The sequence below is a fragment of the Bradyrhizobium sp. 22 genome (genome assembly GCF_000482425.1).
Lineage (GTDB): Bacteria > Pseudomonadota > Alphaproteobacteria > Rhizobiales > Xanthobacteraceae > Bradyrhizobium > Bradyrhizobium japonicum_B.
Window position 1 is genome coordinate 2,706,745 of sequence record NZ_KI519399.1, and the last position, 55,669, is coordinate 2,762,413.

Annotated in this window: 54 protein-coding genes and 1 pseudogene (2 of these 55 running past the window's edge); 28 read left to right on the forward strand and 27 right to left on the reverse strand. The window is 64.0% G+C overall.

Features of this window, described 5'->3' with window-relative positions; translation table 11 throughout:
* Nucleotides 1-477, reverse strand: the beginning of a protein-coding gene (locus K410_RS0114015; protein ID WP_028135461.1) for a Bug family tripartite tricarboxylate transporter substrate binding protein. 531 nt of this gene lie to the left of the window's left edge; only the first 477 of its 1,008 coding nucleotides appear in the window; it begins with the start codon at nt 475-477; its stop codon lies off the left edge, out of view.
* Between the two features lie 459 nt (nt 478-936).
* Complete coding sequence (locus K410_RS40370; protein ID WP_194388353.1) at nt 937-1,074, reverse strand: hypothetical protein; 138 nt, start codon at nt 1,072-1,074, stop codon at nt 937-939.
* Nucleotides 1,075-1,328: 254 nt separating this feature from the next.
* Between K410_RS40370 and zigA the strand changes: the two genes are divergently transcribed.
* Both zigA and K410_RS0114030 read left to right on the forward strand, forming a co-directional pair.
* Entirely contained in the window at nt 1,329-2,543 is a 1,215-nt protein-coding gene (gene zigA, locus K410_RS0114025) for a zinc metallochaperone GTPase ZigA (protein ID WP_028135462.1), read from the forward strand.
* A gap of 104 nt (nt 2,544-2,647) precedes the next feature.
* Complete coding sequence (locus K410_RS0114030) at nt 2,648-3,973, forward strand: Hsp70 family protein (RefSeq protein WP_028135463.1); 1,326 nt, start codon at nt 2,648-2,650, stop codon at nt 3,971-3,973.
* 40 nt (nt 3,974-4,013) lie between these two features.
* Here the strand turns inward: K410_RS0114030 and K410_RS0114035 are convergent, their stop codons facing one another.
* The 8 genes from K410_RS0114035 to K410_RS0114070 form a co-directional block, all read right to left on the reverse strand.
* Complete coding sequence (locus K410_RS0114035; protein ID WP_028135464.1) at nt 4,014-4,463, reverse strand: c-type cytochrome; 450 nt, start codon at nt 4,461-4,463, stop codon at nt 4,014-4,016.
* Between the two features lie 193 nt (nt 4,464-4,656).
* Complete coding sequence (locus tag K410_RS0114040) at nt 4,657-5,100, reverse strand: SRPBCC family protein (RefSeq protein ID WP_028135465.1); 444 nt, start codon at nt 5,098-5,100, stop codon at nt 4,657-4,659.
* A 130-nt stretch (nt 5,101-5,230) separates the two neighbouring features.
* Entirely contained in the window at nt 5,231-5,920 is a 690-nt protein-coding gene (locus K410_RS0114045; RefSeq protein WP_028135466.1) for a hypothetical protein, read from the reverse strand.
* Nucleotides 5,921-6,138: 218 nt separating this feature from the next.
* Nucleotides 6,139-6,810, reverse strand: a complete 672-nt coding sequence (locus K410_RS0114050; RefSeq protein WP_028135467.1) for an ABC transporter ATP-binding protein — start codon at nt 6,808-6,810, stop codon at nt 6,139-6,141.
* Nucleotides 6,807-7,550 (reverse strand): ABC transporter ATP-binding protein, encoded by a 744-nt coding sequence (locus tag K410_RS0114055; protein ID WP_028135468.1) that lies wholly within the window; start codon nt 7,548-7,550, stop codon nt 6,807-6,809. The genes K410_RS0114050 and K410_RS0114055 overlap by 4 nt, the downstream gene beginning before the upstream one ends.
* Entirely contained in the window at nt 7,550-8,506 is a 957-nt protein-coding gene (locus tag K410_RS0114060) for a branched-chain amino acid ABC transporter permease (RefSeq protein ID WP_245269378.1), read from the reverse strand. The genes K410_RS0114055 and K410_RS0114060 overlap by 1 nt, the downstream gene beginning before the upstream one ends.
* The gene (locus K410_RS0114065; protein WP_028135470.1) at nt 8,506-9,405 is read right to left on the reverse strand and encodes a branched-chain amino acid ABC transporter permease; all 900 of its coding nucleotides are present in this window, start codon (nt 9,403-9,405) and stop codon (nt 8,506-8,508) included. The genes K410_RS0114060 and K410_RS0114065 overlap by 1 nt, the downstream gene beginning before the upstream one ends.
* A 71-nt stretch (nt 9,406-9,476) precedes the next feature.
* Nucleotides 9,477-10,781, reverse strand: a complete 1,305-nt coding sequence (locus tag K410_RS0114070; RefSeq protein ID WP_028135471.1) for an ABC transporter substrate-binding protein — start codon at nt 10,779-10,781, stop codon at nt 9,477-9,479.
* A 327-nt stretch (nt 10,782-11,108) separates the two neighbouring features.
* Here K410_RS0114070 and K410_RS0114075 point away from each other — a divergent pair, with 327 nt between their 5' ends.
* A complete protein-coding gene (locus K410_RS0114075) occupies nt 11,109-11,540 on the forward strand; it encodes a hypothetical protein (protein WP_155253389.1) in 432 nt (143 codons plus the stop codon).
* A gap of 774 nt (nt 11,541-12,314) precedes the next feature.
* Here K410_RS0114075 and K410_RS0114080 read toward each other — a convergent pair.
* The 5 genes from K410_RS0114080 to K410_RS0114100 form a co-directional block, all read right to left on the reverse strand.
* Entirely contained in the window at nt 12,315-12,701 is a 387-nt protein-coding gene (locus K410_RS0114080; protein WP_028135473.1) for a DUF5413 family protein, read from the reverse strand.
* A 299-nt stretch (nt 12,702-13,000) separates the two neighbouring features.
* Nucleotides 13,001-13,456, reverse strand: coding sequence for an SdpI family protein (locus K410_RS39485; protein ID WP_155253390.1), 456 nt, complete (start codon nt 13,454-13,456; stop codon nt 13,001-13,003).
* Nucleotides 13,457-13,753: 297 nt separating this feature from the next.
* A complete protein-coding gene (frc, locus tag K410_RS0114090) occupies nt 13,754-15,031 on the reverse strand; it encodes a formyl-CoA transferase (RefSeq protein WP_028135474.1) in 1,278 nt (425 codons plus the stop codon).
* A gap of 65 nt (nt 15,032-15,096) precedes the next feature.
* Nucleotides 15,097-16,830, reverse strand: a complete 1,734-nt coding sequence (gene oxc / locus K410_RS0114095) for an oxalyl-CoA decarboxylase (RefSeq protein ID WP_028135475.1) — start codon at nt 16,828-16,830, stop codon at nt 15,097-15,099.
* Between the two features lie 73 nt (nt 16,831-16,903).
* Nucleotides 16,904-17,599 (reverse strand): GntR family transcriptional regulator, encoded by a 696-nt coding sequence (locus tag K410_RS0114100; RefSeq protein WP_196236056.1) that lies wholly within the window; start codon nt 17,597-17,599, stop codon nt 16,904-16,906.
* 351 nt (nt 17,600-17,950) lie between these two features.
* On the opposite strand from K410_RS0114100, the gene K410_RS0114105 reads away from it, so the two are divergent.
* The 11 genes from K410_RS0114105 (at nt 17,951) to K410_RS0114155 (ending at nt 31,087) form a co-directional block, all read left to right on the forward strand.
* A complete protein-coding gene (locus K410_RS0114105) occupies nt 17,951-20,080 on the forward strand; it encodes an acetate--CoA ligase family protein (protein ID WP_028135477.1) in 2,130 nt (709 codons plus the stop codon).
* 143 nt (nt 20,081-20,223) lie between these two features.
* Nucleotides 20,224-21,066, forward strand: coding sequence for an IclR family transcriptional regulator (locus K410_RS0114110; RefSeq protein WP_028135478.1), 843 nt, complete (start codon nt 20,224-20,226; stop codon nt 21,064-21,066).
* A 108-nt stretch (nt 21,067-21,174) separates the two neighbouring features.
* On the forward strand, nt 21,175-22,143 hold the full coding sequence (locus tag K410_RS0114115; RefSeq protein WP_028135479.1) for a Bug family tripartite tricarboxylate transporter substrate binding protein: 969 nt from the start codon (nt 21,175-21,177) through the stop codon (nt 22,141-22,143).
* Nucleotides 22,140-22,625, forward strand: coding sequence for a tripartite tricarboxylate transporter TctB family protein (locus tag K410_RS0114120; protein ID WP_028135480.1), 486 nt, complete (start codon nt 22,140-22,142; stop codon nt 22,623-22,625). Before K410_RS0114115 ends, K410_RS0114120 begins: the two co-directional genes overlap by 4 nt.
* Nucleotides 22,625-24,124 carry a tripartite tricarboxylate transporter permease gene (locus K410_RS0114125; RefSeq protein WP_028135481.1) on the forward strand — a complete coding sequence of 500 codons (1,500 nt, stop codon included), beginning with the start codon at nt 22,625-22,627 and terminating at the stop codon, nt 24,122-24,124. The genes K410_RS0114120 and K410_RS0114125 overlap by 1 nt, the downstream gene beginning before the upstream one ends.
* A gap of 52 nt (nt 24,125-24,176) precedes the next feature.
* The gene (locus K410_RS0114130) at nt 24,177-24,977 is read left to right on the forward strand and encodes an NYN domain-containing protein (protein ID WP_028135482.1); all 801 of its coding nucleotides are present in this window, start codon (nt 24,177-24,179) and stop codon (nt 24,975-24,977) included.
* An 82-nt stretch (nt 24,978-25,059) separates the two neighbouring features.
* Nucleotides 25,060-26,862, forward strand: coding sequence for an adenine deaminase C-terminal domain-containing protein (locus K410_RS0114135; protein WP_028135483.1), 1,803 nt, complete (start codon nt 25,060-25,062; stop codon nt 26,860-26,862).
* Between the two features lie 152 nt (nt 26,863-27,014).
* Entirely contained in the window at nt 27,015-28,805 is a 1,791-nt protein-coding gene (gene gcl, locus K410_RS0114140; RefSeq protein WP_028135484.1) for a glyoxylate carboligase, read from the forward strand.
* 10 nt (nt 28,806-28,815) lie between these two features.
* The gene (gene hyi, locus K410_RS0114145; RefSeq protein WP_028135485.1) at nt 28,816-29,601 is read left to right on the forward strand and encodes a hydroxypyruvate isomerase; all 786 of its coding nucleotides are present in this window, start codon (nt 28,816-28,818) and stop codon (nt 29,599-29,601) included.
* A gap of 101 nt (nt 29,602-29,702) precedes the next feature.
* Complete coding sequence (locus tag K410_RS0114150; protein WP_028135486.1) at nt 29,703-30,590, forward strand: 2-hydroxy-3-oxopropionate reductase; 888 nt, start codon at nt 29,703-29,705, stop codon at nt 30,588-30,590.
* A 113-nt stretch (nt 30,591-30,703) separates the two neighbouring features.
* Entirely contained in the window at nt 30,704-31,087 is a 384-nt protein-coding gene (locus K410_RS0114155; RefSeq protein WP_028135487.1) for a DUF1236 domain-containing protein, read from the forward strand.
* A 44-nt stretch (nt 31,088-31,131) separates the two neighbouring features.
* Here the strand turns inward: K410_RS0114155 and K410_RS0114160 are convergent, their stop codons facing one another.
* The 3 genes from K410_RS0114160 to K410_RS0114170 all read right to left on the reverse strand — a co-directional run bounded on the left by K410_RS0114160 (nt 31,132) and on the right by K410_RS0114170 (nt 32,760).
* On the reverse strand, nt 31,132-31,509 hold the full coding sequence (locus tag K410_RS0114160; protein WP_028135488.1) for a VanZ family protein: 378 nt from the start codon (nt 31,507-31,509) through the stop codon (nt 31,132-31,134).
* Nucleotides 31,510-31,585: 76 nt separating this feature from the next.
* Nucleotides 31,586-32,182 (reverse strand): thiamine pyrophosphate-dependent enzyme, encoded by a 597-nt coding sequence (locus K410_RS0114165; protein WP_049820040.1) that lies wholly within the window; start codon nt 32,180-32,182, stop codon nt 31,586-31,588.
* A gap of 8 nt (nt 32,183-32,190) precedes the next feature.
* Nucleotides 32,191-32,760, reverse strand: coding sequence for a thiamine pyrophosphate-binding protein (locus tag K410_RS0114170; protein WP_028135490.1), 570 nt, complete (start codon nt 32,758-32,760; stop codon nt 32,191-32,193).
* A 259-nt stretch (nt 32,761-33,019) separates the two neighbouring features.
* Between K410_RS0114170 and K410_RS0114175 the strand changes: the two genes are divergently transcribed.
* Nucleotides 33,020-34,069 carry a hydroxyacid dehydrogenase gene (locus K410_RS0114175; RefSeq protein WP_028135491.1) on the forward strand — a complete coding sequence of 350 codons (1,050 nt, stop codon included), beginning with the start codon at nt 33,020-33,022 and terminating at the stop codon, nt 34,067-34,069.
* 133 nt (nt 34,070-34,202) lie between these two features.
* On the forward strand, nt 34,203-34,415 hold the full coding sequence (locus K410_RS0114180; RefSeq protein ID WP_028135492.1) for a hypothetical protein: 213 nt from the start codon (nt 34,203-34,205) through the stop codon (nt 34,413-34,415).
* A 93-nt stretch (nt 34,416-34,508) separates the two neighbouring features.
* Here K410_RS0114180 and K410_RS0114185 read toward each other — a convergent pair whose 3' ends face one another.
* From K410_RS0114185 to K410_RS0114195, 3 genes are all read right to left on the reverse strand, one after another.
* Nucleotides 34,509-35,090 (reverse strand): GNAT family N-acetyltransferase, encoded by a 582-nt coding sequence (locus K410_RS0114185; protein WP_028135493.1) that lies wholly within the window; start codon nt 35,088-35,090, stop codon nt 34,509-34,511.
* 6 nt (nt 35,091-35,096) lie between these two features.
* Complete coding sequence (locus tag K410_RS0114190; RefSeq protein WP_028135494.1) at nt 35,097-37,454, reverse strand: Orn/Lys/Arg family decarboxylase; 2,358 nt, start codon at nt 37,452-37,454, stop codon at nt 35,097-35,099.
* Between the two features lie 84 nt (nt 37,455-37,538).
* A complete protein-coding gene (locus K410_RS0114195) occupies nt 37,539-38,018 on the reverse strand; it encodes an Lrp/AsnC family transcriptional regulator (RefSeq protein WP_028135495.1) in 480 nt (159 codons plus the stop codon).
* Between the two features lie 143 nt (nt 38,019-38,161).
* Between K410_RS0114195 and ald the strand changes: the two genes are divergently transcribed.
* Nucleotides 38,162-39,277: an alanine dehydrogenase gene (ald, locus tag K410_RS0114200; RefSeq protein WP_028135496.1), complete on the forward strand. Its 1,116-nt coding sequence runs from the start codon at nt 38,162-38,164 to the stop codon at nt 39,275-39,277.
* 148 nt (nt 39,278-39,425) lie between these two features.
* Here the strand turns inward: ald and K410_RS0114205 are convergent, their stop codons facing one another.
* Nucleotides 39,426-41,333: a flavin-containing monooxygenase gene (locus tag K410_RS0114205; RefSeq protein ID WP_028135497.1), complete on the reverse strand. Its 1,908-nt coding sequence runs from the start codon at nt 41,331-41,333 to the stop codon at nt 39,426-39,428.
* A 255-nt stretch (nt 41,334-41,588) separates the two neighbouring features.
* Between K410_RS0114205 and K410_RS0114210 the strand changes: the two genes are divergently transcribed.
* Together K410_RS0114210 and K410_RS0114215 are read left to right on the forward strand one after the other, a co-directional pair.
* Nucleotides 41,589-41,807 carry a hypothetical protein gene (locus K410_RS0114210; RefSeq protein ID WP_028135498.1) on the forward strand — a complete coding sequence of 73 codons (219 nt, stop codon included), beginning with the start codon at nt 41,589-41,591 and terminating at the stop codon, nt 41,805-41,807.
* Between the two features lie 111 nt (nt 41,808-41,918).
* Nucleotides 41,919-42,977 (forward strand): YeiH family protein, encoded by a 1,059-nt coding sequence (locus tag K410_RS0114215; RefSeq protein WP_028135499.1) that lies wholly within the window; start codon nt 41,919-41,921, stop codon nt 42,975-42,977.
* Nucleotides 42,978-43,115: 138 nt separating this feature from the next.
* Here the strand turns inward: K410_RS0114215 and K410_RS0114220 are convergent, their stop codons facing one another.
* The 5 genes from K410_RS0114220 to K410_RS0114240 form a co-directional block, all read right to left on the reverse strand.
* A complete protein-coding gene (locus K410_RS0114220) occupies nt 43,116-44,000 on the reverse strand; it encodes an ABC transporter ATP-binding protein (protein WP_155253395.1) in 885 nt (294 codons plus the stop codon).
* A complete protein-coding gene (locus K410_RS0114225; protein WP_028135501.1) occupies nt 43,985-44,899 on the reverse strand; it encodes an ABC transporter permease in 915 nt (304 codons plus the stop codon). Before K410_RS0114225 ends, K410_RS0114220 begins: the two co-directional genes overlap by 16 nt.
* A complete protein-coding gene (locus K410_RS0114230) occupies nt 44,896-46,317 on the reverse strand; it encodes an ABC transporter substrate-binding protein (RefSeq protein WP_028135502.1) in 1,422 nt (473 codons plus the stop codon). Before K410_RS0114230 ends, K410_RS0114225 begins: the two co-directional genes overlap by 4 nt.
* A 181-nt stretch (nt 46,318-46,498) precedes the next feature.
* Nucleotides 46,499-47,272, reverse strand: coding sequence for a Crp/Fnr family transcriptional regulator (locus tag K410_RS0114235; RefSeq protein WP_028135503.1), 774 nt, complete (start codon nt 47,270-47,272; stop codon nt 46,499-46,501).
* Between the two features lie 183 nt (nt 47,273-47,455).
* Nucleotides 47,456-47,761 carry a gamma-butyrobetaine hydroxylase-like domain-containing protein gene (locus tag K410_RS0114240; protein ID WP_028135504.1) on the reverse strand — a complete coding sequence of 102 codons (306 nt, stop codon included), beginning with the start codon at nt 47,759-47,761 and terminating at the stop codon, nt 47,456-47,458.
* Nucleotides 47,762-47,955: 194 nt separating this feature from the next.
* On the opposite strand from K410_RS0114240, the gene K410_RS0114245 reads away from it, so the two are divergent.
* The 9 genes and pseudogenes from K410_RS0114245 to K410_RS0114285 form a co-directional block, all read left to right on the forward strand.
* Nucleotides 47,956-48,729, forward strand: coding sequence for a ferredoxin--NADP reductase (locus K410_RS0114245; protein ID WP_028135505.1), 774 nt, complete (start codon nt 47,956-47,958; stop codon nt 48,727-48,729).
* Between the two features lie 102 nt (nt 48,730-48,831).
* Nucleotides 48,832-50,574: a fumarate reductase/succinate dehydrogenase flavoprotein subunit gene (locus tag K410_RS0114250; RefSeq protein WP_028135506.1), complete on the forward strand. Its 1,743-nt coding sequence runs from the start codon at nt 48,832-48,834 to the stop codon at nt 50,572-50,574.
* 31 nt (nt 50,575-50,605) lie between these two features.
* Entirely contained in the window at nt 50,606-50,839 is a 234-nt protein-coding gene (locus K410_RS0114255; RefSeq protein ID WP_007593252.1) for a 4Fe-4S dicluster domain-containing protein, read from the forward strand.
* A 2-nt stretch (nt 50,840-50,841) separates the two neighbouring features.
* Nucleotides 50,842-51,819, forward strand: coding sequence for a HEAT repeat domain-containing protein (locus tag K410_RS0114260; RefSeq protein ID WP_028135507.1), 978 nt, complete (start codon nt 50,842-50,844; stop codon nt 51,817-51,819).
* Nucleotides 51,820-51,921: 102 nt separating this feature from the next.
* Complete coding sequence (locus tag K410_RS0114265) at nt 51,922-53,094, forward strand: fumarylacetoacetate hydrolase family protein (RefSeq protein WP_028135508.1); 1,173 nt, start codon at nt 51,922-51,924, stop codon at nt 53,092-53,094.
* A 415-nt stretch (nt 53,095-53,509) separates the two neighbouring features.
* A pseudogene (locus K410_RS39490) lies at nt 53,510-53,650 on the forward strand (sugar ABC transporter permease YjfF); the annotation flags it as partial.
* Between the two features lie 47 nt (nt 53,651-53,697).
* Complete coding sequence (locus K410_RS0114275; protein WP_028135509.1) at nt 53,698-54,474, forward strand: FadR/GntR family transcriptional regulator; 777 nt, start codon at nt 53,698-53,700, stop codon at nt 54,472-54,474.
* A complete protein-coding gene (locus tag K410_RS0114280; RefSeq protein WP_028135510.1) occupies nt 54,471-55,397 on the forward strand; it encodes a Gfo/Idh/MocA family protein in 927 nt (308 codons plus the stop codon). The genes K410_RS0114275 and K410_RS0114280 overlap by 4 nt, the downstream gene beginning before the upstream one ends.
* A 2-nt stretch (nt 55,398-55,399) precedes the next feature.
* Nucleotides 55,400-55,669, forward strand: the 5' end (the start) of a protein-coding gene (locus K410_RS0114285) for an aldose epimerase family protein (protein ID WP_028135511.1). 807 nt of this gene lie beyond the right edge of the window; the window shows 270 of its 1,077 coding nt (coding positions 1-270); its start codon is at nt 55,400-55,402; its stop codon lies off the right edge, out of view.

The window sequence follows — 55,669 nt, forward strand, 5'->3', positions numbered from 1 at the left end:
GCCGCCCATCTTGAACGAGCCGCCGGGCGCCTTTTTCGCCGCATCGACGTAATCCTTGACGGTGGCGTACGGCTTCTCGGCATTGACCCAGAGCACGAACTCGTCGAGCGCAAGCATGGCCACCGGCGTCAGATCCTTCCAGTTGAAAGGAATCCCCGTCGCCAGCGGCGTCGTGAACAGGTTCGACAGCGTGATGATGATCTTGTGCGGATTGTTCGCCGACGTTTTTACGTCTAGGAAGCCTTCACCGCCGGCGCCGCCGGCCTTGTTGATGACGACCAGCGGCTGCTTCATCAGATTGTGCTTGGTGACGATGCCCTGGATGGTGCGCGCCATCTGATCGGCGCCGCCGCCGGTGCCCGCGGGCACGATGAACTCGACCGGGCGGACCGGCTCCCAGGCTGCACGGCTTGCCGTGCTGCTGGCGCATGACATCGCGATTGCCGCCACAGCGACATTCAGAACGAGTGGCTTCATCTGTTTCTCTCCCTGTCGAACCCTCACCGCAGCCGCTCTTTGTCGGCTTGCGTCAGCCCATCTCAAGTCATGTGCCCGGGGGCAACCTAGCGGTTGATCTCCCAAGTCCCAATCGAAATTCTATGAGCGGGGACAACGCGCGGCATCCGGTCCTTTCGGCTAAGGCTTGGCCAGGGCGCGGCAGATCTGTGCCTGGGCCGTACCTCCGCTGCGTTGCGTCCTCCGCCTGCTACCCTGGATTGTGCAATTGTTTTGGATTGATTGAATGCATGGTATGCGAGATGCCAGTAGACAAACAATCGGCTCGGGGCGTCACGCAGTGGACTAATTGTCGCAGCTGGGGCGCGGCCGCGGGAGGCGGCGCGAACAGAAAATGGCCCCGGCATGCGGGGCCATTTGATCAGATTTCGTGTCTGCGGAGGCTGCCATCCCGCCGTTGGACGGGGCGGGCGCCGGCCGTTACAGGCCGAAACGCGGCAGATCGCCGTTATGGTTCGAGATCTCGGCGCTTGCCATCAGAAAACTATCGATCGCAGCCATCAGGCGGGCGAACAGCGAGGCGGACGGGGCGAGAGCGACGGAAGCGGTCTTGGACATCGGAAATCCTTTCTGGAGACAGCCAATCCTGCTGTCTCATCTCCAAAGGCAGATTATGTATACCAAATGCCAGCGTCCACGCATTTGTTTGCATAGCAGCATTCGTTCCTTCGCATTGCAGCATAGCCGGTGAGCCGGGATAGGCCCCTTGACACGTTCTGCCGAACCAAGAATGTTATGTTATAACATAACATAATGGATCGCCGTGTCTCACCGTGCCCGACCCATCCCACTCAAAAGGCTGTTCGACCTCCATGCCCAAACTGCCCGTCACCGTCTTGTCCGGCTTCCTCGGGGCTGGAAAGACCACTTTGCTCAATCACGTCCTGAACAACCGGCACGGGCTGAAAGTGGCGGTGATCGTGAACGACATGAGCGAGGTGAACATCGATGCGGACCTGGTCCGCGATGGTGGTGCCAGCCTCTCGCGGACTGACGAGAAGCTGGTGGAGATGACCAATGGCTGCATCTGCTGCACCCTGCGGGACGATCTCCTGAGGGAGGTGCGTGGGCTCGCCGAAAGCGGCCGCTTCGACTATCTGCTGATCGAATCGACCGGCATTTCCGAGCCGCTCCCGGTCGCAGCGACGTTCGATTTCCGCTCGGAGGAGGGCGAAAGCCTCTCCGACGTGGCTCGCCTGGACACGATGGTGACGGTGGTCGACGCCGCCAACCTGCTGAAGGACTATTCCTCGACCGAGTTCCTCGGCGATCGTGGCGAGGCTCTGGACGGCGACAGGCGGACGCTGGTCGACCTCCTCGTGGAGCAGATCGAGTTTGCCGACGTGATCGTCCTCAACAAGGTGGACGATGCCTCGCCCCAACAGCGCGAGGCGGCGCGGCAGATCATCCGGTCGCTGAATCCCGAAGCCGACATCATCGAGGCCAATCACGGCCGCGTGCCGTTCGACCGCGTGCTCGATACCGGCCGCTTCGACTTCGAGAAGGCCCAGCAGCATCCGCTCTGGTACAAGGAGCTCTATGGTTTCGCCGACCACGTGCCCGAGACGCAGGCATATGGCGTCGAGAACTTCGTCTACCGCGCCCGTCGCCCGTTCGATCCGTCGAAGTTCGACGCGTTCGTCAAGCAGTCCTGGCCGGGCGTGATCCGGGCGAAGGGACATTTCTGGCTGGCGACGCGGCCGCAATGGCTGGGCGAGATCAGCCAGGCGGGAGCGATCGTGCGGACCGAAGCGCTGGGGTTCTGGTGGGCGAGCGTTCCAAAGGAGCGGTGGCCGAACGACGAAGGCTGGCGCAAGCGCCTCGGCCAGTATTGGGACCAGGTGTACGGCGATCGCCGCCAGGAGATCGTGTTCATCGGCACCGGCATGGACGAAGCCGAGATCCGCCGCAGGCTGGATGCATGTCTCGTCCCCGATACGTCCAGCATGGACATCGCCGCATGGTCCGTGCTCGCCGATCCGTTCCCGGCCTGGCGTCGAGGCGATCAGTCCGACTCAGCGGCGTGATAGCAGAGTCTCGCCGAGAGGACGGGGCCGGACCAGGTCTTGCAAGGGCAGGGCAAAGCCGTTAGTGCTCTGCCCCCTTTCCAGGCATCTGTTCAGAGTGGTTCATGTCGAGCGCCTCGACCGCCGTCTCGATCGGCATCGATTTTGGAACCAGCAATACGGTCGTCGCGCTTGCGGCGGACGATCGCCGGGTCGAGGCCATCCGGTTCGACCACGGCGGACAGCGCCACAGCGTCTACGTGTCGGCGCTGTGCTTCTGGGAGGACCGGCCCGGCGCCGGCGCACAGGCCGAGGGCGGCCCGTGGGCGATCGAGACGTTCCTCGAAGGCCGTCACGTCTACCGCTTCCTGCAGTCGTTCAAGACCTTTGCGGCGAGCAGCAGCTTCAACACCACGCAGGTGTTCCGACAGCGCTTCAAGTTCGAGGACATTCTGGCGGCGTTCCTGCGGACATTGGCGCGCCATGGCGGCGAGAAGCTCGGCTTCGAGACCTCGACCGTCACGGTCGGCCGCCCGGTGCGCTTTGCCGGCGGCAATCCCGACGAGGCGCTGGCGATGCAGCGCTACCGCGCCGCGTTCGAGCGCCTGGGCGCCGGCCATGCCCGCTATGTCTACGAGCCCGTGGGGGCGGCGTTCTCGTTTGCCCGCAGGCTGGAGCGCGATGCCACCGTGCTGGTTGCGGATTTCGGCGGCGGCACCAGCGATTTCTCCGTGATGCGCTTCTCGCGCAAAGGCGGTGTCCTTCGTGCCGAGCCACTCGGCCATGCCGGCATCGGGATCGCCGGCGACACGTTCGATTACCGGATCGTCGACCACGTGGTTTCGCCGCGGCTCGGCAAAGGCTCCAGCTTCCGCTCCTTCGACAAGGTGCTGCCGATCCCGAGTGGCCACTACACCAATCTGGCGCGCTGGCATCAGCTGGCGATGATGAAGAGCAACGGCGACCTGCGCGAGCTCCGGGAGCTCCAGCGCACCGCGCTCAAGCCTGAGCTGCTCGAGGACTTCATCACCATCGTCGATCTCGACCTCGGCTTTGCGCTGTACCGCGCGGTGTCCGATGCCAAGGTCGCGCTGTCGGCCCAGGACGAGGTCGACTTCCGTTTCAAAGGCGGCGGCGTCGACATCGGCGCGGCCATCACGCGGAAGAATTTCGAATCCTGGATTGCCGACGACATCGCCCGGTTAGGTGCCACCGTCGACAAGGTGCTGGCCGAAGCCGGCATCGCCGCGCGCGAGATCGAGAAGGTCTTCCTGACCGGCGGCAGCTCGTTCGTGCCGGCCGTGCGAAAGCTGTTCGCCGAACGCTTCGGCAACGAGCGGCTGATGTCGGGCGACCAGTTCGAGTCGATCGCCTACGGGCTTGCGCTGATCGGGCACAGTCCGGATCCAGATCGCTGGACCGCAGGCGGCGGGCTGGCTGCGAAGGCGTAGCAGGCGGCGCGCAGCGTCCCTTGCGGGAGGCTGTTCGGCGCTATTTCTGCTGAATCCGGTTCAGGTAGTCGATCACCGCGAGAATGCGAGTCCGCACCACGACCTCCGGGTTCTGCTGGGGCCCGGCCTTCTGCCAATAATAGGAATCGACGGCATGCGGCAGGTTGACGATCGGGTTGAACCGTTCGCCCCAGATCGGCATATCACGGGTGCCGTGCGCCGGGACCGACTTCGACCCGTAGATGGTTTCGTAGACGGCGTTGGTGGGAAACACCCCGTTGTTGTTCTTGGCCAGCATGGTGAGGTCGGACGGCGCTGTCTTGAGCTGGCTGCTGACCGGTCCGTTGCCCTTTGCGTCGGCGCCGTGACAACTCGCACACGACGACTGGAATTCAGCCTTGCCGATATCGACGTCCTCGGCCTTGGCAGCCGTCGCGACAGCGGCGGCCAAACCGGCAATGATCAACCATTCGACAGCAGATCTCATCATCTCGCCTCCGACGCCCGCAAGGGAAGACTTTTGCTCTTAGCCACTTTATCCTTCCGCGAGCTTGACGCACATCAAGATATCACACTCGGTGCCGTCGGGTGGGCGAAGGCGCGGAACGCCGTGCCCACCATCCTTGCGAGGTCGAGCGCCTTGGCGGCCGGGCTTTGCCCTCCCGGCAACACGGATGGCGTCGCTACTGATTGATCTCCGGCTCGACCAGCTTCGCCAGATTGCGCAGCGAGTCCTGCCAGCCGAGATAGCAAGCCTCCGGGGGAATGACGTCGGGAATGCCGGCCTGCGTGATCTCGATCTCGGTGCCGACCGAGACCTTCTTCAGGCTCACGGTCACCTGAATCTCGCCGGGCAGGTTGGGGTCGTCGAACCTGTCGGTGTAGCGCAGGCGCTCGCCGGGGACGAGCTCGAGGTATTCGCCGCCGAACGAATGGCTGTTGCCCGTGGTGAAATTCCGGAACGACATCTTGAACGTGCCGCCGACCTTCGGCTCGAAATGATGCACGGTGCAGGTGAAGCCGTTCGGCGGAAGCCATTTCGCCATCGCATCCGCCTCCAGGAAGGCGCGATAGACCTTCTGGGGGCTGGTGGCGAGAACGCGGTGCAGGCGGACAGTGCTGGGCATGGTTGTTATCCTCTTTATCTCGATGGGCCCGAGATTGGCGTCTATGGCCCATTCATGTCACGAGGACGACCGGGAAGCCGCCGATCCGACAAGGCGCGGCGGATTTTTTCGCGGGTGTTCCGCCGGTGTCCTAGACGGCTGCGACATCCTGCGGCGTCATCGTGAACGCCAGCCTGTAGCAGCCGATGGTCGGATTGTTCTGCGCGCCCAGGGCGCCAAGCGACCCGGGCGAAAGCGGGCCTGCGATCACGGCCTCGACGGCATCGGCATCGTAGCCTGACAGCAGCACGATCCAGTCGGCCGTGCCGTCCCTGCCGCGGATCTGCTGTTCGGCGGTCGGCGCGCTCGTCCGCGGGGTGTCGGTGCGCAGGAGATGAACGCCGGTCAGGCCTGGTTTCTGCGCCAATGTGCCGAGCATGTTCGCGAGCTGCGCCTGCAAGTCCGCCTCGCGTCCGGCCTGCGGTGACAACCTGATCGTCGCGAGCGAAGCCGCAACGCCACCGCCGAAGCTTTCGATCACGCGGCACTGGCTGCGGATCATGCCGAGATGATGCGGCATCATTTTCGCCGACCACGGCGTCGGCGCGTTGAGCCGGTCGAGATATCCCTTCGAGGTGAGCACCTCGTACTCCGCGAGCTCGTAGAGCACGAAGAAACCTTCCGCATCCGTCGTGCTGGTCCAGCGCGATCCACGCCGGAAGCCGGGAATGTCCATCCGCTCCGGAAAATGCTCATGCGAATGCCAGTCGCCGAACTCGGCCCGCTGATCGGCGCGAACGCTCCACCACATCGCGACGGCGGCCTTGCCGAGCAGTGACATGCAGACCTCCCCTTCTGCCGTCAGTTTGCCTCAACGCCGACAGTGGTGGCAAGGTGTGCTCGCTTGAAAGCCGAAACTACAATTTCGCTACAGTGCGGACTGCACCCCTGAAGTGAGACACGATAACTACAGTGACAGGCATTTCGGAGATGACCTGTGGCAGGACGAGGAAGGAAGCGTTAGTTTTCGACGGCTTAGCGCGCCGAACCGGGCGAGCGCTACGTAAGGACCCGGCTTTCGATTTCGCCGCGCTCGATTGTCAGCGTCACGTCGGCGAAGGTCTCGAGCAGCTTCGGGTTCGACTCCGTAATCAGAAGGGTAATGTCCCGGTCCTGCGAACGAAGCCGACGCAGCGCCTCGGCGTACCTCTGCGCCAGCACAGGAGCGAGGCCCTGGAACGGCTCGTCCAGAATGACGAGGCGGGTGCCTAGCATCAGGGCGCGCCCGAGGGCGACCATCTTGCCTTGGCCGCCCGAGACGGAGCCCGCCGGGCGACCCGCCAGTTCCTTGAGCTCCGGCAGGACCGAGTAGGCTCGCTCCAGCCGCCGGTGCACCTCGTCCGCGCTAAGTTTCGCGACGCGACCAGGCAAAAGAATGTTTTCTTCCACTGTAAAGGCCGAGAAGAGGCGACGGTCCTCGGGTGCGTAGCCGATGCCTAAGAAGGGCCGGCGGTGCGGAGGAACATGTCGGAGGTCCTGACCGCCCAGACGCACGGTGCCGCTCGCCTTCGTGAAGCCCATGATGGTTCGTACCGTCGTGGTCTTGCCGGCGCCGTTTCGCCCGATGAGCGCGGCGGTCGCGCCCGGCGGCAGCGAGAAGCTGACGCTGCGCAGCACCGGAGCATCGGCGATCGCGACGTTGACGTTCTCGAAGTCCAGCATCGCCGTCATATGCCGATCACCTGCTCGCGGACCTTGGGATCGGCCAGAACCTCCGCCGGCGTGCCGACCTTTTGGATCTTCCCGACGTTCCACACCGCGACTCGGTGGGCATAACGCTCCACCATGTCCATGTCGTGCTCGACGAAGACCGAAGTCACCTTCTCCTTGGCGAGCGCGGACGTCAGGATGTCCATGATCTCCAGCTTTTCGGCGGAGGCGACGCCCGAGGTGGGCTCGTCCATCAGCAGCAGTCTGGGCTTCAGCGCGAGCGCTAGAGCGATGTCGACCAGCTTGCGTTGTCCCTCGGGAAGCTCCCTGGCCTTGCGAGACGCGTACGCCTTGACGCCGACGAGATCCAGAAGGCGCTCCATTTCAGGCAGTTCGGGCAGGGCGGAAAGAGCCGTGAAGCCGGAAGGGCTTCCCAGCCGCGAAGCCGCGGCGATCAACATGTTCTCCATCACGGTCTGATCGAGAAAAAGCTGCGGTATCTGAAAGGCCCGCGCGATGCCGAGCTTGGTGATCGTGCGCGGGAGCTGCGCCGTGATGTCCTGGCCCAGGAAGGTGATGCTTCCGGCCTGCGGGCGCAGATAACCCGTCGAGATGTTGAGGAAGGTGGTCTTTCCGGCGCCATTCGGTCCGATGATCGCGAGGTTCTCGCCTTCGAGCACGTCCAGGTCGATCCCGTCGGCGGCGATGACGCCACCGAACCGGATCTTGATGCCCTTCGCGGAAAGGAGGACGTTGGCCATCAATGTCCTCCCTGCTTCGCCTGGCCGTAGCGCTGCCTGAGGCCTATCAGTCCGTTAGGCGCATAGAGAATGATGACGATCAAGACAACGCCGAGGATCAGCTGCCAGGTGTCGGCCAGGTGGGCCGCCGCATAGAAGCGCACGCATTCGAACATCGCCGCGCCCGCGAACGCTCCGAAGGCGTGGGCGCTGCCGCCGAGGATCGCGATGAACACGAACTCGCCCGACTTCGTCCAGAACCCGAACTCGGGCGTGGCGATCTGCTGGATGATCGCCACCAGCGTGCCGCCGATGCCGCCGAGAAAAGCCGAGATCACGTAGCCTATCAGAAGCACGCGCCGTGCGGAGGTCCCGAGGTACTCGAGCCGGGTCTCGTTCGACTTGATGGCACGCAACATGTGTCCGAGCGGGCTGTCGAGATAGCGTTGCACGCCGTAGAAGGCGACGACCGCGGCCAAGAGGCTCACGTAAAGAATGACGTACTGGAAGGTTTCGGGCGTAAACGACAGCCCCAACAGGGCCGGACGAGGGACCCGGATGCCGTCGGCGCCGTTCGTGTAGTGAAACATCTTCTCCAGCAGCGACCACAACACCATCGAAAACGCCAGATTCAGCATTCCGAAAAAGATCTCCCGGTAGCGCACGACGAAGAGCCCGACGATGAGGCCGAAGACGGCGGAGGTTATGCCGCCCAGCGCGATGAAGAGCACGATATCGCCGCCACCGACGTACTTGCTCCAGAACGCCGCGGTATATGCCCCGGTCGCGAAGAACATTGCATGTCCGAACGACACCTGCCCCGCCTGCAGCAGAAGAATGATACCGAGAACGACGATGCCCTTCGCGAGGATCAACGCGAACAAGGTTGCCCAGCTCGACACAAAAAGGGGCGCGACGGCGCTGACCAGAAAGAAAATGATCGCGACCGTGGTGACCGGCTTGATGCGACCGCTCATCATATTTTCCTTACCTGCACGGCGCCGAACAGGCCGAACGGACGCACCAGAAGCACCAGCACCATCAGCAGATAGGGAACGAGAACTTCGAATTCCGGCTGGAGATAGATCACGAAGGCACGGGTCAGGCCGATCATCAGCGCGGTGAGCGCGGTACCCTCGATCTGGCCGAGACCCGCGGTCGCAGCGACGGCAAAGGACAGCACGATCATGTCGGCACCCATGCCGGGGACCAGCGAGGTGGTCGGCGAGGCCAGGGCTCCTCCCAACGCGGCCAGACTCGCGCCGATGACGAAGGTGACGAAATATACGCGTTTTGCGTCGATCCCGATGGCCGTCGAGGCTTCGCGGTCCTCCGTGACCGCAAGGATGACCGCTCCCGACAGCGTCCTGCGCAGGAAGTAGCGGAGCCCGAACAGCGTCGCCAGTGCGACGCCGGGCAGCAGAATGACCTGGTACGACGTGTAGCTGACGCCGAACACGGCGACGTTGGGAAGTAGCCTCAACGGCTCCGCGGCGAAGATGGGCTGCACGCCCCAGATCAGACGCTGCAGGTTGTCCATGATCATGAAGGCGGCAAAGGTGATCAGAAGCTGGAGGACGTCTTCCTGTCCGGAGAGCGGTCGCAGCAGAAACCGTTCGATGAAACCGCCGCACACGACGCCGATCACGATGGAGGCGGCCAGCAGCGCGGGATAGGTGAGCCAAGGCGATATCGGCGCGATTGCAAGGCTGAACGTCGCCGCCAGGTAGGCGCCGAACGCGTACAGCGACCCGTGCGCGACGTTGACCACGCGCAGCACGCCGAAAATCAGGCTGAGCCCGACCGAGACCAGGAACACCAGTGCGGCGTAGCTGATCCCATCGAGGATAGCCAAGATAGCGAGTGTCGAGTTCATGAAGGCCTTCAGAAAAGGTCCGTCCTCCGGGACGAGGCTCGGAGGACGGGGATCAAAAGTCGAGCGCGCCGCTACTGAGCTTTGAAGGTCGGCACGTCCATCTTGACGAAGTCCGGCTTGAGCGTCTTGAGCCACTCGACCGACCGCACGCCAGCCGGGTTGGTGATCGTCTTCGGATCGAAGATCATCATGTTGTCGAGCAGCTTGAAGTCGTACCCCGGAACGGACTTGGTGACGCCGACCAGCTGAGCTTCGAGACCCTGGTTGTCCTCGGGCCGCAGCGTAATCGGACGGCCGAAGCCGGTGGCGAACTCGATGCCGGCCGTCGCGTCGACGACCTGCTCGCGCGTGGGCCAGTTGCCGCCGTTGGCCTTGATTGCCTTGTCGTAGGCCGTCTGCAGGGCCTTGAATGCCTGCGCCATGTGATAGACCGGGTAGATCGGCCATGCACCGGTCTTCGCCTTGAAGGCTTCATTGAACGCCTTGAAGGCCGCGTCGTTCTTCTTCTCGGGATGCAGGAACCAGTGGTCTCCGCGCGCGCCGACGATCAGGCCTTCGGGCAAGTCCTTGCCCAACCGCTGGATCGACGATTCGCCGATCCCGAGCACGAAGGTCGACTGCTGCAACAGGCCGCGCTGACCGGCCTGGCGGACCAGCGTGTCGAGATCTCCGCCCCAGGACGTGGTTAGAACCACATCCGGCCGCAGCGCCAACAGACGGGAAATTTCAGTGGAGTAGTCCGGTGCGCCGAACTTCGGGAAGAGCTCCGCGACGACTTGCACGTCCGGCTTCATCGCCTTGAGCGCGGTCGAAAAGATCTCCCAGCTCTCCCGACCCCATGCATAATCCTGATTGACCACCGCGATCGTCTTGAAGTCGGGCTTGGTCTTGAGCAAGTAAAGGAGCACGGCCAGCATTTCCGGCGTGCCGTTCGCCTGGGTCCGGAAATTGTACCGGTACTTCTTGGTTTCGAGGATGGAGGCCGCACCGCAGTCCCACATGAAATTCATGACTTTGAGGTCTTCGGCGACCGGCACCAACTGGGTGCAGCTGCCCGACGAGATCGAAGCAAACGTGGCATCGACCTTTTCGTCCTGCACCACGCGTCGGTAGTTCGAGACGAGCGCTTCGCCTCCCGCGCCTTCGTCGATGAAGGAGAGCTTGACCGGCACGCCGCCGATGCCGCCCTTCTTGTTGAGGTCCTCCGCGATCATCTCCGCCGCGGCCTTCGCCGGCACACCGAAGACTGACGCAGGGCCCGACAGGAACGTCGTGATGCCGATTTTGAGCTCCGACGGCTTGGTCTGCGCAAGCGAGGTGCCGGTAAAGCTCGCAACGACAAGCCCGGCCGCAACCGCAGCCTTGAGAAATTGCATCGAAAGTCCTCCCTGTTCTGTATGTTGCGCCCGGCTTCAGCCGCCGTGCGCTTCTTCTTCTTGCAGCAACGCTACTATAATTGTCGCGTGTTGCCAGCCCCCTTGGCCGCCATTCGCGAGCCGACGAATTCAGTTCGACCCCGCCGCTCATTTTGTCGGCTGCGCATCGATCGGAACGGACAAGGCCCCCAAAATGGTCGATGCCTTTAATTCCACGGCGCGATAAAAGCTCCGGCCAGAGCCCGCTGCGCGACCGGAAGGAGAGGGCGGCGATCGATCTGCCAGGGTCGGCTTCGTCGGTTTTTCGCTCGGAGGGCAACCGGTCTCGTGCTGATGGGGACCAGGCCGGACTTCGCCAGGGTCGCCAGCCTCTGCAAGGAGACGGCCGGCGTGTGCGCACAGCTTCACAAGGGCGCGACGCCGCCCGAGCCGATCCACGATGCGCGCATTCGCACCGCCGTCATCGTTGATTCCGCACCGGCCACCCTGACGCGGGAGAACCCTGCCGCCGTCAAAGTGTCTTTTCAGTTCTGGTGCTCGCAGTTCGGTGGACTCGGCGTCGGCGACGGCTCCGGCAACGCACGCGTCGCGCAGGGCCTGCCGGGGAAGCCCGATGTTCACGTCGTGCCGGCTGGCCTTATGCGTTCCTGGCACCGTGCTCGCCGGAGCTGGCGGCCGCTGTCCCGCGCATCTGCACCGACGTGCCGGCAGGCTTCGACCGGGCCGGATTTCACCGCGAGTTCAATGCGGCGGTGGTGAAGTATTTCCGTGAGCAGTTGGCGGCGGGAGATCGGTGAGGCTCGAATTACCGTGACAGTCCAGCACTGTCACCGTAATCGGATCGGTTGCGCTAGTCCCGGGGCGTCCGCTTGTGACCCAAAGCAGGCATGCAACTTCAATGAGTTTTAATAGTACGTTCGCAGTCCTGACAAATGGCCGCCTCAGCGAGCATTTCCATGAGCTTGCCGATCAACAAAGGACCTGACTGGAATACCTCGCAGTACACGGCGTCGGGGTTTGGCTTCTTTGCAGGAGCGAGTGCAGCTCAAGTGCTCTTTCACTACCAGCTCATTGGACGGAACTTGGCGGTAGTCGTGGTCTTGGCATGCTTAGCTGTTCCACCATTCCTTGTTGGGTGGTGGCAAAAGCGCAAACGCGGCCCCCTTTACAGTGAGCCCAAATAGTCGCCTCGTCTGGTGAGCCGACTGAGGCAAAACAGTCTGCCAAGGGCAGCTTGTGGCCCGATGGCGAAGTGCGGTTTGGCTCAGATATGGTCAGCTGATCGGGGCACAGCGGAAGTGACAAACCGGCGCTTGTGACCCAAAGCCGACTAAGGGGCTAACCGTTTGCCCGACATAGGTTAGCCGAAGCGGACATCGAGAGGGGAGTCCTTTGTTGCTTCTTGCTAAACCGACCAAGTACTAGGCGGCCGGTCCCCGCTCGATCATGAGATCGAATCTAACCACTCCGACGAAATCCCGCGCGGACTGTCTACTCGGCTGGATAGGAGACAGTGAACACTGCCGATAACGTTCACGCAGTTTCCCTTTTCTTTGACCATTCCGAGAGCCAAGAGCACGCCATGGCCGCGACGGCTCCAGTAAGACCTAGCCCGTAGTCAAAAGAGGGCGGATGCTCCGCGAAATAGGCGCCAAGAATCGAAATGTATGTTGCGAGATATCCGATCACACCCGTTGTAAACCACCGCCCAACAGACGCGACTCCGCTGCGTTCAAGCACTAGATCGGCCACCGCCGCAATAAGAGCGGGGACCAAGCCGAATATGAAAGCAAATGGCAATAACAAGACAAACCCATCACTAAGGATCACACTGATGCCCTTCAATCCATCAGATATGATCAACATGACGACGTATCCCAAGATAGGACCGACGATCAGAAAAATGGAAAAGCGCTTCATACCCTGCCCCAGTATTGCAACAGGCGTTCGCAGTCTATGTCATGACGGAATCCCGCAGGCTCCCGCAGGGGCTTTCCACTCCGATAGATACGAGACAATGAACATTGACAATGAAACATGCGACGTTCCCCTCAAACTGAGGCGCTCTCGTCCAGCAAACAACAACGGCCGCACTTCCGCTCACGGACCATCGCTGCCGCAGCCCACGGCCAAGGCTATGTCGTCCGTCAATGGTAGACTGGACCTAACTTAAACCGGGCCAACCGTGGCGATTGACCGTTACTGACCTGCGCGACAGTTCAGTGCGTCGCACTCGCATTCATCAAAACGAACAGGTGAGAACCTGCGGCGATCAGCGAGAAGATGACTATCCCTAATTCAGCACCATGGACGTGCTGCGGCGCATATGTCGAAGCCAGCCAAATGAACAACCGGACGGCCGCCATAAAGGCGATCATTCCCCACATAGCGAGCCATTTTGGAGCGTACCAAGTTGGCTCGCCAGTAGACCCCCGTTGCATAGCGACGCGTTCGCTTTGAATACGCGGGCCAAGATAAAAGTTTAACCCGACGACCAACGCGATAGCGAAGCAAAAGACGTAGTCTGCTGGTACCATGCTTTCCGCCCTCGAAACGCTAGCCGAGACTACCGAGATACCGAGGAGCAATCCATTCTTGTTTAGATCGAACAGCCCGCATCCACTCCTTATGGTTGCTGGTGGATTGATCGGCGGCGATGACTGCTTCTGGCCCATAGCGGACGTCCTTGCGCCTCGCGCTGACTATAATCGCCCCTGGACTCCAGACCCTGCAGCCCCAGCGCCCCGATATGCACTCCTGGCATGACATCCACGATGGCATACTACCCCTGTTTTGCCCGACGGGTCAGAGTTTCTTCGGCGAATCAGAAATATCTTTGCGGGCCAATGAGATGGCTACTGTGCATGGGGTTGTTTTCTCACTTTTTGGTTTGAGCCTGCGACGTCGCGCCTTCACAAGCAAAAGGGCCGCCCCTTCGGGCGGCCCTTTCATCTTGGTCAAGGCGGTGTCGCTTACTCCGCGGCCTGCTTCTGCGGCGGGTCGAGCGCGCCGGACTTGTGGATCTCGGCGACCTGGTGATCGCTGAAGCCGAGCACCGAGCGCAGGACCTCGTCGGTGTGCTCGCCGAGCAGCGGGGAGCGCTGCACGTCGCTCGGGCTGTCCGACAGCTTGATCGGGTTGCCGACCGAGACGTACTTGCCGCGGGTGGGGTGGTCGACCTCGACCACGGTGCCGGTCGCGCGCAGCGACTGGTCTTCCGCGATCTCCTTCATCGACAGGATCGGGCCGCAGGGGATGTCGTCCTTGTTGAGGATCTCCATCGCCTCGAACTTTGTCTTGGTCATCGTCCACTGCTCGATGCGGGCGAAGATCTCGTTCAGGCGCGGCAGCCGGGCGGCCGGCTTGGCGTAGTTCGGATCGGTCTTCCAGGCGGGCTCGCCGATCACGTCGCAGATCTTCTCCCAGACCGGGGCCTGGGTGATGAAGTAGATGTAGGCGTTGGGATCGGTCTCCCAGCCCTTGCACTTCAGGATGCGGCCGGGCTGGCCGCCGCCGGAATCGTTGCCGGCGCGCGGCACGGCATCGCCGAACGGCACGCCTTCGCCGAACTGGCTGTATTCCTTGAGCGGGCCGTGGGCGAGGCGCTGCTGGTCGCGCAGCTTGACGCGGCAGAGGTTGAGCACGCCGTCCTGCATCGCGGCGGTGACGCGCTGGCCCTTGCCGGTGTTGGTGCGCTGATAGAGTGCGGTGACGATGCCGAGCGCCAGGTGCAGGCCGGTGCCGCTATCGCCGATCTGCGCGCCGGTCACGAGCGGCAGGCCGTCGCGGAAGCCGGTGGTCGAGGCGGCGCCGCCGGTGCACTGCGCGACGTTCTCGTAGACCTTGCAGTCTTCGTACGGTCCGGGGCCAAAACCCTTGATCGAGGCGACGATCATCTTCGGGTTGATCGCCTGAATCTTCTCCCAGGGGAAGCCCATGCGGTCGAGCACGCCGGGGCCGAAATTCTCCACCAGCACGTCGCACTTCTTGATCAGCTCGGTGAGGACTTCCTTGCCCTTGGGGTTCTTGGTGTCGAGCGTGATCGAACGCTTGTTGTGGTTGAGCATGGTGAAATACAGGCTGTCCACGTTCGGGATGTCCTGCAGCTGGCCGCGGGTGATGTCACCCACGCCCGGACGTTCCACCTTGATCACGTCGGCGCCGAACCAGGCCAGCAGCTGCGTGCAGGTCGGCCCGGACTGGACGTGGGTGAAGTCGAGAATGCGAACGCCCTCGAGCGCTTTGGTCATCGTGTTGCTCCGTACTCTTGTGTCTGCCCCTGCACCCGGCAGGGAATAAGGGTTGAGGGGTGGACTTACTTCTTCTTCTGCAGAACGCTCTGCGGATTGAGGTTGCCGATGCGGCCGCTCTCCGAGCCCGCGGCCGGATCGATCACCGCGTTGATCAGCGTCGGCTTGCCGGACTTCATGGCGTCGCCCACGGCGCGCTTCAGCTCGTCGGGCGAGGTCGCATTGACGCCGACGCCGCCGAAGGCCTCCATCATCTTGTCGTAGCGCGCGCCCTTGACGAACACGGTGGTCGCCGGATCCGAATTGGCGCCGTTGACGTCGGTGCCGCGATAGATGCCGTCATTGTTGAAGATGACGACGCAGATCGGCAGATTGTAGCGGCAGATGGTCTCGACCTCCATGCCGGAGAAGCCGAACGCCGAGTCGCCTTCCACCGCCAGCACCGGGTGGCCGGTCTCGAGCGCGGCCGCGATCGCCTGGCCCATGCCGATGCCCATCACGCCCCAGGTGCCGACGTCGAGACGCTTGCGCGGGCGGTACATGTCGATGACGCCGCGGGCGAGGTCGAGCGTGTTGGCGCCTTCGTTGACGAGGATCGCCTCGGGATAGTCCTTGATGACGTTCTTCAGCACGCCGAGCGCGCCGTGATAGTCCATCGGCGATTTGTTGTTCATCAGCTTCGGCGCCATCTTGGCGACGTTCTCTTCGCGCTTGGACGAGATCGCCTTGGTCCATTCGGCGGGCGGGGCGGTCCAGCCCGACGCCAGCGCCTGGTTGAACGCGGAGACGACCGAGCCGATGTCGCCGACGACGGGCGCGACGATCTCGACGTTGGAGTCCATCTCCTTCGGCTCGATGTCGACCTGGATGAACTTCTTCGGCGCCTCGCCCCAGCTCTTGCCCTTGCCGTGCGACAGCAGCCAGTTCAGCCGCGCGCCGATCAGCATGACGACGTCGGAGTCCTTCAGCACGGTCGAGCGGGCCGCGCCGGCGCATTGCGGATGGGTGTCGGGGAGCAGGCCCTTGGCCATGCTCATCGGCAGGAACGGCACGCCGCTCTTCTCGACGAAGCTCTTGATCTCCTCGTCGGCCTGGGCGTAGGCCGCGCCCTTGCCGAGGATGATGAGCGGACGCTTGGCGCTCTTGAGCACGTCGAGCGCACGCTTGACCGCAGCGGGCGAGGGGATCTGCGCGGGCGCAGCATCAATCACCTTGACCAGCGACTTCCGGCCGGCTTCGGCATTCATCACTTGGCCGAACAGTTTTGCTGGCAGGTCGAGATAGACGCCGCCCGGACGGCCCGAGACCGCGGCGCGGATGGCGCGGGCGAAGCCGATGCCGATGTCCTGGGCGTGCAGCACACGATAGGCCGCCTTGCACAGCGGCTTTGCGATCGCGAGCTGGTCCATCTCTTCATAGTCGCCCTGCTGGAGGTCGACGATCTCGCGCTCGGAGGAGCCCGAGACCAGGATCATCGGGTAGCAATTGGTGGTGGCGTGCGCGAGCGCGGTGAGACCGTTGAGGAAGCCGGGCGCCGAGACGGTGAGGCAGACGCCGGGCTTCTTGGTAAGATAACCGGCGATGCCCGCGGCATAGCCGGCGTTCTGCTCGTGGCGGAAGGAGATCACGCGAATACCGGCGGCCTGCGCCATGCGGCCCAAATCCGTGATCGGGATGCCCGGCACATTATAGATGGTGTTGATGCCGTTCAGCTTGAGCGCGTCGATGACGAGATGGAAGCCATCCGTCAGCTCCTGCTCGGTGCCCGGTGCCTCGGACTTGGTCGCGGTATTCAGCATGGGCCTTGTCTCCCTGGTCTCAAGTGGTGGGGCGAGTTGTTCGCCCTTCTGGTGAATGGTGGCTAATGAACAGCTACGTGAACAATTCCTGGCCGTGCGCTTCGACGTAAGCGGCAAGGCCGAGGGTGTGGTCCCGGGCGCGCTTCTCGGCGAGCTCGGTGTCACGCGCTTCCAGCGCTTCGATGATGCCGAGATGCTCCGGCAGCGAGGTCGCGGTGCGGTCCTTGCGTCCGATCGTCAGCTGGCGATAGCCGCGCACGTGCAGCAGCAGGTCGTTGGTGAGATCGACCAGCACCGGCGATTCCGACAGCGAGATCAGGGCCTGGTGGAAGGCGATGTTGGCGCGCGAATATTCCTCGACGTGGTCCTCGGGCAGGCGGTCCTTGCCGAAATCCTTGAAGAAGTCGCGCAGCGCCGTGATGTCCTTCTTGCGCGCGGTGGTGGTGATGAGGCGCGCGGCCATGCTCTCCAGCGCCGCCCAGGCGCGGATCATGTCGACGATCTCGCTCTTGGTCCTTCGCACCACCATGATGCCGCGCCGTGGCACCGTCTTCACAAAACCGTCCTGCTCGAGCATCGCGATGGCTTCGCGGATCGGCGTGCGGCTGACGCCCAGGCGTTCGGACAGCGCGCGCTCGTCGAGCATCACCGGCTCGGGCGTCGAGTAGATGTCCATCTTGAGGATGGCTTCCTTCAAGGCGTCATACGCCTTGTTCTTGAAGCTGGTCTCCGGGGCAATACGAACGATTGCGATGTCTGCCTCGGCCATGTTCGGCAACGCCTTGGTTGGTTTGCGTAGTGACACGACGAATCTCCTCCAGTGGGGAGTCGTCTTTTACAGGAATATTGACAGGAAAGTTTTTGGCATACCACATGCCAGAATGTCAAGGCGGCGATTTTTTGCGGCGTTCTAAGTGATGCAGCAGCTTGACAAGTTGGCTTCTGGCATACCAAATGCCATCGCCAGCCATTTTTGATCCAGGGCGGTGGAGTAATCTCAGGCTTGATGCCGCTCCAGCCCGCGACATGGAACAGAGCGCGGCGAATGGCAAGCATCACGGGCAGCCGCAACCACGCGCGCGCTTTGAAAAGAACGAACTGAGGTCAAGGGAGAAGCCACATGTCCAATTCCAAAGATGCCGTCCGCAAGGTGCTTGACCAGGTCAAGGCGGACAACCGCACCAGCCTGACGGCTCCGGAAGGCAAGCTGGTCTGCGACGCCTACGGCATTCCGGTGCCGAAGGAGGGCGTGGCGAAGTCGGCGGGCGAAGCCGGCAAGATGGCCTCTTCGATGGGCTTCCCGGTCGTGATGAAGATCGTCTCGCCCGACATTCTCCACAAGACCGAAGCCGGCGGCGTCATCGTCGGCCTCAAGACGGCGGACGAGGCCGAGAAGGCCTACGAGACCATTCTGTCCAACGCCAAGAAGTACAAGGCCGATGCCAAGATCGAAGGCGTCCAGGTGCAGCAGATGCTGGCCGGCGGCACCGAGGTCATCGTCGGCTCGATCACCGACGGCTCGTTCGGCAAGCTGGTGGCCTTCGGCCTCGGCGGCGTCCTGGTCGAGGTGCTCAAGGACATCACCTTCCGCCTGGCGCCGGCGACCAAGGAAGACGCGCTGTCGATGCTCGACGGCATCCAAGCGCATGAGATCCTGAAGGGCGTGCGCGGCGGGGAGCCGGTGAACCGCTCGGCGCTCGCCGACGTCATCGTCAAGGTCTCGCAGCTCGTCACCGATTTCCCTGAGATCGTCGAGCTCGACCTCAATCCGGTGTTCGCGACGCCGAAGGGCGCCACCGCCGCCGACGTCCGCATCGTCGTCGACTTCGCCTATGTGCCGAAGCCGAAGCCCCGCCCGACCGAGGAGATCGTCGCGGCGATGAACCGCATCATGCAGCCCAAGGCGGTCGCCGTGGTCGGCGCCTCCGCCGAGGACGGCAAGATCGGCAATTCCGTGATGAAGAACCTCATCAACGGCGGCTACAAGGGCGACATCTACCCGATCCATCCCAAGGCCGCCGAGATCCTCGGTTACAAGGCCTATAAGAGCGTCAAGGACGTGCCCGGCGTGATCGACGTCGCGGTGTTCGCGATCCCCGCCAAGTTCGTAGCGGCGGCGCTGACCGAATGCGGCGAGAAGAAAATCCCCGGCGCGGTTCTGATTCCGTCGGGCTTTGCCGAAGCCGGCGCGCCGGAGCTGCAGGCCGAGATCGTCGAGGTCGGCAAGAAGTACGACATCCGCCTGATGGGGCCGAACATCTACGGCTTCTATTATACGCCGGCCAATCTCTGCGCGACCTTCTGCACGGCTTACGACGTCAAGGGTCACGCCGCGCTGTCGTCGCAATCGGGCGGCATCGGCATGGCCATCATCGGCTTCTCGCGTTCGGCCAAAATGGGCGTTTCGGCCATCGTCGGCCTCGGCAACAAGTCCGATATCGACGAGGACGATCTGCTCGCCTTCTTCGAGCAGGATCCGAACACGAACCTGATCGCGCAGCACTGCGAAGACCTCAAGGACGGCCGCGCCTTTGCGGAGGCTGCAAAGCGCGTCTCCAAGAAGAAGCCGGTCGTCGTGCTCAAGGCCGGCCGCACCTCGGCGGGCGCGAAGGCGGCGTCCTCGCACACCGGCGCGCTCGCCGGCAACGACAAGATCTACGAGGACGTTCTGGCACAATCGGGTGTGATCCGGGCCCGCAGCTTGCGGCAATTGCTCGAATTCGCCCGCGGCGTCCCGGTGCTGCCGGCGCCGAAGGGCGAGAACGTCCTGATCATCACCGGAGCGGGCGGCTCGGGCGTGCTGCTATCGGATTCCTGCGTCGACAACGGCCTATCGCTGATGTCGATGCCGCCGGATCTGGATGCGGCCTTCCGCAAGTTCATTCCGCCGTTTGGAGCTGCCGGAAATCCTGTGGATATCACCGGCGGCGAGCCGCCGATCACCTACGTCAACACGGTGAAGCTCGGCCTGTCGGACGAGCGCATCCATTCGCTGATCCTCGGCTACTGGCACACCATCGTCACCCCGCCGATGGTGTTCGCCCGCAACATGGTCGAGGTGAAGAAGGAGATGGAAGCCAAGGGCTTTGTGAAGCCGATGGTCGCCTCGCTCGCCGGCGACGTCGAGGTCGAGGAAGCCGCCGAATATCTCTACCAGAACGGCATCCCGGCCTACGCGTATTCGACCGAGCTTCCGGTCGAGGTGTTGGGTGCCAAGTACAAATGGGCGCGCGGGGCAGGGCTGCTCTGAGCGCTAGCTCTCCTGTCATCCCGGGGCGACGCGAAGCGTCGAACCCGGGATCTCGAGATTCCGGGTCTGGTACGCCGGGCCCGCGCTGCGCGCAATCCCGGCGCACCATCCCGGAATGACGGATGCAAGAGCGGCAGGTCGCGATGAACAAGAACGTGATCCGGCGCAAATCGCTCGAACCCAAATCGGCTGCAGAGGCCGACCATGAGATCCGCGACGGTGGCGTGCAGTCCGTTGATCGTGCGCTCTCCATCCTGGAAACGCTGGCCGAGGACGACGAAGGCTACCGCCTCAGCGATCTCGGGATCCGCACCGGCTTGTCGGCCTCGACGGTGCATCGCCTGCTCGCGACGCTGGAAAGCCGTCGCTTCGTGCAGTTCGACCGCGCCGAATCCAAATGGCACGTCGGCTCGCGCGCCTTCACGGTCGGCGCGAGCTTTGCGCGGCGGCGCAATTTCTCGACGCAGGCGATTCCATACTTGCGCAAGCTGCGCGATCTCACCCGCGAGACCGCCAATCTCGCCGTCGTCGACGACGAATTCATCATCGTTCTGACCCGCATGGAGAGCCGCGAGATCATGCGCTCGTTGACCCAGGTCGGCGGCCGTGTCCCCATGGTGACATCGGGCGTTGGCAAGGCGGTGCTCGCGACCTATTCGGACGAGGATGTCGGCGCCGTCATCCGCCATCACGGCATGCCGCGCCTGACCGGGAAGTCGATCGTGCGGCCGAGCGACCTGTTCAAGGAACTCGAAAAGATCCGCAGGCAGGGTTTTGCGCTCGACGATGAAGAGGCCTGTATGGGCCTGCGCTGCATTGCTGCGGTGGTATACAACGACTGCGCCGAGCCGCTCGCGGCGATTTCCGTCTCCGGCATGACCAGTCGCCTGACCGACGACCGATTGCCGGACGTGGGCCAAATCGTGCGCGAGGTCGCCGGCGAGCTGACCGTCGCGCTGGGTGGGGTGATGCCGACGCCGCGCTAAAACGCAGGAATCTGGGCGCTGTCGCTGGACAGCATCGGCCGTTTTGGCTGATATGCGACCAAACGACACAATGCGGCAAACGTCCGCATGAGCCTGGAGAGCGTCCTCATGTTCCAATTTTCCGCGCGCCTTGCCGGCGCAGCCGTCGCGCTGACCCTTCTGGCAGCGACGCCATCCCTTGCCCAGCAGCTCGAGCTCAAGCTGATGGCGCCGGCGGCCCCGGGTGGCGGTTGGGACCAGACCGCGCGCTCGATGCAGCAGGCGCTGGTGGCCTCCGGTGTGGCGCGCAGCGTGCAGGTCACCAACGTTCCCGGAGCCGGCGGCAGCGTCGGCATCGCCCAATTCGTCAATGGCGCCAAGGGCGACGGCAACCAGATGATGGTCAACGGCTTCGTTATGGTGGGGGCGCTCGCCATGAACAAGTCGCCGGTGACGCTGGAACAGGTGACACCGATCGCGCGCCTCACCGAGGAGATCCAGGTGATCGTGGTGCCCGCGAACTCGCCGATCAAGACGGCGCAGGATCTCGCCGCCGCGGTGAAGGCCGACATCGCCAAGGTGACTTTTGCCGGCGGCTCGGCCGGCGGCGTCGACCATGTGATGGCGGCGTTGTTCGCCGGCGCGGTCGGCGCGGACGCAAAGAAGATCAACTACATCCCGTTCTCCGGCGGCGGCGAGTCGCTCGCCGCGATCCTCGGCGGCAAGGTCACGGCGGGTATTTCTGGCCTCAGCGAATATGAAGGGCAGATCAAGTCCGGCAAGCTGCGCGCGATCGGCGTCACCTCGGAGAAGCGTATCGCCGGCAGCGACATCCCGACCTTTAAGGAGCAGGGCATCGACCTCGTGATCGCCAATTGGCGTTCGGTCGTCGCGCCTCCTGGCATCACGCCGGAGCAGCGCAAGACCTTGAGCGATGCGGTCGAGAAGATGGTGAAGTCGGATGCCTGGAAGGAAATCCTCAAGCAGAAGGGCTGGGAGGACGCCTATCTCGGGGGCGATGCCTTCGCCGACTTCCTGAAGAAGGAAACCGTGCGGGTCACCGACGTGCTGAAGTCGGTCGGCCTGGTCAAGTCATGACCTCGGGTGATCCCGCCCAGCCGCCGCGGCGCGTCGATCGCGCCGGCGTCGTCATCGCTGCGCTGCTCGCGGGTCTTGCCGCCGTGCTGGTCCTTGACGCGCACGGCCTGTCATCCACCGCGATGTACGGCATGGGGCCGGAGGCGATGCCGGTCGTGGTCGCCAGCGGCCTTGGGCTGCTCGCGATCGGCAATCTGATCGACGCGCTGCGCGGCCATCTGCCCGCGCGCGAGCGCGCCGATCCGGTTCCGGTGCTTCTGATCCTGGTCGGCCTGGCGCTGCTGATCGCGATCATCGGCTTTGGCGGCGGCTTCATCCTGGCGACCTCGGCGCTGTTCGTGACGACATCGGCGGCGTTCGGGCGCCGCGCCATTCTCGTCGATGGCATCATCGCGCTCGTGATGTCGACCCTCATCTATCTCGCGTTCGACCGGCTGCTGACGCTGAGCCTTCCGACCGGCCCGCTGGAGCGACTGCTGTGATGGACACCTTTGCGGCGCTGGCCCACGGCATGGCTGTCGCCATTCAGCCGATGAACCTGCTCTATGCGCTGATCGGCGTGTTCCTCGGCACCGCCGTGGGCGTGCTGCCCGGCATCGGCCCCGCGCTGACCGTCGCGCTGCTGCTGCCGGTCACCTACAAGCTCGACCCCGGCGGCTCGCTGATCATGTTCGCCGGCATCTATTACGGCGGCATGTATGGCGGCTCGACCACCGCGATCCTGATCAACACGCCCGGCGAGAGCGCCTCGATGGCCACAGCGCTGGAAGGCAACAAGATGGCCAAGGCCGGCCGCGGCGGGCCGGCGCTCGCGACCTCCGCGATCGGCTCCTTCGTGGCCGGCACCATCGCCACCATCGGTCTTGCCTTCCTCGCGCCCTGGCTGGTCGATTTCGCCGTGCGCTTCGGCCCCGAGGATTATTTCGCGCTGATGTGCGTCGCCTTCGTCACGGTGTCGGCGACCTTCGGCGATTCCCCGATCCGCGGCCTGACCAGCCTGTTCATCGGCCTGTCGCTCGGCCTCGTCGGTATCGACAAGCTGACGGGACAGGCGCGCCTTGCGTTCGGCGTGCCTGAGCTGCTCGACGGCGTCGAGGTGACGACGCTTGCGGTCGGCCTGTTCGCGGTCGGCGAGGCGCTCCACGTCGCATCGCGCCGCCATCACAGCGAGGAGAAGCTGGAGCCGGTGCGCGGTTCGCTGTGGATGACGAAAGAAGACTGGAAGCGGTCGTGGAAGCCCTGGCTGCGCGGCACCATGTTCGGTTTTCCGATCGGCGCGCTGCCCGCGGGCGGCGCGGAGATCCCGACCTTTCTGTCCTATTCCACCGAGAAGCGTCTCACCAAGCATCCCGAAGAATTCGGCAAGGGCGCGATCGAAGGCGTCGCGGGGCCGGAAGCCGCCAACAACGCTTCCGCCGCGGGCACGCTGGTTCCGCTCTTGACGCTGGGGCTGCCGACCTCGGCGACGGCCGCGATGATGCTGGCGGGCTTCCAGCAATACGGCCTCAACCCGGGGCCGCTGTTGTTTGCCGAACGGCCGGACCTGGTATGGGGCCTGATCGCCAGCCTGTTCATTGCCAATTGCATGCTGCTGGTACTCAATTTGCCGCTGGTCGGCCTGTGGGTGCGGCTGCTCGCGATCCCGCAGCCATGGCTCTATGCCGGCATCCTCGTGTTCGCGACCATGGGCACCATCGCTGCCAAGCCGTCGGTGGTGGAATTGTCGATGCTATCAGGCTTCGGCGTGCTCGGCTTTCTGATGCGCCGGTTTGATTTTCCGATCGCGCCGGTCGTGGTCGGCCTGATCCTCGGCCCGATCGCCGAAAGCCAGCTGCGCCGCGCGCTCGCGATCAGTCTCGGCGATCCCATGACGCTGGTTCAGAGCCCGATCTCGGCGACGCTGCTCGGCATCGCGCTGCTTGCGCTATTGGCCCCGTTTGTGCTGAAGGGGCTGGGGCGGTTCAAGGCGAACGAGGACTAACCGTCCTGACGTACTTGTCTTCTCGTGTCGCGTCCATTGGTGGGGAACTGTCATGCCTTCCGAGCTCCGCTCGCCGCGTCTGGCGGTTCTGATCGACGCCGACAATGCCTCCGCCAAGATCGCGGACGGATTATTCGAGGAGATTGCTAAGATCGGCGAGGCCAGCGTCCGCCGCATCTATGGCGACTTCTCCAACGCACGGTCCAGAGGCTGGGCCGACATCCTGTCGAAGCACGCCATCATCCCGCAGCAGCAGTTTGCCTATACGACCGGAAAGAACGCCTCCGACATTACGCTGGTCATCGATGCGATGGACCTGCTTCACAGCGGCCGGTTCGACGGCTTTTGCCTGGTGTCGTCCGACAGCGACTTCACCCGCCTGGCTGCCCGGATCCGGGAGCAGGGCATCGACGTATTCGGGTTCGGCGAGCAGAAGACGCCGGAAAGCTTCAGGCAGGCCTGCCGGAGATTCGTTTACACGGAGAACCTCCTTGCCGGATCGGTGAATACGCAGGACGCCACCTCGAGGTCGGCATCGCTTCAGCCGCCCGAAGCGGCCACGCCGATCATCAAGAAGGTGATCACCCAGATGGAGAGCGAGGACGGCTGGGTTACGCTCGGTGAAGTCGGCCGCCAGCTGGCCAATCTCGCGTCCGATTTCGATCCGAGGACGTTCGGCTTCCGTAAGCTGAGCGATCTCGTGCGGAAGACAAATTCCTTCGAGATCGACGAGTCGAAGGGCCGGTCGATGCGAATTCGGGTCAAGGCCGCCGCAGCGCCGCAGCCGAGACGGCGGAACCCGCGCAGGTCTTCTAGAGCGGGGACGCCAGGAGGTTCGGCGCCAAAAGCGTAAGCACGGGTGCCGCTTATTTGAGTTGCCGAGCCGGCCCGCGGGCGCAACCATTGCTGGGCTGTTTCCGTCACGCGAGAGCCCCATGACAAAACTCACCCGCTTTGCCGTTGCGCCGCTGCACAGCATGACGCGCCACCTTGCCGACGTCGCCTCCGCCCGCCTTGCGCCCGATCTCGTCATCACTGGCGCCCGGGTGCTTTCGACCTATTCGGAACGCATCCATGCGAACCGCGAGATCTGGATCGCCGGCGGCCGCATTGCCGCCGTGAAGCCGAGCGGAGCAGCGAAGAAGGCGTGGAGCAGCGTTGCGACCTATGATGCCGCCGGCGGCATCATAGCGCCGGGTCTGGTCGATCCGCACATCCACATCGAATCCTCGATGGTGACGGCCTGCGCCTATGCCGAGGCCGCGCTGCTCAACGGCACCACCACGATCTTTTGCGACAGCCACGAGATCGGCAACGTGATGGACGTCGCCGGCGTCGAGGCGATGCTGGAGGATGCGCGCGAGGCGCCGCTCTCGATTTTCTTGACGGTGCCTTCGACGGTTCCTGCGACATCGGCTGAACTCGAAACGGCTGGCGGTGATCTCACGCCGGACAAGATCGCGGGTCTGTTCGATCGCTGGCCCGAAGCCGTGGCACTCGGCGAGAAGATGGACTTCGTGCCGGTGACGATGGCCGACGAGCGCAGCCATGCGATCCTCGCGGCCGCCCTGAAGCGCGGACGTCCGGTGTCCGGCCACGTCTACGGGCGCGAATTCGTCGCGGCTTATGCTGCGAGTGGCGTCACCGACACGCATGAAGCGATCGACCGCGACATCGCCGACGATCTGCTCGATGCCGGCGTCTGGGTGTTCCTGCGTGGGGGGCCGCCGACGACGCCCTGGCATTCGCTGCCGCAGGCGATCCGCACCATCACCGAGCTTGAGGCCTCGCACAAGCGCACGGCGGTGTGCACCGATGACCGCGATGCCGACGATCTCCTGCTGTTCGGCCTCGACTGGGTGGTGCGCGAAGCCGTGAAGGCGGGGATGTCGCCGGAGCAGGCCTGGTCGATGGGCTCGCTGCATGGCGCGACGCGCTTCGGCATCGATGGCGACATCGGCGGGCTCGGCGGCGGCCGCCGCGCCGATCTCGTGCTGATGGATGATCAGCTCAAGCCACAATGCACCTGGTATGGCGGCGAGCTCGTGGTCGAGCATGGCAAGATCACTGGTCGCCTCGATCAGGCATTGTCGCAGCGCTACCAATATCCGAAGGCGGCTTATGCGACGGTGAAATTGCCGAAGACGATGAAGCTGACGCCGGAGCTGCCGGCGAAGGCCTGCACTGTCAACGCGATCAAGACCGCGCTGCCGGGCATCACCCTGATCCACGAAAAGGTTGCGATCGAGCCGGCCAAGGACTGGCCGTCGCTGTTCGCCCGTTACGGCCTCTGCTTCGTCACCGTGGTCGAGCGCCATGGAAAATCGGCCGGCAATGTCGCCCACGGCCTCCTGAAGGATTTCGGCCTCAAGCGCGGCGCGGTCGCCTCCAGCGTCGGGCACGACAGCCACAACATCATCGTCGCCGGTACCAACGAGGCGGACATGCAGGTCGCGATCGCGGCGATCAGGGAGCAGCAGGGCGGCGTCTGCGTCGTCGCCGACGGTAAGGTGAGGGCGCTGGTTCCGCTGCCGATCGCGGGGCTGCTGTCCGACAAGCGCGTCACCGAGGTGGCCGAGGAGGTCAAGGTACTGAAGAAGGAATGGGCCGAGGCCGGCTGCACCATCCCCTATATGGGTTTCAATTTGATTCCCCTATCGGTCATTCCGGAAATTCGCATCACCGACAAGGGTCTCGTGCTGGTGCCGCAGATGGAGCTGGCGCCGTTGTTCGAATGAGCCGCTTTCACGCATTCCTGCATCTAACCGATTGAGCTTGCCGCAATTTCTCTGCGGCTGCCGCATCGTGGAAAATAAAATCGATCTCGTTGAGATCGCGGCTCGCGCAACCGATGATCTCGCTCGCTGACTTGAACCAAGCGAGGTCCGATATGGCGAAGATGCGAGCCGTCGATGCAGCCGTGCGAATTCTGGAGAGAGAGGGCATCTCGACCGCCTTCGGAGTTCCCGGGGCCGCGATCAATCCGCTGTACTCGGCGCTGAGGAAGCGCGGCTCGATCCACCATATCCTGGCACGACACGTCGAGGGCGCTTCGCACATGGCGGAGGGCTATACCCGCGCCAAGGCCGGCAATATCGGCGTCTGCATTGGAACCTCGGGGCCGGCGGGCACCGACATGATCACCGGGCTGTATTCGGCGATTGCCGATTCCATCCCGATCCTCTGCATCACCGGACAGGCGCCGCGGGCGCGGCTCTACAAGGAGGACTTCCAGGCGGTCGACATCGAATCGATCGCTAAGCCGGTGACGAAATGGGCGGTGACGGTGCGGGAGCCGGCGCTGGTGCCCCGCGTGTTCAGCCAGGCGTTTCATGTGATGCGCTCAGGCAGGCCCGGACCGGTCCTGATCGACATGCCGCTCGACGTGCAACTCGCCGAGATCGAGTTCGACGACGAGACCTATGAGCCGCTGCCGGTCTACAAGCCCACGGCCACGCGCAAGCAGGTCGAGAAGGCGCTGGAGATGCTCAACGCCGCCGAGCGGCCACTGATCGTCGCCGGTGGTGGCATCATCAACGCCGACGCATCGGACCTGCTTGTGGAGTTCGCCGAGATCGCCAACGTGCCCGTGGTGCCGACCCTTATGGGATGGGGCGCGATCCCCGACGATCACGTGCTGATGGCCGGCATGGTCGGGCTTCAGACCAGCCACCGCTACGGCAATGCCACCATGCTGGAATCCGACTTCGTGCTCGGCATCGGCAACCGCTGGGCCAACCGCCACACCGGCTCGGTCGAGAGCTACACCAAGGGCCGCAAATTCGTGCATGTCGACATCGAGCCGACGCAGATCGGACGCGTGTTCAATCCCGATCTCGGCATCGTCTCGGACGCCAAGGCCGCGCTCGAGCTGTTCGTCACCGTCGCCAGGGAGTGGCGGCGGGCGGGCAGGCTCCGCGAGCGCCAGGCTTGGCCGGCTTCCTGCCGCGATCGCAAGAAAACGATGCTGCGCAAGAGTCATTTCGACAACGTGCCGATCAAGCCGCAGCGCGTCTACGAGGAGATGACCAAGGCCTTTGGTCGTGACACCTGCTACGTCACCGTGATCGGCCTGTCGCAGATCGCCGGCGCGCAATTCCTGGGCGTCTATCGCCCGCGCAACTGGATCAATGCGGGACAGGCCGGGCCGCTCGGTTGGACCTTGCCTGCCGCGCTCGGCGTGCGCGCGGCTTGTCCGGATCGCGACATCGTCGCGCTGTCGGGCGACTACGACTTCCAGTTCCTGATCGAGGAACTCGCGGTTGGGGCGCAGTTCAATCTGCCCTACATCCACGTCGTCGTGAACAATTCCTATCTCGGCCTGATCCGCCAGGCCCAGCGCGGCTTCGAGATGGACTATCACGTCCAGCTCTCCTTCGAGAACATCAACGCGCCCGAGATCGGCGTCTACGGCGTCGACCATGTCGCGGTCGCCGAAGGCCTCGGCTGCAAGGCGATCCGCGTCACCGATCCGAAGGACGCACAGGCCGCGTTCGCGACCGCGCGCGAATTGATGGCCAAGCACCGCGTGCCCGTGGTGGTCGAGTTCATCCTCGAACGCGTCACCAACATCGCCATGGGCACCGAGATCGACAACATCGTCGAGTTCGAGGAGGTGCTGGACCTGCCGCTCGACGAGGTCGGGACCGTCAGGCCCGGCGTGCTGCAGCCGGCGGAATAAGGAGAGCATCATGCCGAAATTCGCCGCCAACCTCACCATGCTGTTCAACGAGATGCCGTTCCTCGACCGCTTCGCAGCGGCGAAAGCGGCGGGCTTCTCCGGGGTCGAATATCTCTTCCCCTACGATTTCGACAAGGCGCAGCTGCGCGAGCAGCTCGAAGCCCATGGTCTGACGCAGGTGCTGCATAATCTGCCGGCCGGAAACTGGGCAAGCGGCGAGCGCGGCATCGCGATCCTGCCCGATCGCACCGCCGAGTTCCGTGACGGTGTGTTTCGCGCCGTCGACTATGCTAGGGCGCTCGACTGCGAGCAGCTCAACTGCCTCGTGGGGATCGCGCCTGTCGATGCTGATCCGCGCGAGCTAAAGGAGACGCTGATCGGAAATCTGCGCTTTGCCGCCTCGACGCTGGCCCGCGAGAACATCAAGCTGCTGGTCGAGCCGATCAACACACTCGACATTCCCGGCTTCTTCCTCAACGGCACCGAGCAGGCGGTGCAGCTGATCTCGGAGGTGCGGTCGAACAACCTTTTCATCCAGTACGACATCTACCACATGCAGATCATGGAGGGCGATCTCGCCCGCACCATGCAGGAATATCTGCCGGAGATCGCCCATATCCAGCTCGCCGACAATCCCGGCCGGCACGAGCCGGGCACCGGCGAGATCAACTATCCCTTCCTGTTCCGTCACCTTGACGCGATCGGCTATCGCGGCTGGATCGGCTGCGAATACAAGCCGCGCACCACGACGCTGGAAGGCCTGTCGTGGCACGCCGCGCAGACGTTCGAGACGTAAGCGCGCGGCCACAACGACGGTGCGCTCCCTCTCCCGCCTGAGGGAGAGGTGCACCGAGCTCGCGGATGAATTTTGCTCCTCCAACTGTGAGACATCAGACCATGATCGACATCGGCTTCATCGGACTTGGCACCATGGGACGGCCGATGGCCGGCCATCTCCTGGCGGCGGGCCATCGCGTGCTCCTGCATGACGTCGCGCCCGTTGCGCCGGAGCTGATCGCGGCCGGCGGCATTCCCTGCAAGTCCGGCAAGGAGATCGCGGAGGAAGCGGATGCGGTCATCATCATGGTGCCCGACACCCCGCATGTGGAGGCCGTGCTGTTCGGCAAGGACGGGGTCGCGAGCGGGATTTCCAAGGGCAAGATCGTGGTCGACATGAGTTCGATCTCGCCGCTGGCGACGAAGGAGTTCGCCAAGAAGATCGAGGCGCTCGGTGCCGACTATCTCGACGCGCCGGTGTCGGGCGGGGAGGTCGGGGCCAAGGCAGCGAGCCTCACCATCATGGTCGGCGGCCCGGAGCGGGCTTTCGTCACCATGAAGCCGATCTTCGACAAGATGGGCAGAAACGTCACCCGCGTCGGCGGCAACGGCGACGGGCAGACCACCAAGGTCGCCAACCAGATCATCGTCGCGCTGACGATCGGGGCGGTAAGCGAGGCGCTGTTGTTTGCGTCGAAAGCCGGCGCCGATCCGGGGCTGGTGCGGCAGGCGCTGATGGGCGGCTTTGCCTCCTCACGCATTCTCGAAGTGCACGGCGAACGGATGGTGAAGCGCAATTTCGATCCCGGCTTCCGCATCGAGCTGCACCAGAAGGATCTCAATCTCGCGCTCGAGGGCGCGCGCTCGCTTGGCCTGTCGTTGCCCAGCACGGCGGTGGCGCAGCAATTGTTCTCGGCCTGCACCGCCCATGGCGGCAAGGCCTGGGATCATTCGGCGATGGTGAGGGCGCTGGAACTGATGGCGGGCCACGAGATCGCCGCTGCCTGAACTGTTACGCCGTAACAGTCTCCAGATCTGGCGTCTCTTTCGCCGCAGGGAACCGGAACAACGGTCCGGCCCCGCGGTTGAAGGCGCATAGCAATCACTGGAGGCTCAAGAACATGAAGACCCGTTTTGCGATTACGTTGGCCGCCGCTTCGTTGCTGGCGTCGAGCGCGGCCTTTGCCCAGTCGACGACCGAACAAGGCGCCAGGGACGGCGCGCGTGCAGGTGGCGAAATCGGCGGACCGATCGGCGCAATGGTTGGCGGCACCGTCGGTGCAGCCGTTGGTGCCGGCCTCGAAATTCCGAACGCGGTGCTGGGCGGAATCCCGCGCAACGATTCCGTGGTGATCCAGGAGCGCGTCGTGGTCGGGGAGCCCTTGCCGCCGACCGTGGTGCTCCGCCCCGTGCCGAACTACACCGAGTACCGCTATGCCGTCGTGAACGACCGCCGCGTGATCGTCGAGCCGCGCACGCGCCGCGTCGTCAAGATCATCGACTGATCGGCGACAATCCTATGGGTTGAAAGAATGGGCCCTGCGGAGCGTCACTCCGCGGGGCCTTCGCTTGTCGCGACGGGCCTTGCGCGAAAGCGCGTGAGCAGCCACTCGACCGCGGCCGCGAGCGCAAAGCCGATGCAGGCGGTGAGCGCGTCGACCAGGAAATCCTCCAACCGGGCGTGGCGGCCGGGTGCCCAAAATTGCATCAGCTCGAGCACGGCGATCAGGACCACGGCGGCCGCCGCGATCAGCAGGCGCCGGCGCCGATAGGCGAGGCCGAAGGCCAGCCCCACCAGGATGAATGCGAGTGCATGTTCGCCGTCTTGGCCGAGGTCGGAATGGGGCCGCAGGCCAGGGGGACCGAGTGTGGCGAAAGTTACGGCGGCTGCGAGCAGCCAGGCAAATGAACGTACCAAAATAGACATTCGCTCCGCTTAGCACACATGGCAGCGGGCCGGTACCTTCCGTCCATCAGATCGCCGTGTAGTTAATGACCAAACGTTAAAGTGGCTCGCGCACGCCGAGCCCGAGCATGAAGCGTTCCCGGATCTGCACGGGATCACGCCTCGTGGTTCCGACCCCGGGCTTGTCGTCGATCCGGACGGCGATCAGGTGTGGCTCGGCGGCGGACATCGCCGCGTCGAGCAGCCGTTCGAAATCCTCCTCGTCCGCCGCCCAGGCGCTGTGGGCGAGGCCGGAGCCGATGGCGATGGCCACGATGTCGGCGACGCCTGCCGCGGGTGTCGGTTGGGCGCCGGTGATCTGGTAGATACCGTTGTCCATCACGACCATGACGAGGTTCTTCGGCTTCAATGCCGCGATGGTCGACAGCGCGCCGAGCTGCATCAAGAGCGAGCCGTCGCCTTCGAGCGCGAAGACGCGCCGATCCGGCTGCGCCAGCGCCACGCCCAGCGCGATCGGAAAGGCGAGCCCCATGCTGCCCAGCATGTAGAAATTCTGCGGACGGTGGCCGGCGGCCCAGAGGTCGAAATTGGTGTTGCCGATGCCGCCGATCACGGCTTCCTCGTGCTTAAGCTTTGCGATCAGCCGCGAGGTCACGTCGAAGCGGCTCATGACCTTGGTGTTTCGCGTATTCATGGTGGCGCTCACTTGTCGAAAACCTTGCCGCCGGTGAGCAGCGGGTTGAGGATCAGCGCCACCGGCGCCTGCGTGGTAACGGCCTGCTTGATCGAGCGGTCGGCGATGAATTCGAGCTCGTCGAGCCGGGTGATGGTGTGATGCTCGAGTGCCAATGAATCCAGCACCGGCCGCATGGTGCGGCAGACCAGCGATTGCCCGTAATTGAATTCGCCGAGCGTGCCGCGTTCGGACACGAACATGATCAGGGGGATCTGGTAGGGCACCGCGAGCGAGGCCAGCACGTTGGCGAGCGTCGCGAAGCCGGAGGTCTGCATCAGTACCGCGCCGCGCCGGCCGCCCATCCAGGCGCCTGAAACGATCCCGACCGCCTCTTCTTCGCGCGCGGTGGCAAAGGTGGTGAAGAACGGATCGGCGTGCAGGCTCTTGATCAATGGAGTCAGCACGCGGTCGGGCACGTAAGGGACGAGGCTGATCTCGTTTCGTTTCAGGGTTTGCAGGACGATGCCGTGCCAGCTCCCGTCGCTGGCCCCCTGTGCCGCCTGAGGAGGCGAAGTCCGCTGTTCCGCTATCGCCATGGCGATCTCCCTCGCGCCGCGCCGGCTTCTTGGTCTTTGCCATCGCCATTGCGTTGGCCGTCGCGGCAGTCTGCCGAACTTGACGGAGCGGGCGGGATTGTCAACATGTCCGGGCCGGCACCGTGATCTGCGCCAGACCGCCTGCCGTGGCCGGCACCGCCGTGTCATAAGCGGCGACGATTAGAAAATAGGAGGGAGGCAGGGACGCGCGCATCGCGCTGACCTTGCGCAGCCCTTCAAGAGAGCCGGAAGGGTCCTGATGTCCGTCAACAACAAGCGTGTCTTCTACGTCAAATACCTGGCCAATCCGATTTATGTCGACATCCTGAAGGCGCGGTCCGACGTCCGGCTCGACCGCATCGAGAACGAGAGTCCCGAAGACTTCTACGCGCCCATCCTCAGCGCGGCGCATGTCTACCAGATCGGCGCCGCCCGCGACGAACTCGCCCCGCATTTCCATGTCGATGCCGCCTTCCTGAAGCGCACCCCGAACCTGCTGCTCGTCTCCAGCAACGGCGCGGGCTTCGATCCGGTCGATGTCGAGGCCTGCACCGATGCGGGGGTGCTGGTCGTCAATCAGTCCGGCGGCAATGCCCATTCGGTCGCCGAGCACGCGCTGGCGATGATGCTGACGCTGTCCAAACGCATCATCCAGTCGGATCGCCGCCTGCGCCGCGAGCGCGACGTCAACCGCAACGAGCTCGTCGGCAACGAGGTCGAGCACAAGACCGTCGGCATCATCGGCCTCGGCAATGTCGGCCGCCGCATCGCCGCACTTTGCAAGGGCCTGCTCGGCATGAAGGTGCTGGCCTACGACCCCTATCTCTCGGCCGAGGTGATGGCCGAGCGGGGTGGGGAAAAAGTCGAGCTCGACGAGCTATTGCGCCGCGCCGATTTCGTCTCGATTTCCTGTCCGCTCGACAAGGGCAGCCGCAACATGATCAGCACGCGCGAGTTTGCGCTGATGCAGCCGCATGCCTACTTCATCACCACGGCGCGCGGCTTCATCCACGACGAGGATGCGCTGCTCCAGGCGCTGCGCGACAAGCGCATCGCCGGTGCCGGTCTCGACGTCTGGTCCAAGGAGCCCCCGCCGCCGGAGCATCCGCTGCTCCAGTTCGACAACGTGCTGGCAAGCCCCCATACCGCGGGCGTGACGGTCGAGGCGCGCCGGAACATGGGCCGGATCGCGGCCGAGCAGGTGCTGGACACGCTCGACGGCAAGCGCCCGCCGCGCATCATCAATCCCGAGGTCTGGCCGCACTATGCGGAGCGCTTCAAGCAGGCTTTCGGCATGACGCCGGGATAGGGGCAGCCAGATTGCCGTTCCGGGAAGGAGGCGCGGCGGGGAATCGCCGCCCGACCTTGATCCGCGTCAAAATCTCCTTTTCCGGCCCGGCCTAAATGGGACTAGAGTGCTGTCGGGGCAGCAGGGAGGTCCCATGTCAACCTATGTCGTCAAGTTCATGAAGAACGTGCTCGGTGAGTACGGCCGGCAGAGCGAGGTTTGCCAGAGCACGCTGGAAATCGACGCCGCTGACGAGAACGAGGCCAGGGAGCAGGCGAAAGCGAGATTCTGCAAGGATCAGGCACTGCATCACTGGTCGCTGCATGCCGACCGCATCCATGTGAAGCCGGCCGACTTTCCGTCGTAGGCCTGTTGTTTGAGCTGATCTCCGTGCAAACGCGTTCCATGGTTGCCGCGAGGAGCCGCAACACTTTGTGCTACGCGGTCCTCCGGGTCCGGATCACACTCTATCGGCCCGGCGCGTGACCGGCGGTGGCGTCGTCGTCCCGGCGCCGAGCGAGCGTTGCACCATGACGGTGTCGCACCAGCGGCCGTGGCGATAGGCGACGCCGCAGAGCAGGCCGGCGCGCGCGAAGCCAAACTTCTCGTGCAACGCCAGCGAGGGCTCGTTGTCGGCATCGATGTAGCCGATCATCTGGCGGAAGCCGGCCGCCGCGCAGGCATCGATCAATTCCTGGAGCAACAGCCGTCCGACACCGCGGCCGAGATGCGTGTGGTGGACGTAGATCGAATGCTTGGCCGTGTAGCGATAGGCCGGCCGTTTGCGAAACAGCACGGCGTAGGCATAGCCGACCACTTCGCCGCGAAAAGTCGCGACCAGATGGGGAAGGCGGGTCTGCTTCAGGTTCTTGCGCCGGTCGCGCAAATCGTCCGGTTCCGGTGCGCCGGTTCCCTCGACATCGCGCGGCACGCCACTGCGGACATGATGGCGGTAGATCGCCAGCATCGCCTCGACGTCGCTCTCGCGTGACGGGCGGACCAGGACGGGTTCGTCACTCGCGCGCATGGCTGTTTCGATCATGGGCACCTACTCGGCGACGACGTAAGTGTAGAGCCCGATCCGCCCCTGAGCATCGATCTCCTTGTAGACGCCCTGGATCTCGACGTCGAAACCCGGGAACGTGTTGAAGCAGGTCTCGAACATCTTGAGATAATCCACCATGGGCTTGGCGCGTTCGGTCAGTCGTTCGCCGGGCACGATGGTGGCGATGCCGGGCGGGTAGACCACGAAGGGCGTGGTGGCGATGCGGCTCGCGATTGCCTCGATCGGGAGGTAGTCAACGTCGTTCTTGAACAGATAGCGCGCGGCATCGCGGGGCGACATTGCGATCTCAGGCATGTGCTCAGGCATGAACTGCCGCGCCTGGAGCGCGCTGACATCGGCGGCGCGGAAGAAGCCGTGCATCTGCCCGCAGAGGTCGCGCAGCCGCACGCCGGCATAGCGCGCCTGCCGACGTTGATAGAACTCCGGGATGACATCTGCCAGCAGCGCATTGTCGTCGTGCAGCTTCTTGAAGGCAACGAGGCCGGAGATCAGCGTGCCGGCCTTGCTGGCCTCGACGCCGGGCGTGAGCAGGAAGAGCAGGGAGTTGAGGTCATTCTTCTCCGGCACGATGCGGTTTTCGCGCAAGTATTGCGCGACCACGGGGGCGGGAATGCCGTGCTCGGCATAGGCGCCGGTGGCGCGGTCGAAGCCGGGCGTGAGCAGTGTCAGCTTGTTCGGGTCGGTCATGGCAAAGCCTTCGGTGACGCCGGGGAAGCCATGCCAATTGCTGTCGAGCGACAGCTGCCACAGCGCAGGATTGGTGGCGAGCTCATCGGTGGAAAGCGTCTCCCAGGCGACATTGTGCGTGGCACCGGGACGGCTGACATCGGGAATAGCGACACGGTCGGGCACGAAGGGCTCGAAGAACCAGCGGCGGTCCGGATTCTGCTCTTTCTCCTCGAACTCCCTGCGCATCGCGCGGATCTTCTTGCGCAGCTCGATGCCAAGCCGGATCGTGTCGTCCCACAGCACTTCACCGGAGCGGCCCTTCATCATCTGCGCACCCACATCCAGCGATGCGAACAATGGGTAGAAGGGAGATGTCGAGGCGTGCTGCATGAAGCTTTCGTTGAAGCGGCGGTGCTCGACGCGCCGCTTCTGGCCGTGAATGTGGCGGTCCTTGATGTGGATCTGCGAAGCCTGCGAGAAGCTGGCAAGCTGCTTGTGTGTCGACTGCGTCGCGATGATGCCTGGCGCTTCCGGGGGAAGGTTCGAAAGGCCCATGGCGAAGCGGCCAGCATAGAGTGGGTGAAATTTCATGAAGCCGGCCCAGGCTTCGTCGAACAGGATGTAGTCGCAGAGATGGCCGATGCGCTTCAGGATCATTTCGGCGCTGTGGATCGAGCCGTCATAGGTGCACTGCTCGACGACGGCGACGCGAAATGGCCGCTCCCTGCGCCAGGCGTCACGATCCCGGACCAGCGGATGGTTGCGGATCGCCTCGCGCAAGGTCTTCTCGTCGAGCGCGTCCCAGCGCATCGGGCCGATCAGGCCCCAGGCGTTGCGGACGGTTGGGACATAGACCGGGATGCCGCCATTGATCATGAGCGCGCCGTGATGGGCGGCCTTGTGGTTGTTGCGGTCGAACAGCACGAGGTCGCCGTCGGTGACGAGGGCGCCGAGCGCGATCTTGTTCGAGGTCGAGGTGCCGTTGAGAACGAAATAGGTCTTTTCCGCGCCGAAGATGGCGGCTGCTTCCTTCTGGGCCTTCAGCGCCGGCCCCTCATGGGTGAGGAGGTCGCCGAGGTCGAGCACGGAATTGTCGAGGTCGTCTCGGAACACGGATTCGCCGAGATGCTCGACGAAAACGCGGCCGATCGGGCTGCGATTATAGAACACGCCGCCATTGTGGCCCGGGCAGGTCCAGAGCTGGTTTCCTTCCTCGGCATAGTCGACGAGGGCGCCGAAGAACGGCGTTTTCAGCGTCTCGGCGTATTGCTTGAGCCGGCTGATCAGGTTCTTGGCGATGAAGGGCGGGGTTTCCTCGGACAGAAAAACGTAACCGTCGATGAAGTCGAGCACCTCGACCGGCAGATCTTCGAAGCGCTTGCGCCGGATCAGGAGGATGATCGGAAAGTCAAGGCCACGGCGCCGCATCAGATTGATCAGGGCCGAGGTCTTGCCTTCGAGACCCTTCTTGCCCCAGTCCACCACCATGCAGCCGATCGCGGCATCGGTTTGCACCGCGATCTCGGCGTCTTCCAGCTTGCGGGCCCGGACCACCTCGAAGCCGGAGCGCTGGATTTCCTCGATGATCTGGTTGAAGCGAATGCCCTCGAGGTCGTCGGTGTCGAAGGCCGGTGCGGCGAAAAGGAAGTTGAAGCGCTTGAAATAGTCCATGGTCTGTCCCGAATGTGCCAGGAGATACAGCTCTCTGCACATTCGATGACAGCTGGATGACAGACGGCGGCAGACGGAGAAGCGCTAGCGTTTCGCCTCGCCGAACACCACCGTCGGCACCGCGCGGTTGACGATCTCGCGCAGCGCGAAGCTCGATTGCACGCGCGCAACGCGCGGCAGCCGGGACAGCTCGGTCCGGTGAATGCGCTCGAAATCCTGGATGTCGCGGGCCAGCACGATGAGGATGTAATCGTCGGTGCCCGACATCAGGAAGCAGCGCACGACGGAGGGGCATTTCACCACCTCCGCCTCGAAGGCCTTCAGCGCATCGTCGCTCTGGCTCTCCAGCGCGATGCGAACCAGCACAGTCGTGGTGAGGCCGAACTGGCCGAGGTCGAGCGTGGCCTGGTAGGCCTGGATGTAGCCGTCGTCCTCGAGCGTCTTCTGTCGCCGTGCCAGCGCCGTGCTCGACAGGCCGATCTTGCTGGCAAGCTCGGCATGGCTGGCGCGCGCATTGGTCGTGAGTTCCGCGAGGATCGCGATGTCTTTCCGGTCGAGGGCCAAGGTTTCGTTTCCAGCGTGAAAGAGCATTTCGGCGCCGGAAACCGGCGCTGGCGCGTCGAAACTAGCGGATATTTGCACGAAACCAAACCAGCCCCATCGCTACGATGAAGATCGGAATCGATCCGTTGGCGAAGGAGCTCAAGATGCGCGTCGGTGTTCCCAAGGAGATCAAGGTGCAGGAATATCGCGTCGGGCTCACCCCGGGCGCGGTCCGCGAATATGTCGCGGCCGGTCATCAGGTCGCGGTCGAGACCGGGGCCGGCGCCGGCATCGGCGCGTCCGACGAGGTGTATCGGCGGGCAGGGGCCGATATCGCCGACAGCGCCCGCGACGTCTTTGCCAAGTCCGAGATGATCGTGAAGGTGAAGGAGCCGCAGAAAAGCGAGTGGGCCCAGCTCCGGGAAGGCCAGATTCTGTTTACTTATCTTCATCTTGCGCCGGATCCGGAGCAGGCCAAGGGCCTGCTTGCCTCCGGCTGCACCGCGATCGCCTATGAAACCGTCACGGACGCGAGCGGTCACCTCCCGCTGCTTGCGCCGATGAGCGAAGTCGCCGGCCGCCTCGCCATCGAGGCCGCCGGCGCCGCGCTCAAGCGATCGGCCGGCGGCCGCGGCCTTCTGCTCGGCGGCGTGCCCGGCGTGCAGCCGGCGCGCGTCGTCGTGCTGGGCGGCGGTGTGGTTGGCACGCAGGCGGCGCGCATGGCCGCGGGTCTCGGCGCCGAAGTCACCGTGATCGACCGCTCGATCCCGCGCTTGCGCGAACTCGACGATCTCTTTGCCGGACGCGTGCGCACCCGCTTCTCGACCATCGAGTCGGTCGAGGAGGAGGTGTTCGCCGCCGACGTCGTGATCGGTGCGGTGCTGGTGCCGGGCGCCAGCGCGCCGAAGCTGGTCACACGCGCGATGCTGACATCGATGCGGCCCGGCGCCGTGCTGGTCGATGTCGCAATCGACCAGGGCGGCTGCTTCGAGACGTCGCATCCGACCACCCATAGCGATCCGACCTATGAGGTGGACGGCGTCGTGCACTATTGCGTCGCCAACATGCCGGGTGCGGTGCCGGTGACGTCGAGCCAGGCCCTGAACAACGCGACGTTGCCGTTCGGCCTGATGCTGGCCAACAAGGAGTTTGCCGCGGTGCTGGAGAACCCGCATCTGCGCAACGGCCTGAACGTGCATCGCGGACGGATCACCAACAAGGCGGTGGCGGAAAGCCTCGGCCTGGATTTCGCTCCGGTCGGGAGTGGGCTGGCGGCGTAGCTGCGCGCAATCTCCGTCGTTGCGAGCGTAGCGAAACAATCCAGAATCCCTCTGCGGAAAGACGCTGGATTGCTTCGCTACGCTCGCAATGACGCTGTGGGACGAGCGCAACTCAAGCGTCGATCGGAGTCGGCACCGCGAGATTGAGTTACCCCTTCGTTAGCCTGTACTGCCGCAGATCCGGATCGTGCGTCATGCGCCAATAATCGACGAACCGCCACGGCATCGCCGAGAACACGCGGCCGCTTGCATTGCGGTAATAGGTGCTCATGCCCGGATGCGTCCAGATCATCGCCTCGTGCTCGGCATCGACCTTGCGGACATAATCGTCGAGCACGTCCTGACGGACGTCGATCGCCGCGACGTCCTGCTCGATCATGTCGACCAGGCAGGCCGAGATGTAGCGGCTCTGGCACTCCGACTGGAAGATCACGCTGCCGCCATGGGCGGGGCCTGAATTCGGGCCGAGCATGCAGAAGAAGTTCGGAAAGCCGGGCACGGTGAGGCCGAGGAAGGCCGTTGGATTGTCGTTGGCCCAGGCCTGCCGCAAATCCTTGCCGTCGCGGCCGCTGATGTTGAGACGGGCCGCCATTTCCGTCACCTTGAAGCCGGTCGCCACCACGATGATGTCGGCGGGACGGTGCTTGCCGTCTGCGGTGACGATGCCCGTTTCGTCGAAACGGTCGATCGCATCGGTGACCAGCTCGACGTTGTCCTGCCGCAAGGTCTTGAACCAATTGTTGTCGAGCAGGATGCGCTTGCCGTAGGGCGGATAGGTCGGCACGCATTTCTCGATCAGGTCGGGCCGGCCCTGTAGCTCCGACAAGATGAAGTCCGTCAGCTCCTGGCGGTGCCGGTCATTGCCTTTGTTGACGGCGCGCTCGGGATGCGGCCAGGCCGGATCCTTGCGCAGGAAAGGCAAGAGGCCGTCGCCATAGCGCCAGAACATGTTGAAACGGTACCACTGCACGTAGAACGGCAGATGCGCCAGCAGCCAGCGCGCGCCCTCGCTGATCGGATCGGCATAACCCTTCACCGGCCGCGCCCATTGCGCGCTGCGCTGATAGACCGTGACCGACGCAACGCGGCCGGCAATCGACGGCACGAGCTGCATCGAGGTCGCGCCGGTGCCGATCACGGCGACATGCTTGCGATCGACGTTGATATCGTCTGACCACAGCGCCGAATGCAGGATCGTTCCCTTGAAGTCCTCCTCGCCTTTGAAGCGGGCGCGGGAGGGATCGTTGAGCTGTCCGATCGCACTGACCAGTGCGGTGGATTCGAATGTCTCTTCGCCGTCCTTGGTTCTCAGCGTCGAGATCCAGCGCCGCCGGCTTTCGTCCCAGCGCGACGAGGTCAGCTCGGTGTTGACGCGCAGATGCTTGCGGATGCCGTATTCGTCCGCGACCTTTTGGAGGTAGCCAAGCAATTCCTCGCGCTGGCAGAAGTAGCGGGTCCATGCGTTGCCGGAGCCGAACGAGTAGGAATAGGAATGGTTCGGCGTGTCGACGCCGCAGCCGGGATAGCGGTTGATCCACCAGGTGCCGCCAAGCTCGGCATTCTTCTCGACGATGGTGTAGGGGATGCCGAGATGGCCGAGTGCGACGCCGAGCGCAATGGCGCAGACGCCGGCGCCGACAATCAGCACATGCTGCCGGGCGAGCTTGTCGCGCGAGGGCTGCTTGCTCCAGCGCGCCTCGCGTGGGGCAAAGCCCATCTCCTCGCGCATCAGGGGCGCGTATTCCGGCGCGACGTTCTCGCCGAGACAGGCGCGCATCATCCTCAGCAGCAGCTCCTCGCCGGGATCGGCGATGACGGGCTTGGGCGTGCCGTTGGCGAACAGTTCGACCACCGCGGCGCGGATTTCGTCCTGGATCTCCGGCGGCACGCCGGCCTCGGGATCGGGGATGAGGCGGATATCGCGTTTGGGCAGGTACGGCGGTGCGAGCCATTTCTCGTCGCCGGTCATGTGCACCAGCACCATCAGCAGGCAGCGGATGTCGCCTTCTGCGATGGTCGAAGCAAGGTCGAGCCTGTGCGGAGAGTCGATGTTCATGGCGTGTCCTGGTCTTCGGACGGATTCATCAGCTGTATTGTGCCTGGGGTCACCACGCCATGCCACTGGTCCGGCGCAATCTGACCTTTTAGCTGGGACTTTGGTGTCCGGATAGGCCGGGAGAAGAAAACTATTGCCGTGACTCGGGTGCAAGGAAGGAGTTTCCCCTCCGGAGGCCAAAAACGCCAATCGCTTCCATTGCCGTTTGGACGGGAAACGACGACATTCCCACCAGGAATTGATGGATCGGCAGCTATGGAACGCACTGGATTTGAGCCCTTCGGCGAGCAGCTGGTGTCCGCGACGGACACCCAGCCGCGGTCGCGTGCGTCAAAGATGCTGTTGCGGGTCGGCACTGGTCTGTTCTGGTCGCTGGTTGCCGGCATCGTGCTGGCGCGTGCGGCCTTCTTCGAGCCGGGCATCTATGACGGCTTCAGCCGGGTCGCCTCGCTGGCCAAGAGCTTGATCTTCTGACCCAGACCATTCCGGTCTGAGGACAGGACTTCCCTCGGCCCTGGTATGTCGAAAACTTATTCCCCATCGAGCTGACGCTGCGTATAAATATTTCTCCTCTGGGAGAGATTTGTGTCGCAGAATCAAGCATCCAGTCCGGCCGATGCCAAGCCGGCCACCGCCGCAAGCCGTATCGCGGCGCTGATCCCGGGTATCCTCCTCTGCGTCGCCGTCGCCGGTGTCTCGGCCCTGCTGGAGCGGGCGGAACTGGGCTTTTTCGAACATCCCTATGTCGAAGCGCTGGTGATGGCGATTCTGCTCGGCATGGCCCTTCGCAGCTTCTGGAAGCCTGCGCCGCGCTGGCAGGCCGGCATCGCCTTCAGCGCCAAACAGCTGCTTGAAGTCGCGGTGATGCTGCTGGGCGCCTCCATCAGCTTCGCCGCCATCGCCGCCTCCGGCATCGCGCTGCTGGCCTCGATCGCCGCGGTCGTCGTAGTCGCGCTCTCCGTCTCCTTCGGCATCAGCCGGTTACTCGGCCTGTCGACGCGGCTGTCGATCCTGATCGCCTGCGGCAACTCGATCTGCGGCAATTCCGCAATCGCGGCGGTGGCGCCGATCATCGGCGCCAACAACGATGAGATCGCGTCCTCGATCTCCTTTACGGCCATCCTCGGCGTCATGATGGTGCTCGGACTTCCGCTGCTGATCCCGCTGCTGCAATTGTCGGCGACGCAATACGGCATCCTCGCGGGCCTCACCGTCTATGCGGTGCCGCAGGTGCTGGCCGCGACGGTCCCGGCCGGCCTCGTCTCGACGCAGATCGGCACGCTGGTGAAGCTGATGCGTGTTTTGATGCTCGGGCCGGTGGTCGTTGGCCTGTCGCTGGTCGCCTCGCGCTGGCAGAGCGACGCCAAGAGGACCAATGTCGGCTTCTTCCGCCTGGTCCCCTGGTTCATCCTCGGCTTCCTCGCGCTCGCCACGCTGCGCTCGCTTGAGATCGTTCCGCCCACGGTGGTCGGCCCGGTGACGAAGATCACGGGCTTTCTCACCGTGGTGTCGATGGCCGCGCTCGGTCTCGGCGTCGACGTCCGCGTGCTTGCCAATGTCGGGGGACGGGTAACCGCAGCCGTGACGTTGTCGCTGCTGCTGCTGCTCGGCATCAGCATCGCGCTGGTGCATTGGTTCAAATGATCAGGGCAGAACTGCCGTAGGGTGGGCAAAGCGAAGCGTGCCCACGCATTTTCGCGATCGAGAGAGGTGGTGGGCACGGCGCAAGGGCGCCTTTGCCTACCCTACGAAACCGTCATCGGCGCGAGCGCATCGGCAAAATCAGATCACATCCGCCAGGGAGTGCCCATGCAGCTCGATGCTCAGCCCCTGCATGCCCATGTCGCTGATCTCGCCGCCCATGGCCTTCAGGCTCTCTTCGCGGATCAGCGACATCAGCCCGCGGCGCAGCGCCAGGAACTCCGACGACATCATCATCGATTGCTGCCGCGGCCGCTCCAGCGGGATCGGGATTTCAGCCTTGATCGAGCCGGGGCGCGCGGTCATGCAATAGACGCGATCGGACAGGAAGATCGCCTCGTCGATGTCGTGTGTGACGAACAGCACCGAGATCTTGAGCCGCTGCCACATGTTTGTGAGGATCTGCTGCATGATGACGCGGGTCTGCGCGTCGAGTGCACCGAACGGCTCGTCCAGCAGCAGCACCTTCGGTCCCGTCGCCAGCGCGCGGACGATGCCGACGCGCTGCTTCATGCCGCCTGAGAGTTTCTCGGGATAGTGCTTCTCGAAGGCTTCAAGCCCGGCAAGGCCGAGCAGCGTACGTGCCGCGCGCTCGCGCTGCGAGCGCGGCATGCCGCGCATCTTCAGCCCGAACTCGACGTTCTCACGCACCGTCTTCCAGGGAAACAGCGAATATTGCTGGAACACCATGCCGCGCTCGGCGCTGGGACCGCTGACCTTCTCGCCGTCAACGGTGACGATCCCGGTGGTCGGCTTGAGGAAGCCGGCGACCGCGTTGAGCAGGGTCGACTTCCCGCAGCCGGAGGGGCCGACGATCGAGACGAACTCGCCGGGCTTCACGTGGATCTGCGTATCGGTGACGGCCTGCACCGGTCCCTCGATGGTCTCGTAGGCGAGGGAGAAGTTCTTGACCTCGACATGGCCCTTCGGCGTGCCCGCAATCATCTCGCTCATGTCGTCCTCCATGGCATCACCAATTTTCCGGCGCCTCTGATCAGGACGCTCGATCCGAGCCCGAGCACGCCGATTGCGATCATGCCGAGCGCGATGTCGGCGTACTGGACCAGCGAATAGGCCTCCCAGGTGAAGTAGCCGATGCCGTATTGACCCGAGATCATCTCGGCGGCGATCAGCGATACCCAGGCGACGCCCATGCCGACCGTGAGGCCGGTGAAGATGTGCGGCAGCGAGGCCGGGAAATACACCTCGCGGAAGATCGAGCGCTCGCGGGCGCCGAGACATTGCGCGGCGCGCACCAGCACGGGATCGACCAGCGACATGCCGTGCAGCGTGTTGACCAGGATCGGGAAGAACGAGCCGAGGAAGGTGATGAAGACGATGCTCTGCTCGTTGGTCGGCCACAGCATGATCGCCATCGGCACCCAGGCGATCGCCGGGATCGGCCGCAGCACTTCCGCGACCGGGAAGATGATCTCGTGCACCAGCTTGAAGCGGCCCATGATCAGCCCGAGCGGGACGCCGACGATGGCGGCGAGCGAGAAGCCGATGAAGATGCGCCGGCAGCTCAGCGCGATGTGCATCAGGAATTTGGGATCGTGGATCGCCGTGTTGAAGCTTGCATAGACCGCGAGCGGCGAGGGCACGTTGGTGAAGCGCACGAAGAACACGACGCGATAGGTGGTCAGCAGGTGCCAGACCAGCAGGAAGGCGAGCAGCGAAATCACGCCGATCGCGGTCGCGCGCAGCCCAGCCCGATTGAGCCGGTACCAGCGCAGCGCAAGTGTGCCGAAGGAAGGCGGCGCCGCAGGCGGCTGGGCGCTCACCGCGGGCGCAGGTCCCGCCTCTGCAATGGCTGTTGCCGGCATGCTGTCCTCGGGATGTCTGAGGAGGGCGGGACTGCTCACGTCTTGCCTCCGCCCACGGCGGCCTTCACCGCGTCATCGAAGCCAAGCACCTTGCCGCCGACCTTGGCGGCATAGGCTTCGGCGTCCTTCTTGAGCAGGAACGGGGCGACCTCGCCATTGCCGACCGCAAAGAAGGCTTGGTCGGCGAACAGCTTGATGCCGCGCGTCGTGTCGAAGACATAGGCGACGTTGATCTTCTTGCCCTTGGCCTTGTAGTCGGCGTACGCCCCGAGGGTGCAGGCGGCGGACGAGAAGGGCAAGATGCCGGCATCATCCACCCAGACCTCGCCGGCCTTGCGCGGATCGGCGATCGGCTTCTTGCAGAAGGCATCTTCGCCGGAGATCTCGCAATTCTTCGTGCTGGCCAATTGTGCGTCGTAGTCAAGCTTCATCTCGGCATAGGCCTTGCGGATATAGCTGTCGTCGACCCATTTCTTCGGATCGAATTCCTTCATGCGGCCGAGGTTCTGGAGAACCTTGACGTCGGCCGCGGCGGCATCGATCAGAGCGGGCTTGATCGTCGGATCGGTGGTCATGTTGCCGCTCGGCCCCAGGAAGATGTAGACGACTTCCTTGTTGATGCCGGTCCATTCCTGGATCTTTTCGGCGGCCAGCTTGGGATCGTCGCGCAGCCACTGATTGGCGGCGATCAGCGCCTTGAAATAGGCGACGACGACCTCAGGATATTTTTCGGCGAAGTCGGTGCGGACCACGATGCCGTGGAAGGTTGGCAAATTCGTCTCGACGCCGTCGAAGATCTTTCGCGCGAAGCCGCGGAACGGCAGCAGCTCGGCGAAGGGGACGAAGTCGGCATGCGCGTCGATCTTCTTCTCCTGGAGATTGGTCGAGCCGACCTCGGGGCTCTGGCTGACGAGCTGGAAGAAGTCCGATGCGTAGCCGCGATCCTGCATCGCCTTCAGCACCATGCCGTGCGCGGCGGAGCCGAAGGGAACGCTGACCAGCTTGCCCTTGAGATCGGCGAGGTCGTAGTAGGGTGAATCCTTGTGAACCACCATGCCGTTGCCGGAGCCGGACAGGCTGTAGGCGGCGATGCCCATCAGCCGGCTCTTGCTCTCGGGATTGCTCTCGAAGGTGAAGCCGTTCACGATCAGGGGATAGTCGCCCATCATGCCGATCTGCAGCTTGTTCGCCATCATCGCATTGGTGACGGGCGGACCCGAGGTGAAGTTCTGCCATTCCAGCGCGAACTTGATGTTGGCGTATTTGCCGTCCTTGGGCAGATATTTCTCCAGGAGGTGGAGCTGACGGATGACGACGCCCGCGGTCACCGTGTTGGTCGTGGTGTCCTGCGTTCCGATACCGAGCGTGACGGTTTCCGCCGCCGCCGGTTGCGTGACGAGTAGCGCCAGCGACGTCACCGACATCGCGATCGAGAGCGTGGGAAGATGGCGGACCATTCTCATCCTCATTCGGTTGGATGTGCTGTGGTTGCCATGATTGGGTGAGGGCGGGGGCAGGGCAAATCCGGAATGGTGACCGCAGTCGATTAGTTGCCGGGAAAAGGTGATTGCATACTCCTTGGGCAGTCTTGCACTATAAAGCCGCTTGCCTGTGCATCGGCCTTGGTCGCAAATTCGCCTAGTCAGCTGCGTGACCGCGCATCTCCTCCAGCACGTCGGTCCGGCAGACCACGATCTGCGACCGCTTGGTCTGCACGATTCCCTTTTCCTGCATGCGCTTGAGGCTGATGGTGACCCACTGCCTGGTGGCGCCGACCATGTGGGCGATGTCGGCGTGGGTGAAAGCCGCCGCGATCACGGTGCCGTCGGCGTCGTCGACGCCATAGAGCTCGACGAGATGCAGCAGGAGATGCGCAAGGCGCTGGGTGATCGAGCGCGTTCCCAGCATCTGCGCCAGCGCCGAATAGCATTTGCCCTTGAAGGTCAGGCCCTCGATCAGGCCGATGGCGAGGTTCGGGATCTCGGCGGCCAGGGACCGCAATTCCTTGCCGGGCAGGTGAACGACGCTGCAATTGCTGGACGCAACGCCGGACCATTGATGCACGGTGCCTTCGAACACTTCGGGTCCGCCGACGAAGTTGCCGACATGCCAATAGGCGAGCGTGATCTCGCGCCCCTGCGGCGAGGTGTAGAACACGCGGATACGGCCGCTCTCGATCAGCCAGATGCCGTCATGCTTGCCGCCCTGGTTGAACAGCGTCTGGCCGCGGTTCAGCACCTTTCGCCGGCCCTGTCTCAGCACCAGCTCCCGCTCGCGCGGCGACAGCTTGTCCATCAGCGGCGGCGGCCCCCCGATCCATTGCTGGTTCTCGGTAAGCAGCAGCGACGAGCTGCCCGCAGGCCGGACTGCCGGGGGAACGGCCCCGCGAACCGCATTCGCTGCCTGTAACATCGCCTACCTCCGGAACGTTCAAATCGTTCTAAAGAGGAGCAATGTCCGTGCCAGATGGAAAGCGCCAACCTCCTGCGTCATTCCGGGATGCGCGCAAGGCGCGCAGACCCGGAATCCATGATTACGAGCGGGGGTTATGGATTCCGGGCTCGTCCTCCGGGCGCCCCGGAATGACGACATTGGTCAACGCCCCGCCAGGCTCAGCAGATACGGCTTCGGGTAAATCCCCCTGTCATGCCCGTCCGAGAACGAGATGTTCAGCCCGTAGCCGAGATCGCCGATACCTGTGATCGCAACACCCGGAAAGGTTTCCGGGAAGCGGCCGTCGAAGCGGGCGCGCGTGCAGTGGGCGCATTTGCAGGAGAGGCGGAGTGTTTCGGCGGATACGCTCAGCGCATCGTCCTGCGTGGTGCGGACGAGAAGCGCGGCGAGATCGGCGCTCGCTTCGTAGTCGGCCACGGTCGGCGCCACCAATGCGGTCATGGTCATGACGAACCTCCGGCTTCTATCTATGTCGGCGCGGGCTTGCGCGAATAGCAACTAATTGCCGGGGAGGGCATGACCACCGCGCTCATTTCGATCACCGCTCCGCGAAATGGGAAACTAATCGACCGGAACTCTCACTTCCGAATTGCCGGACTCTCCTCTCTCCGAGACCTTGAGATTATCGATAAGGAGAGATCATGAGTGCATTTCAGAAGGAGACGGTTCTGTCAGTCAAGCACTGGACCGACTCTCTGTTCAGCTTCACCGCGACGCGCGATCCCGGCTTCCGCTTCCAGAACGGCCAGTTCGCGATGATCGGGCTCGAGGTCGAGGGCAGGCCCCTCATGCGCGCCTACAGCATGGCCAGCGCCAACCACGAGGAGGCGCTCGAATTCTTCTCGATCAAGGTGCAGGACGGCCCGCTGACCTCGCGCCTGCAGAAGATCAGGGAAGGCGACATCATCCTGGTCGGCCGCAAGGCGACGGGGACGCTGATCACCGGCAATCTCATGCCGGGAAAGCGCCTGCTGCTGCTCTCGACCGGCACGGGGCTTGCGCCCTTCGCCAGCCTGATCAAGGATCCGGATGTCTACGAGAACTACGAGACCATCGTGCTCGCTCATGGCTGCCGCCAGGTCTCCGAGCTTGCCTATGGCGAGAATGTCGTCGAAAGCCTGCGCAATCACGAATTCTTCGGCCCGCTGATCCGCGACAAGCTGGTCTACTACCCGACCGTGACCCGCGAGCCGTTCCGCAATCGCGGCCGCATCACCGATCTGATCGCCTCGAACCAGCTGTTCGAGGATGTCGGGCTATCAGGGCTCGATATCGAGACCGATCGCATCATGCTGTGCGGCAGTCCTGCGATGCTGGAAGAGCTTCACGCGATGTTCTCCGCGCGCGGCTTCGTCGAGGGCAACCACAGCCGGCCCGGTCATTTCGTGATCGAGAAGGCCTTTGTCGAGCGCTGAGGCGCAAATCGCGCTCCGGCGACAACTAATTGCTATCGCCGCGACGCCCCCTGAACAACTCTGATGCAAAGGCGCCGGAGATCGGCGAACCAGGAGCAAGTGATGGCACTAGATCAGATCGTCGACGGACTTTCGGAGGTTTCCTGCGATGTGCTGGTGATCGGCGGCGGCACGGCCGGCCCGATGGCGGCGCTGAAGGCGAAGCTGAAGAATCCGAAGGCCAACGTCGTCCTGCTCGAGAAGGCCAACGTCAAGCGCTCCGGCGCGATCTCGATGGGCATGGACGGGCTGAACAACGCCGTCATTCCCGGCTATGCGACGCCCGAGCAGTACACCAAGGAAATCACCATCGCGAACGACGGCATCGTCGACCAGAAGGCGGTCTATAAATATGCCCAGAACTGTTACTCGATCATCGAGGAGCTCGACAGCTTCGGCATCCGCTTCCTGAAGAACGAGAACGGCGATTACGCGGTCAAGAAGGTGCACCACATCGGCACCTACGTGCTGCCGATGCCGAACGGCGAGACCGTGAAGAAGGCACTCTACCGCCAGCTCCGCCGCGCCCGCATCCTGATCTCCAACCGCTACATGGCGACCCGGCTGTTGAAATCCTCGGACGGCCGTATCGCCGGCGCGGTGAGCGTCAACACCCGCACCGCCGAGATGCTGGTGATCAAGGCCAAGGCCGTGATCCTGTGCATGGGCGCCGCCGGCCGCCTCGGCCTGCCGACCTCGGGCTACATGTTCGGCACCTACGAGAACGCCGCCAATTCCGGCGATGGCTACGCCATGGCCTATCATGCTGGCGCCGCGCTCGCGAACCTCGAATGCTTCCAGATCAATCCGCTGATCAAGGACTATAACGGCCCGGCCTGCGCCTATGTCGCCGGTCCCTTCGGCGCGTACACGGCGAACAACGAAGGCTCGCGCTTCATCGAATGCGACTATTGGTCGGGCCAGATGATGCTGGAGTTCTACAACGAGCTCCTGTCCGGCAAGGGTCCGGTGTTCCTCCAGCTCAAGCATCTGCATCCCGACACCATCTCGGAGATCGAATCCACGCTGCACAAGGTGGAGCGGCCGACGCGCGGGCTGTTCCAGCAAGGACGGGGCGTCGACTACCGCAGCGAGTCGATCGAGATGCACATCTCCGAGATCGGCTTCTGCTCCGGCCACAGTGCCTCCGGCGTGTTCGTCGACGACAATGCACGCACCACCGTGCCCGGCCTCTATGCGGCCGGCGACATGGCGAGCGTGCCGCACAATTACATGCTGGGCGCCTTCACCAACGGTTCGGTCGCCGGCATCGACGCCATGGAGTTCGCCGACAGCCATGATTTCGCGGACTTCGATGCGGCCGACGTCGCGATGGAGCGCGAGCGCGTGATGGCGCCGACCAGGCGCGAGGACGGCATTCCGCCCAACCAGATCGAGTACAAGACCCGCCGCCTCGTCAACGACTATCTCCAGCCGCCGAAGGTCACGCGCAAGTACGAGCTCGGCATGCGGCGCCTGGCCGAAGCGCGCGAGGACATGCAGGAGCACATGATCGCGCGCAACGCGCACGAATTGCTGCGCGCGCTCGAAGTGCAGTCGATCATGGATTGCGCCGACATGGCCGCGCACGCCTCGCTCTACCGCGAGGAAAGCCGCTGGGGTCTCTATCACTGGCGCACCGATTTCCCGGAGAAGGACAACGAGAACTGGTTCTGCCACACGCTGCTGTCCAAGCAGGACGGCAAGATGACCAGCGAGAAGCGCGCCGTCGAACCTTACGTCGTTCCGATCGCGGATGACGAGAAGGACCTCTACGACAAGCAGCGAATCCGCGCCTCGGCCTGATCCACCCGAACACAGCAACAGGAGACATCACATGCCTCTCGCGTCCTATCAGACATCGGTTCCGGTGGTCGTTGACGACGCCAAATGCATCGCCGACAAGGGCTGCACCGTCTGCGTCGACGTCTGCCCGCTCGACGTCTTGCGCATCAGCGACATGACCAACAAGGCCTACATGGCCTATGACGAGTGCTGGTACTGCATGCCCTGCGAGGCCGATTGCCCGACCGGCGCCGTCACCGTCAATATTCCCTATCTGTTGAGGTGATCATGTCGAGCCCGTTTGAATCCTACGACGATCTGGAGGATGCCGACGAGCGGTTGCAGGCGGCTGATCCCGCCGAGCGCCGCGTCGCCATCATCGCGCTCGGCCATTCCGGCGATCCCGCCGCCGTCGCGCATCTTGCCAACATGGTCGCCGATCCCGACGCCGGCGTGCGCCAGCAAGTGGCGATGGCGCTCGGCGAGTTCGACGGGCCGGAGGCGGCGAGCGCGCTGGTGAAGCTGCTGGTCGATCCCGAAAGAATCGTCGCAGCCGCTGCGGCCGACAGCATGGCCGAGTTCAAGGATCCCGCCTGCGCGGAGGTCATCCTGCCCCTGGTCCGGCACGCCCACGCCTTCGTCCGCATGGGCGCGCTGCGTGCGCTGAAGGAGCTGCGATGCAAGGACACGCTGAAGCCGGCGCTGGAAGCGCTGCAGGATTCCGATGCCGCCGTGCGCGTGCAGGCCATCGGCGTGATCGGCTTCCTCAAGCTGGAGGAATCCATCCCCGCCCTGACCGCACTGATCAACGATCCCGACGCCCATGTCCGCCGTGCCGCCGTGAGCGCGCTGGCGTTCTCGCAGATGAAGCCGGCGGCCGAGACCATCACCCGTGCGCTGAAGGACGGCGACTGGATGGTGCGTGAGATGGCCGCGGAGACACTGGGCCTGAACGCCAATGGTGCGATCGCGGCTGATCAGCTGGTCGCATGCCTCGCGGACGAATTCTGGCAGGTGCGGCTGAAGGCGATCCGCAGCCTCGGGAGGATGAAGATCGAACGTGCGGTGCGGCCGATCGGCCATTGCGTCAACCACGACCAGGCTAACTTGCGCAAGGAAGCGGCCGCCGCGCTCGGCGAGATCGCGCATCCCGACGGTGAGGCGTTCCTGGCCGTGATCGCCGACGATCCCGATCCCGACGTCCGCAAGAATGCGCGTTGGGCGCTGCAGCAGATCGCAGCCCGCAAGGCCCGGGCAGGGGCCTAGCGGCGCCGCTCTGGACATCCGGAGCCAGACGTTTATTTGTCTTCGCCAACGAGATCGGCTGCTGCGAACGGCCGATCCCCTGGATAGAGCGAGGACGCCGCCATGACGACATTGACCGTGAAGGACCTTCTCCCCGAGGATGGAACGAAGGGGACGCTGGTCGGCCGCGTCTGGCTGCCGCAGGTGAACGGTCCGGCCGTCGTCGCCGTGCGGGGCGATGGCGTATTCGACGTCACCGCAAAGTTTCCGACCGTCAGCGCGCTCTGCGAGGAAGACGATCCGGCCAAGGCGCTCGGCGCGACCAAGGGCGAGCGCATCGGCGATCTCGAGGCCCTCGTGGCCAACACGGCACCCGATGGGCGTGATCCGAAAAAGCCCTGGCTGCTCGCGCCGGTCGATCTCCAGACCCTGAAGGCGGCGGGCGTCACCTTCGCCATCTCGATGCTGGAGCGTGTGATCGAGGAGCGCGCCAAGGGCAATCCGGCCTCGGCCGAGGCGATCCGCAAGGAGGTGACGCGGCTGATCGGCGACGATCTGTCGAAGCTCAAGCCGGGCTCCGATCAGGCCATGCACCTGAAGCAGGTGCTGATCGATCAGAACGCCTGGAGCCAGTATCTCGAAGTCGGCATCGGCCCCGATGCCGAGGTCTTCACCAAGGCCCCGACCATGTCCTCCGTCGGCACCGGCATGGATGCGGGCCTGCACCCGAAATCGACCTGGAACAATCCCGAGCCTGAGCTCGTGCTGTTCGTCTCCAGCCGTGGCAAGATCGTCGGCGGTGCACTCGGAAATGACGTGAACTTGCGCGACTTCGAGGGGCGCTCGGCGCTGCTGCTGTCGAAGGCCAAGGACAACAACGCCTCCTGCTCGATCGGCCCGTTGCTGCGCCTGTTCGACGACAGCTTCACGCTCGACGATGCGCGCAAGCTCGACATCAGCCTCAACGTGAAGGGCACGGACGGGTTCGTTCTCGACGGTCATTCCTCCATCAGCAAGATCAGCCGCGACCCGACCGACCTCGTCGCGCAGACCATCGGCAAGATCCATCAATACCCCGACGGCTTCGTGCTGTTCCTCGGCACCATGTTCGCGCCCGTGAAGGACCGCGATGCGCCGGGGCAGGGCTTCACCCACAAGCGCGACGACATCGTCACGATTGCCGCGCCCCAGCTCGGCAAGCTCGTCAATCGCATGCGCACCAGTGATGAGTGCGAGCCCTGGACCTTCGGCATCGGCGCGCTGATGAAGAACCTGGCGCAGCGGAAGCTGATCTAGCTCTTCGCCTCAGCGCAAAATACGCAAAGCGTGGGTTGATAGACGCGGAGCTCTATCCACCGAGGAGCGCGCGCGACCGTTTATCGCCGCCGTTGCGGACCGATCACTTGCATCCAAATCCGCAAATTCCCTTCATCTGCCCGTTGCATCACTGGAACAAAATCCCGCTTAGCGTGTCATAGAAGCGCGCGCTGCTCCTCCGTGCGTTTTCCCCAAATAGTCAAATAATATGACTAGTCGGAACCCCTCTTCCGTGGAATAGTGCCCGCCATCGCCCGCAAAGGGCGGTCTTTGCGGGCGCCAGCGACCAATCCGGCGCCCAGGACAAATCTTGGGAGACGCGCCTGACGACCCTCAAAGCCCTCTTTGCGGCCGGCGCCACGGCCGCGTTGCTGCTCGCGCAGCCCGCCCGGCGGTCTTCGACGCTGCGTTGCGGTTGCCCGGAGGCGGGCGGTTGACGGCGATCGCGATCATCATGCTGGTGCTCGTCATCGGCGGCGCCCTGCTGCATCTCGCCCGGTTCGGCGCCAACGTCTACGCGCTCGGCGGCAGCCGGGTCGCGCTCGCGCGCCGGCCGGCGACGAAGAGCGCAGGAGCCGCCGCATGACCTCGCGCATCGTCGTCATCCCGACGCGGCGGGCTCACTCCAACCATGCGGAGGTCGCCCGCTCGATCGGCATCGACATCATCGCCGGACGTTACGCGGAGGGGACGCGCCTGCCGGGCGACGCCGAGATGATCGCGATGTTCGGCGTGTCGCGGCCGGTGCTGCGGGAGAGCGTGAAGACGCTGGTCGCCAAGGGGCTGCTCACCACCAAGGCGCGGGTCGGCACCGTCGTGCGCGAGCGCGGCGCCTGGAACATGTTCGACGCCGACGTGCTGGCCTGGCACCTGGACGCCGGCATCGACAAGCGTTTCCTGAACGATCTCGCCGAGATCCGGCTTGCGGTCGAGCCGCGCGCGGCGATGCTGGCGGCCACGCGGCGGTCCGAGCACGATCTCGCCGAGCTCCGGCACAGCATGGAGCGGATGCGGCTCGAAGCGTCCGACTCGGTCGGCTTTGCCGATGCCGACCTCGCGCTTCACGTCGCGGTGGCGCGCGCCTCCGGCAATCTGTTCATGCGCTCGATCGGCCACGTCATCGAGGCAGCGCTGCGCGCCTCGTTCCTGCTCAGCGCCCCGGTCGAGCCGGAGGACCGCGACACGGTGCTGCTGTGGCACCAGAACATCGTCGATGCGATCGCGGCGGGCGATGCCGACGCCGCCTCGGAGGCGATGGTCTTCGTCATTCACAACGGCATGCATCGCCATGAGGGCACGGTCATCGAGACCGCAGCGGCCGAGACGGTGCCATCGGCCGAATCCGGAGAGAGATCGTGACGGAACTTCGCATTGCCATCGTCGGCTTCGGCAAGATCGCGCGTGACCAGCACGTCGGGGCGATTGCCGCGGTGCCGGGCGCGACGCTGGCGGCGATTGCCAGCCGCAATGCCTCGCTGCCGGGCCTGCCGCACTTCGCGACCGTCGAGGAGCTGCTGGAGGAAGGACCGCCGATCGACGCCGTGTCGCTCTGCACGCCGCCGCAGGTGAGGCGCGCGCAGGCGGCCGCGGCGCTTGCTGCCGGCAAGCATGTCATGCTGGAGAAGCCGCCGGGCGCCGGCGTGGCCGAGCTCGATCCGTTGATCGAGATGGCGGCGCAGGCAAAGCGAACGCTGTTTGCGACCTGGCATTCGCGCCATGCGCCGGCGGTCGAGCCGGCGCGACAATGGCTCGCCGAGCGACGCATCCAATCGGTGCACATCAGCTGGAAGGAGGATGTCCGCGTCTGGCATCCCGGCCAGAGCTGGATCTGGGAACCCGGTGGCCTCGGCGTGTTCGATCCCGGCATCAACGCGTTGTCGATCCTGACCAGAATACTGCCCAGGCCGGTGTTCGTCACCGCGGCCGAACTTGCCTTTCCGGCCAACTGCCAAGCGCCGATCGCTGCGAGCCTGACCCTGACCGACATAGGCGGCCTGCCTGTGACCGCCGAGTTCGACTTTCGCCAGACCGGGCCGCAAAGCTGGGATATTGTCGTCGATACCGATCGCGGCCGGATGACCTTGTCCAGCGGGGGCGCACGCATGGCCATCGACGACAAGGTTCTTGCCGAAGCTCCCGATGAGGAATATCGCGGGCTCTACCGGCGCTTCGTCGAGCTCGCGGCGACCGGTGCAAGCGATGTCGATCTGACACCGCTACGCCTCGTCGCCGACGCCTTCCTGCTTGGCAAGCGTACAATTGTCGAACCGTTCGTGGATTAGACATGGCTGGCTCAACAATCGAAAAAGATGTCTTCGGAAGACTGCCTGATGGCCGCGATGTCGAGCGCATCGTGCTGCGCGGGGCAGGCGGGTTCGAAGCGCGGATCATCACCCATGGTGCGGTGCTTCAGGCGCTGATCGCGCCGGATGCGAAGGGCGGCCATGACGACGTCGTGCTCGGCCATGACGCGTTCACCGGCTATCTTGCGGAACGAAAGTTCTTCGGCGCCACCGTCGGCCGCTACGCCAACCGCATCGCCAAGGGACGGTTT

What these genes read in the sequence shown, in the direction of transcription:
- K410_RS0114125 (WP_028135481.1), top strand. Translation starts at nt 22,625, where the DNA reads ATGGACACCTTTGCGGCGCTGGCCCACGGCATGGCTGTCGCCATTCAG.
- K410_RS0114100 (WP_196236056.1), bottom strand. Translation starts at nt 17,599, where the DNA reads ATGGCCGAGGCAGACATCGCAATCGTTCGTATTGCCCCGGAGACCAGC.
- K410_RS0114070 (WP_028135471.1), bottom strand. Translation starts at nt 10,781, where the DNA reads ATGCAATTTCTCAAGGCTGCGGTTGCGGCCGGGCTTGTCGTTGCGAGC.
- K410_RS0114255 (WP_007593252.1), top strand. Translation starts at nt 50,606, where the DNA reads ATGCCTCTCGCGTCCTATCAGACATCGGTTCCGGTGGTCGTTGACGAC.
- frc (WP_028135474.1), bottom strand. Translation starts at nt 15,031, where the DNA reads ATGACCAAAGCGCTCGAGGGCGTTCGCATTCTCGACTTCACCCACGTC.
- K410_RS0114035 (WP_028135464.1), bottom strand. Translation starts at nt 4,463, where the DNA reads ATGATGAGATCTGCTGTCGAATGGTTGATCATTGCCGGTTTGGCCGCC.
- K410_RS0114060 (WP_245269378.1), bottom strand. Translation starts at nt 8,506, where the DNA reads ATGAGCGGTCGCATCAAGCCGGTCACCACGGTCGCGATCATTTTCTTT.
- oxc (WP_028135475.1), bottom strand. Translation starts at nt 16,830, where the DNA reads ATGCTGAATACCGCGACCAAGTCCGAGGCACCGGGCACCGAGCAGGAG.
- K410_RS0114265 (WP_028135508.1), top strand. Translation starts at nt 51,922, where the DNA reads ATGACGACATTGACCGTGAAGGACCTTCTCCCCGAGGATGGAACGAAG.
- K410_RS0114115 (WP_028135479.1), top strand. Translation starts at nt 21,175, where the DNA reads ATGTTCCAATTTTCCGCGCGCCTTGCCGGCGCAGCCGTCGCGCTGACC.
- zigA (WP_028135462.1), top strand. Translation starts at nt 1,329, where the DNA reads ATGCCCAAACTGCCCGTCACCGTCTTGTCCGGCTTCCTCGGGGCTGGA.
- K410_RS0114150 (WP_028135486.1), top strand. Translation starts at nt 29,703, where the DNA reads ATGATCGACATCGGCTTCATCGGACTTGGCACCATGGGACGGCCGATG.
- K410_RS0114120 (WP_028135480.1), top strand. Translation starts at nt 22,140, where the DNA reads ATGACCTCGGGTGATCCCGCCCAGCCGCCGCGGCGCGTCGATCGCGCC.
- K410_RS0114105 (WP_028135477.1), top strand. Translation starts at nt 17,951, where the DNA reads ATGTCCAATTCCAAAGATGCCGTCCGCAAGGTGCTTGACCAGGTCAAG.
- K410_RS0114250 (WP_028135506.1), top strand. Translation starts at nt 48,832, where the DNA reads ATGGCACTAGATCAGATCGTCGACGGACTTTCGGAGGTTTCCTGCGAT.
- K410_RS40370 (WP_194388353.1), bottom strand. Translation starts at nt 1,074, where the DNA reads ATGTCCAAGACCGCTTCCGTCGCTCTCGCCCCGTCCGCCTCGCTGTTC.
- K410_RS0114260 (WP_028135507.1), top strand. Translation starts at nt 50,842, where the DNA reads ATGTCGAGCCCGTTTGAATCCTACGACGATCTGGAGGATGCCGACGAG.
- K410_RS0114240 (WP_028135504.1), bottom strand. Translation starts at nt 47,761, where the DNA reads ATGACCATGACCGCATTGGTGGCGCCGACCGTGGCCGACTACGAAGCG.
- gcl (WP_028135484.1), top strand. Translation starts at nt 27,015, where the DNA reads ATGGCGAAGATGCGAGCCGTCGATGCAGCCGTGCGAATTCTGGAGAGA.
- K410_RS0114220 (WP_155253395.1), bottom strand. Translation starts at nt 44,000, where the DNA reads ATGGAGGACGACATGAGCGAGATGATTGCGGGCACGCCGAAGGGCCAT.
- K410_RS0114055 (WP_028135468.1), bottom strand. Translation starts at nt 7,550, where the DNA reads ATGGCCAACGTCCTCCTTTCCGCGAAGGGCATCAAGATCCGGTTCGGT.
- K410_RS0114080 (WP_028135473.1), bottom strand. Translation starts at nt 12,701, where the DNA reads ATGAAGCGCTTTTCCATTTTTCTGATCGTCGGTCCTATCTTGGGATAC.
- K410_RS0114170 (WP_028135490.1), bottom strand. Translation starts at nt 32,760, where the DNA reads ATGGCGATAGCGGAACAGCGGACTTCGCCTCCTCAGGCGGCACAGGGG.
- K410_RS0114050 (WP_028135467.1), bottom strand. Translation starts at nt 6,810, where the DNA reads ATGACGGCGATGCTGGACTTCGAGAACGTCAACGTCGCGATCGCCGAT.
- K410_RS0114135 (WP_028135483.1), top strand. Translation starts at nt 25,060, where the DNA reads ATGACAAAACTCACCCGCTTTGCCGTTGCGCCGCTGCACAGCATGACG.
- hyi (WP_028135485.1), top strand. Translation starts at nt 28,816, where the DNA reads ATGCCGAAATTCGCCGCCAACCTCACCATGCTGTTCAACGAGATGCCG.
- K410_RS0114185 (WP_028135493.1), bottom strand. Translation starts at nt 35,090, where the DNA reads ATGATCGAAACAGCCATGCGCGCGAGTGACGAACCCGTCCTGGTCCGC.
- K410_RS0114040 (WP_028135465.1), bottom strand. Translation starts at nt 5,100, where the DNA reads ATGCCCAGCACTGTCCGCCTGCACCGCGTTCTCGCCACCAGCCCCCAG.
- K410_RS0114230 (WP_028135502.1), bottom strand. Translation starts at nt 46,317, where the DNA reads ATGGTCCGCCATCTTCCCACGCTCTCGATCGCGATGTCGGTGACGTCG.
- K410_RS0114065 (WP_028135470.1), bottom strand. Translation starts at nt 9,405, where the DNA reads ATGAACTCGACACTCGCTATCTTGGCTATCCTCGATGGGATCAGCTAC.
- K410_RS0114245 (WP_028135505.1), top strand. Translation starts at nt 47,956, where the DNA reads ATGAGTGCATTTCAGAAGGAGACGGTTCTGTCAGTCAAGCACTGGACC.
- K410_RS0114160 (WP_028135488.1), bottom strand. Translation starts at nt 31,509, where the DNA reads ATGTCTATTTTGGTACGTTCATTTGCCTGGCTGCTCGCAGCCGCCGTA.
- K410_RS0114045 (WP_028135466.1), bottom strand. Translation starts at nt 5,920, where the DNA reads ATGTCACTGCTCGGCAAGGCCGCCGTCGCGATGTGGTGGAGCGTTCGC.
- K410_RS0114110 (WP_028135478.1), top strand. Translation starts at nt 20,224, where the DNA reads ATGAACAAGAACGTGATCCGGCGCAAATCGCTCGAACCCAAATCGGCT.
- K410_RS0114180 (WP_028135492.1), top strand. Translation starts at nt 34,203, where the DNA reads ATGTCAACCTATGTCGTCAAGTTCATGAAGAACGTGCTCGGTGAGTAC.
- K410_RS0114235 (WP_028135503.1), bottom strand. Translation starts at nt 47,272, where the DNA reads ATGTTACAGGCAGCGAATGCGGTTCGCGGGGCCGTTCCCCCGGCAGTC.
- ald (WP_028135496.1), top strand. Translation starts at nt 38,162, where the DNA reads ATGCGCGTCGGTGTTCCCAAGGAGATCAAGGTGCAGGAATATCGCGTC.
- K410_RS0114190 (WP_028135494.1), bottom strand. Translation starts at nt 37,454, where the DNA reads ATGGACTATTTCAAGCGCTTCAACTTCCTTTTCGCCGCACCGGCCTTC.
- K410_RS0114030 (WP_028135463.1), top strand. Translation starts at nt 2,648, where the DNA reads ATGTCGAGCGCCTCGACCGCCGTCTCGATCGGCATCGATTTTGGAACC.
- K410_RS0114130 (WP_028135482.1), top strand. Translation starts at nt 24,177, where the DNA reads ATGCCTTCCGAGCTCCGCTCGCCGCGTCTGGCGGTTCTGATCGACGCC.
- K410_RS0114155 (WP_028135487.1), top strand. Translation starts at nt 30,704, where the DNA reads ATGAAGACCCGTTTTGCGATTACGTTGGCCGCCGCTTCGTTGCTGGCG.
- K410_RS0114165 (WP_049820040.1), bottom strand. Translation starts at nt 32,182, where the DNA reads ATGAATACGCGAAACACCAAGGTCATGAGCCGCTTCGACGTGACCTCG.
- K410_RS0114210 (WP_028135498.1), top strand. Translation starts at nt 41,589, where the DNA reads ATGGAACGCACTGGATTTGAGCCCTTCGGCGAGCAGCTGGTGTCCGCG.
- K410_RS0114205 (WP_028135497.1), bottom strand. Translation starts at nt 41,333, where the DNA reads ATGAACATCGACTCTCCGCACAGGCTCGACCTTGCTTCGACCATCGCA.
- K410_RS0114175 (WP_028135491.1), top strand. Translation starts at nt 33,020, where the DNA reads ATGTCCGTCAACAACAAGCGTGTCTTCTACGTCAAATACCTGGCCAAT.
- K410_RS0114275 (WP_028135509.1), top strand. Translation starts at nt 53,698, where the DNA reads ATGACCTCGCGCATCGTCGTCATCCCGACGCGGCGGGCTCACTCCAAC.
- K410_RS39485 (WP_155253390.1), bottom strand. Translation starts at nt 13,456, where the DNA reads ATGGGCCAGAAGCAGTCATCGCCGCCGATCAATCCACCAGCAACCATA.